This window comes from Nocardiopsis nanhaiensis, from assembly GCF_054778635.1.
In genome coordinates, this window is the sequence record NZ_BAAGZJ010000013.1 from 55,214 (window position 1) to 111,425 (window position 56,212).

Annotated in this window: 55 protein-coding genes, 2 tRNA genes and 1 pseudogene; 29 read left to right on the plus strand and 29 right to left on the minus strand. The window is 68.8% G+C overall.

The window, feature by feature from the left end:
• Nucleotides 1–19: 19 nt before the first annotated feature.
• Nucleotides 20–994, plus strand: a complete 975-nt coding sequence (locus ACYVD1_RS08765; RefSeq protein ID WP_460770089.1) for an NAD(P)H-quinone oxidoreductase — start codon at nucleotides 20–22, stop codon at nucleotides 992–994.
• A 32-nt stretch (nucleotides 995–1,026) separates the two neighbouring features.
• Entirely contained in the window at nucleotides 1,027–1,581 is a 555-nt protein-coding gene (locus ACYVD1_RS08770) for a bacterial proteasome activator family protein (protein ID WP_460770093.1), read from the plus strand.
• A gap of 131 nt (nucleotides 1,582–1,712) precedes the next feature.
• Here the strand turns inward: ACYVD1_RS08770 and serS are convergent, their stop codons facing one another.
• On the minus strand, nucleotides 1,713–3,014 hold the full coding sequence (serS, locus tag ACYVD1_RS08775) for a serine--tRNA ligase (RefSeq protein ID WP_460770096.1): 1,302 nt from the start codon (nucleotides 3,012–3,014) through the stop codon (nucleotides 1,713–1,715).
• Between the two features lie 145 nt (nucleotides 3,015–3,159).
• Between serS and ACYVD1_RS08780 the strand changes: the two genes are divergently transcribed.
• Nucleotides 3,160–3,333, plus strand: coding sequence for a hypothetical protein (locus tag ACYVD1_RS08780; protein ID WP_460770098.1), 174 nt, complete (start codon nucleotides 3,160–3,162; stop codon nucleotides 3,331–3,333).
• 92 nt (nucleotides 3,334–3,425) lie between these two features.
• Here ACYVD1_RS08780 and pheA read toward each other — a convergent pair whose 3' ends face one another.
• From pheA to ACYVD1_RS08815, 7 genes and pseudogenes are all read right to left on the minus strand, one after another.
• Complete coding sequence (gene pheA, locus ACYVD1_RS08785) at nucleotides 3,426–4,373, minus strand: prephenate dehydratase (RefSeq protein WP_460770100.1); 948 nt, start codon at nucleotides 4,371–4,373, stop codon at nucleotides 3,426–3,428.
• Between the two features lie 10 nt (nucleotides 4,374–4,383).
• A complete protein-coding gene (locus ACYVD1_RS08790; RefSeq protein ID WP_460770104.1) occupies nucleotides 4,384–4,989 on the minus strand; it encodes a DUF4446 family protein in 606 nt (201 codons plus the stop codon).
• 42 nt (nucleotides 4,990–5,031) lie between these two features.
• Nucleotides 5,032–5,830 (minus strand): annotated as a pseudogene (locus ACYVD1_RS08795) (glycosyltransferase family 2 protein).
• A gap of 55 nt (nucleotides 5,831–5,885) precedes the next feature.
• Entirely contained in the window at nucleotides 5,886–6,242 is a 357-nt protein-coding gene (locus ACYVD1_RS08800) for an STAS domain-containing protein (RefSeq protein WP_460770107.1), read from the minus strand.
• Nucleotides 6,243–6,425: 183 nt separating this feature from the next.
• The gene (locus tag ACYVD1_RS08805) at nucleotides 6,426–7,022 is read right to left on the minus strand and encodes an ATP-binding protein (protein ID WP_460770110.1); all 597 of its coding nucleotides are present in this window, start codon (nucleotides 7,020–7,022) and stop codon (nucleotides 6,426–6,428) included.
• A gap of 226 nt (nucleotides 7,023–7,248) precedes the next feature.
• On the minus strand, nucleotides 7,249–9,180 hold the full coding sequence (locus ACYVD1_RS08810; protein WP_460770113.1) for a PAS domain S-box protein: 1,932 nt from the start codon (nucleotides 9,178–9,180) through the stop codon (nucleotides 7,249–7,251).
• A 67-nt stretch (nucleotides 9,181–9,247) separates the two neighbouring features.
• Nucleotides 9,248–9,580, minus strand: coding sequence for a rhodanese-like domain-containing protein (locus ACYVD1_RS08815; RefSeq protein ID WP_460747549.1), 333 nt, complete (start codon nucleotides 9,578–9,580; stop codon nucleotides 9,248–9,250).
• Nucleotides 9,581–9,662: 82 nt separating this feature from the next.
• Between ACYVD1_RS08815 and ACYVD1_RS08820 the strand changes: the two genes are divergently transcribed.
• Complete coding sequence (locus tag ACYVD1_RS08820) at nucleotides 9,663–10,181, plus strand: SSI family serine proteinase inhibitor (protein ID WP_460770115.1); 519 nt, start codon at nucleotides 9,663–9,665, stop codon at nucleotides 10,179–10,181.
• An 86-nt stretch (nucleotides 10,182–10,267) separates the two neighbouring features.
• On the opposite strand, the gene ACYVD1_RS08825 is transcribed toward ACYVD1_RS08820, so the two are convergent.
• Nucleotides 10,268–10,879 (minus strand): TenA family protein, encoded by a 612-nt coding sequence (locus ACYVD1_RS08825; RefSeq protein WP_460770119.1) that lies wholly within the window; start codon nucleotides 10,877–10,879, stop codon nucleotides 10,268–10,270.
• A 318-nt stretch (nucleotides 10,880–11,197) separates the two neighbouring features.
• On the opposite strand from ACYVD1_RS08825, the gene ACYVD1_RS08830 reads away from it, so the two are divergent.
• The 9 genes from ACYVD1_RS08830 to ACYVD1_RS08870 all read left to right on the plus strand — a co-directional run bounded on the left by ACYVD1_RS08830 (nucleotide 11,198) and on the right by ACYVD1_RS08870 (nucleotide 22,785).
• Nucleotides 11,198–13,603: a beta-xylosidase/alpha-l-arabinosidase gene (locus tag ACYVD1_RS08830; RefSeq protein WP_460770122.1), complete on the plus strand. Its 2,406-nt coding sequence runs from the start codon at nucleotides 11,198–11,200 to the stop codon at nucleotides 13,601–13,603.
• Between the two features lie 49 nt (nucleotides 13,604–13,652).
• Nucleotides 13,653–14,789, plus strand: a complete 1,137-nt coding sequence (locus tag ACYVD1_RS08835) for a Gfo/Idh/MocA family protein (protein WP_460770126.1) — start codon at nucleotides 13,653–13,655, stop codon at nucleotides 14,787–14,789.
• Nucleotides 14,790–14,826: 37 nt separating this feature from the next.
• Nucleotides 14,827–15,828, plus strand: a complete 1,002-nt coding sequence (locus ACYVD1_RS08840) for an ABC transporter permease (protein WP_460770129.1) — start codon at nucleotides 14,827–14,829, stop codon at nucleotides 15,826–15,828.
• 4 nt (nucleotides 15,829–15,832) lie between these two features.
• Entirely contained in the window at nucleotides 15,833–16,972 is a 1,140-nt protein-coding gene (locus ACYVD1_RS08845; protein ID WP_460770133.1) for an ABC transporter permease, read from the plus strand.
• A 10-nt stretch (nucleotides 16,973–16,982) separates the two neighbouring features.
• Nucleotides 16,983–18,101, plus strand: a complete 1,119-nt coding sequence (locus ACYVD1_RS08850) for an ABC transporter ATP-binding protein (RefSeq protein ID WP_460770136.1) — start codon at nucleotides 16,983–16,985, stop codon at nucleotides 18,099–18,101.
• Nucleotides 18,091–19,173, plus strand: a complete 1,083-nt coding sequence (locus tag ACYVD1_RS08855) for an ABC transporter ATP-binding protein (RefSeq protein ID WP_460770138.1) — start codon at nucleotides 18,091–18,093, stop codon at nucleotides 19,171–19,173. Before ACYVD1_RS08850 ends, ACYVD1_RS08855 begins: the two co-directional genes overlap by 11 nt.
• Nucleotides 19,174–19,246: 73 nt before the next feature.
• Nucleotides 19,247–21,130 carry an ABC transporter substrate-binding protein gene (locus tag ACYVD1_RS08860; RefSeq protein WP_460770235.1) on the plus strand — a complete coding sequence of 628 codons (1,884 nt, stop codon included), beginning with the start codon at nucleotides 19,247–19,249 and terminating at the stop codon, nucleotides 21,128–21,130.
• A gap of 9 nt (nucleotides 21,131–21,139) precedes the next feature.
• Nucleotides 21,140–22,069, plus strand: coding sequence for a DUF6807 domain-containing protein (locus tag ACYVD1_RS08865; protein ID WP_460770141.1), 930 nt, complete (start codon nucleotides 21,140–21,142; stop codon nucleotides 22,067–22,069).
• Complete coding sequence (locus tag ACYVD1_RS08870; protein WP_460770144.1) at nucleotides 22,066–22,785, plus strand: cupin domain-containing protein; 720 nt, start codon at nucleotides 22,066–22,068, stop codon at nucleotides 22,783–22,785. Before ACYVD1_RS08865 ends, ACYVD1_RS08870 begins: the two co-directional genes overlap by 4 nt.
• A 411-nt stretch (nucleotides 22,786–23,196) precedes the next feature.
• Here ACYVD1_RS08870 and ACYVD1_RS08875 read toward each other — a convergent pair.
• Nucleotides 23,197–23,279, minus strand: a tRNA-Leu gene (locus ACYVD1_RS08875).
• Between the two features lie 229 nt (nucleotides 23,280–23,508).
• Here ACYVD1_RS08875 and ACYVD1_RS08880 point away from each other — a divergent pair.
• From ACYVD1_RS08880 to ACYVD1_RS08915, 8 genes are all read left to right on the plus strand, one after another.
• The gene (locus tag ACYVD1_RS08880; protein ID WP_460747575.1) at nucleotides 23,509–24,273 is read left to right on the plus strand and encodes an FhaA domain-containing protein; all 765 of its coding nucleotides are present in this window, start codon (nucleotides 23,509–23,511) and stop codon (nucleotides 24,271–24,273) included.
• 293 nt (nucleotides 24,274–24,566) lie between these two features.
• Nucleotides 24,567–25,064, plus strand: coding sequence for an FHA domain-containing protein FhaB/FipA (locus tag ACYVD1_RS08885; RefSeq protein ID WP_460747617.1), 498 nt, complete (start codon nucleotides 24,567–24,569; stop codon nucleotides 25,062–25,064).
• Nucleotides 25,061–26,452, plus strand: a complete 1,392-nt coding sequence (locus tag ACYVD1_RS08890) for a Stp1/IreP family PP2C-type Ser/Thr phosphatase (RefSeq protein WP_460770148.1) — start codon at nucleotides 25,061–25,063, stop codon at nucleotides 26,450–26,452. The genes ACYVD1_RS08885 and ACYVD1_RS08890 overlap by 4 nt, the downstream gene beginning before the upstream one ends.
• Before the next feature lie 4 nt (nucleotides 26,453–26,456).
• On the plus strand, nucleotides 26,457–27,872 hold the full coding sequence (locus ACYVD1_RS08895) for an FtsW/RodA/SpoVE family cell cycle protein (protein WP_460770152.1): 1,416 nt from the start codon (nucleotides 26,457–26,459) through the stop codon (nucleotides 27,870–27,872).
• Complete coding sequence (locus tag ACYVD1_RS08900) at nucleotides 27,869–29,326, plus strand: peptidoglycan D,D-transpeptidase FtsI family protein (RefSeq protein WP_460770154.1); 1,458 nt, start codon at nucleotides 27,869–27,871, stop codon at nucleotides 29,324–29,326. The genes ACYVD1_RS08895 and ACYVD1_RS08900 overlap by 4 nt, the downstream gene beginning before the upstream one ends.
• Nucleotides 29,326–30,801 (plus strand): serine/threonine-protein kinase, encoded by a 1,476-nt coding sequence (locus tag ACYVD1_RS08905; RefSeq protein WP_460770158.1) that lies wholly within the window; start codon nucleotides 29,326–29,328, stop codon nucleotides 30,799–30,801. The genes ACYVD1_RS08900 and ACYVD1_RS08905 overlap by 1 nt, the downstream gene beginning before the upstream one ends.
• Nucleotides 30,802–30,899: 98 nt before the next feature.
• Nucleotides 30,900–32,708 carry a Stk1 family PASTA domain-containing Ser/Thr kinase gene (gene pknB / locus ACYVD1_RS08910; protein ID WP_460770161.1) on the plus strand — a complete coding sequence of 603 codons (1,809 nt, stop codon included), beginning with the start codon at nucleotides 30,900–30,902 and terminating at the stop codon, nucleotides 32,706–32,708.
• Between the two features lie 215 nt (nucleotides 32,709–32,923).
• On the plus strand, nucleotides 32,924–33,178 hold the full coding sequence (locus tag ACYVD1_RS08915; RefSeq protein ID WP_460770163.1) for a cell division protein CrgA: 255 nt from the start codon (nucleotides 32,924–32,926) through the stop codon (nucleotides 33,176–33,178).
• 318 nt (nucleotides 33,179–33,496) lie between these two features.
• Here ACYVD1_RS08915 and ACYVD1_RS08920 read toward each other — a convergent pair whose 3' ends face one another.
• Nucleotides 33,497–34,420 (minus strand): rhomboid family intramembrane serine protease, encoded by a 924-nt coding sequence (locus ACYVD1_RS08920; RefSeq protein WP_460770165.1) that lies wholly within the window; start codon nucleotides 34,418–34,420, stop codon nucleotides 33,497–33,499.
• Nucleotides 34,421–34,461: 41 nt separating this feature from the next.
• Nucleotides 34,462–34,986 carry a peptidylprolyl isomerase gene (locus ACYVD1_RS08925; RefSeq protein WP_460747587.1) on the minus strand — a complete coding sequence of 175 codons (525 nt, stop codon included), beginning with the start codon at nucleotides 34,984–34,986 and terminating at the stop codon, nucleotides 34,462–34,464.
• 307 nt (nucleotides 34,987–35,293) lie between these two features.
• On the opposite strand from ACYVD1_RS08925, the gene ACYVD1_RS08930 reads away from it, so the two are divergent.
• Complete coding sequence (locus ACYVD1_RS08930; protein WP_460770168.1) at nucleotides 35,294–35,893, plus strand: hypothetical protein; 600 nt, start codon at nucleotides 35,294–35,296, stop codon at nucleotides 35,891–35,893.
• A 481-nt stretch (nucleotides 35,894–36,374) separates the two neighbouring features.
• Here ACYVD1_RS08930 and ACYVD1_RS08935 read toward each other — a convergent pair whose 3' ends face one another.
• The 6 genes from ACYVD1_RS08935 to ACYVD1_RS08960 form a co-directional block, all read right to left on the minus strand.
• The gene (locus ACYVD1_RS08935; protein ID WP_460770170.1) at nucleotides 36,375–37,037 is read right to left on the minus strand and encodes a DUF4870 domain-containing protein; all 663 of its coding nucleotides are present in this window, start codon (nucleotides 37,035–37,037) and stop codon (nucleotides 36,375–36,377) included.
• Nucleotides 37,038–37,292: 255 nt separating this feature from the next.
• Complete coding sequence (locus ACYVD1_RS08940; protein WP_460770173.1) at nucleotides 37,293–37,622, minus strand: WhiB family transcriptional regulator; 330 nt, start codon at nucleotides 37,620–37,622, stop codon at nucleotides 37,293–37,295.
• A gap of 731 nt (nucleotides 37,623–38,353) precedes the next feature.
• A complete protein-coding gene (locus ACYVD1_RS08945) occupies nucleotides 38,354–39,778 on the minus strand; it encodes an NAD(P)(+) transhydrogenase (Re/Si-specific) subunit beta (protein WP_460770176.1) in 1,425 nt (474 codons plus the stop codon).
• Nucleotides 39,775–40,068, minus strand: coding sequence for an NAD(P) transhydrogenase subunit alpha part 2 (locus ACYVD1_RS08950; protein WP_460770179.1), 294 nt, complete (start codon nucleotides 40,066–40,068; stop codon nucleotides 39,775–39,777). The genes ACYVD1_RS08945 and ACYVD1_RS08950 overlap by 4 nt, the downstream gene beginning before the upstream one ends.
• Nucleotides 40,065–41,222 carry a Rossmann-fold NAD(P)-binding domain-containing protein gene (locus ACYVD1_RS08955; RefSeq protein WP_460770181.1) on the minus strand — a complete coding sequence of 386 codons (1,158 nt, stop codon included), beginning with the start codon at nucleotides 41,220–41,222 and terminating at the stop codon, nucleotides 40,065–40,067. Before ACYVD1_RS08955 ends, ACYVD1_RS08950 begins: the two co-directional genes overlap by 4 nt.
• 488 nt (nucleotides 41,223–41,710) lie before the next feature.
• Nucleotides 41,711–43,018, minus strand: coding sequence for a cytochrome P450 (locus ACYVD1_RS08960; protein ID WP_460770183.1), 1,308 nt, complete (start codon nucleotides 43,016–43,018; stop codon nucleotides 41,711–41,713).
• A 49-nt stretch (nucleotides 43,019–43,067) separates the two neighbouring features.
• Between ACYVD1_RS08960 and ACYVD1_RS08965 the strand changes: the two genes are divergently transcribed.
• From ACYVD1_RS08965 to ACYVD1_RS08975, 3 genes are all read left to right on the plus strand, one after another.
• Nucleotides 43,068–43,700 carry a TetR/AcrR family transcriptional regulator gene (locus ACYVD1_RS08965; RefSeq protein ID WP_460770185.1) on the plus strand — a complete coding sequence of 211 codons (633 nt, stop codon included), beginning with the start codon at nucleotides 43,068–43,070 and terminating at the stop codon, nucleotides 43,698–43,700.
• Nucleotides 43,701–44,116: 416 nt separating this feature from the next.
• On the plus strand, nucleotides 44,117–44,632 hold the full coding sequence (locus ACYVD1_RS08970; RefSeq protein ID WP_460770187.1) for a hypothetical protein: 516 nt from the start codon (nucleotides 44,117–44,119) through the stop codon (nucleotides 44,630–44,632).
• Nucleotides 44,629–45,399, plus strand: a complete 771-nt coding sequence (locus ACYVD1_RS08975; protein WP_460770189.1) for a DUF2637 domain-containing protein — start codon at nucleotides 44,629–44,631, stop codon at nucleotides 45,397–45,399. Before ACYVD1_RS08970 ends, ACYVD1_RS08975 begins: the two co-directional genes overlap by 4 nt.
• Before the next feature lie 190 nt (nucleotides 45,400–45,589).
• Here the strand turns inward: ACYVD1_RS08975 and ACYVD1_RS08980 are convergent, their stop codons facing one another.
• Nucleotides 45,590–46,765 carry a helix-turn-helix domain-containing protein gene (locus tag ACYVD1_RS08980; protein ID WP_460770191.1) on the minus strand — a complete coding sequence of 392 codons (1,176 nt, stop codon included), beginning with the start codon at nucleotides 46,763–46,765 and terminating at the stop codon, nucleotides 45,590–45,592.
• A gap of 104 nt (nucleotides 46,766–46,869) precedes the next feature.
• On the opposite strand from ACYVD1_RS08980, the gene ACYVD1_RS08985 reads away from it, so the two are divergent.
• Nucleotides 46,870–47,106: a hypothetical protein gene (locus tag ACYVD1_RS08985; RefSeq protein WP_460770193.1), complete on the plus strand. Its 237-nt coding sequence runs from the start codon at nucleotides 46,870–46,872 to the stop codon at nucleotides 47,104–47,106.
• 168 nt (nucleotides 47,107–47,274) lie between these two features.
• Here ACYVD1_RS08985 and ACYVD1_RS08990 read toward each other — a convergent pair whose 3' ends face one another.
• The 7 genes from ACYVD1_RS08990 to ACYVD1_RS09020 all read right to left on the minus strand — a co-directional run bounded on the left by ACYVD1_RS08990 (nucleotide 47,275) and on the right by ACYVD1_RS09020 (nucleotide 51,894).
• On the minus strand, nucleotides 47,275–47,559 hold the full coding sequence (locus ACYVD1_RS08990) for a hypothetical protein (protein ID WP_460770195.1): 285 nt from the start codon (nucleotides 47,557–47,559) through the stop codon (nucleotides 47,275–47,277).
• On the minus strand, nucleotides 47,556–47,930 hold the full coding sequence (locus ACYVD1_RS08995) for a phage terminase small subunit (RefSeq protein ID WP_460770197.1): 375 nt from the start codon (nucleotides 47,928–47,930) through the stop codon (nucleotides 47,556–47,558). The genes ACYVD1_RS08990 and ACYVD1_RS08995 overlap by 4 nt, the downstream gene beginning before the upstream one ends.
• 127 nt (nucleotides 47,931–48,057) lie before the next feature.
• On the minus strand, nucleotides 48,058–48,834 hold the full coding sequence (locus ACYVD1_RS09000) for a hypothetical protein (RefSeq protein ID WP_460770199.1): 777 nt from the start codon (nucleotides 48,832–48,834) through the stop codon (nucleotides 48,058–48,060).
• Nucleotides 48,815–48,997 carry a hypothetical protein gene (locus ACYVD1_RS09005; protein ID WP_460770201.1) on the minus strand — a complete coding sequence of 61 codons (183 nt, stop codon included), beginning with the start codon at nucleotides 48,995–48,997 and terminating at the stop codon, nucleotides 48,815–48,817. Before ACYVD1_RS09005 ends, ACYVD1_RS09000 begins: the two co-directional genes overlap by 20 nt.
• Before the next feature lie 55 nt (nucleotides 48,998–49,052).
• Nucleotides 49,053–50,801, minus strand: coding sequence for a DNA primase family protein (locus ACYVD1_RS09010; protein WP_460770203.1), 1,749 nt, complete (start codon nucleotides 50,799–50,801; stop codon nucleotides 49,053–49,055).
• The gene (locus tag ACYVD1_RS09015; protein WP_460770205.1) at nucleotides 50,798–51,694 is read right to left on the minus strand and encodes a bifunctional DNA primase/polymerase; all 897 of its coding nucleotides are present in this window, start codon (nucleotides 51,692–51,694) and stop codon (nucleotides 50,798–50,800) included. The genes ACYVD1_RS09010 and ACYVD1_RS09015 overlap by 4 nt, the downstream gene beginning before the upstream one ends.
• Nucleotides 51,691–51,894, minus strand: a complete 204-nt coding sequence (locus tag ACYVD1_RS09020) for a helix-turn-helix transcriptional regulator (protein WP_460770207.1) — start codon at nucleotides 51,892–51,894, stop codon at nucleotides 51,691–51,693. The genes ACYVD1_RS09015 and ACYVD1_RS09020 overlap by 4 nt, the downstream gene beginning before the upstream one ends.
• Nucleotides 51,895–52,024: 130 nt before the next feature.
• Between ACYVD1_RS09020 and ACYVD1_RS09025 the strand changes: the two genes are divergently transcribed.
• Both ACYVD1_RS09025 and ACYVD1_RS09030 read left to right on the plus strand, forming a co-directional pair.
• Nucleotides 52,025–52,552 carry a hypothetical protein gene (locus ACYVD1_RS09025; RefSeq protein WP_460770209.1) on the plus strand — a complete coding sequence of 176 codons (528 nt, stop codon included), beginning with the start codon at nucleotides 52,025–52,027 and terminating at the stop codon, nucleotides 52,550–52,552.
• The gene (locus ACYVD1_RS09030; RefSeq protein ID WP_460770211.1) at nucleotides 52,549–53,712 is read left to right on the plus strand and encodes a tyrosine-type recombinase/integrase; all 1,164 of its coding nucleotides are present in this window, start codon (nucleotides 52,549–52,551) and stop codon (nucleotides 53,710–53,712) included. The genes ACYVD1_RS09025 and ACYVD1_RS09030 overlap by 4 nt, the downstream gene beginning before the upstream one ends.
• A 103-nt stretch (nucleotides 53,713–53,815) precedes the next feature.
• On the opposite strand, the gene ACYVD1_RS09035 is transcribed toward ACYVD1_RS09030, so the two are convergent.
• The 3 genes from ACYVD1_RS09035 to ACYVD1_RS09045 all read right to left on the minus strand — a co-directional run bounded on the left by ACYVD1_RS09035 (nucleotide 53,816) and on the right by ACYVD1_RS09045 (nucleotide 55,297).
• A tRNA-Ala gene (locus tag ACYVD1_RS09035) sits at nucleotides 53,816–53,888 on the minus strand.
• 263 nt (nucleotides 53,889–54,151) lie between these two features.
• Complete coding sequence (locus tag ACYVD1_RS09040) at nucleotides 54,152–54,274, minus strand: DLW-39 family protein (protein WP_014912962.1); 123 nt, start codon at nucleotides 54,272–54,274, stop codon at nucleotides 54,152–54,154.
• A 189-nt stretch (nucleotides 54,275–54,463) separates the two neighbouring features.
• Nucleotides 54,464–55,297 (minus strand): helix-turn-helix domain-containing protein, encoded by an 834-nt coding sequence (locus ACYVD1_RS09045; protein WP_460770213.1) that lies wholly within the window; start codon nucleotides 55,295–55,297, stop codon nucleotides 54,464–54,466.
• Nucleotides 55,298–55,754: 457 nt separating this feature from the next.
• Between ACYVD1_RS09045 and ACYVD1_RS09050 the strand changes: the two genes are divergently transcribed.
• Nucleotides 55,755–56,063 carry a hypothetical protein gene (locus ACYVD1_RS09050; RefSeq protein ID WP_460747605.1) on the plus strand — a complete coding sequence of 103 codons (309 nt, stop codon included), beginning with the start codon at nucleotides 55,755–55,757 and terminating at the stop codon, nucleotides 56,061–56,063.
• The last annotated feature ends 149 nt before the right edge of the window (nucleotides 56,064–56,212 follow it).

Genomic DNA, 56,212 nt, shown 5'->3' on the forward strand with positions numbered 1-56,212 from the left:
CGTGGGTACTGTCAGCCACATGCACGCGATCCGAATCACCGAACCGGGCGGACCCGAGGTCCTCGCCTGGTCCGAGGTCCCCGACCCCGTCCTCCAAGAGGGCGAGGTCCTGGTGGACGTGGCAGCCAGCGCCGTCAACCGGGCCGATGTGGCCCAACGTCAAGGAAACTACCCACCGCCGCCCGGCGCCTCCGAGTACCCGGGCCTGGAGTGCTCGGGAACCGTAGCGGAACTGGGTCCCGGCACCGAAGGCTCGGGATGGTCCGTAGGGGACCGGGTCTGCGCCCTGCTGACCGGCGGGGGTTACGCCGAACGGGTCGCCGTGCCCGTGGGCCAGCTCCTCCCGGTCCCCTCCGGGGTCGGCCTGGAGACGGCCGCCGCCCTACCCGAGGTCGCCTGTACCGTGTGGTCCAACCTGGTCATGGTGGGCGGCCTGCGCGCCGGACAGACCGTCCTGCTGCACGGAGGCGGCAGCGGGATCGGTACGTTCGCCATCCAGTTCGCCCGTGCCCTGGGCGCGCGCGTGGCGGTCACCGCAGGCAGCGAGGAGAAGCTGGAGCGCTGCCGTGAGCTGGGCGCCGCGATCACCGTGAACTACCGGGACGAGGACTTCACCGAACGCGTGCGCGCCGAGGGCGGTGCCGACCTGATCCTGGACATCATGGGCGGCTCCTACCTGGACGCGAACCTGCGTTCGCTGAACACCGACGGCCGGCTCGTGATCATCGGCCTGATGGGCGGACGCCAGTCCGACATCAACCTGGGCCGCATGCTGGTCAAGCGGCTCTCCGTCCAGGCGACCACGCTGCGCTCCCGACCCGCCGCGGAAAAGGCCGCCATCGTCTCGGGAGTACTCGAGCAGGTTTGGCCGTTGGTTGAGGAAGGAACCATCCGCCCCGTCGTGGACCGCACGGTACCCCTGGGGGACGCGGCGGAGGCGCATCGCGTCATGGAGTCGAGCGCGCACACCGGAAAGATCGTTCTCACCCGTTGACAGCGTGCCGAACACAGCCGGATAGGGGATCGATGAGCAACGCAGACAACCAGAAGGAGCAGCCCCAGGTCTTGGTCGTGGGTGCCGACGAGCACGGCGCAGACGGGGCCGAAGAGGGGTCGGGGGAGCCGAGGACGCTCGCCGACATGGTGGAGCAGCCCGCCAAGGTCATGCGGATCGGCAGCATGATCCGGCAGCTGCTGGACGAGGTGAAGGCGGCTCCGCTGGACGAGGCCAGCCGCACCCGGTTGAAGGAGATCCACACCTCCTCGATCAAGGAGCTGGAGGACGGGCTCGCGCCCGAGCTCATCGAGGAACTGGAGCGGCTGACCCTGCCCTTCGCCGACGGTTCGGCGCCCAGCGACGCCGAGCTGCGGATCGCCCAGGCCCAGCTGGTGGGCTGGTTGGAGGGTCTCTTCCACGGCATCCAGACCACGCTGTTCGCGCAGCAGATGGCGGCCCGCGCCCAGCTGGAGAACATGCGCCAGGCGCTCCCGCCGGGGCTCTCCGACCTCCAGGACGGAGGCCAGGGCCAGGGCAAGGGCGCCGAGGGGTCCTCGCCCATGAGTTCGGGCCCCTACCTGTAACTGGTTGGTCCAGCGCACAGGAACGGAGCCCGACCCACGCGCGTGGGTCGGGCTCCGTTTTCGCGTCCGGGCGGGCTGGTCTGCCCCGCCGGCGGTTCTGCCGGCCGAAGGCCCTACTGCTTCCGAGGGCCCTACTGCTTCTGGCCGCTGCCGCCCTTGCCGCCCTTGGGCGCCTGGACCGGCTCGAGGACGTCCTTGCCCAGGTACGGGCGGAGCGCCTCGGGAACGACCACCGAACCGTCCTCCAGCTGGTGGTTCTCCAGGATCGCGACGATCCAGCGGGTGGTGGCGAGGGTGCCGTTCAGGGTGGCGGCGAAGCGCGGCTTGCCCTCGGCGTCCCGGTAGCGCACGTTGAGGCGGCGCGCCTGGAACTCGGTGCAGTTCGACGTCGAGGTGAGCTCACGGTAGGTGTCCTGGGTGGGCACCCAGGCCTCGCAGTCGAACTTGCGGGCCGCGCTGGTACCGAGGTCGCCCCCGGCGATGTCCACCACGCGGTAGGGCAGTTCGAGCTTGTCGAGCATCTCGCGCTCCCAGGCGAGGAGCCGCTGGTGCTCCTCGTGCGCCTGCTCCGGCGTCGAGTAGACGAACATCTCCACCTTGTTGAACTGGTGGACCCGGATGATCCCGCGGGTGTCCTTGCCGTAGGAACCCGCCTCGCGGCGGAAGCAGGAGGACCAGCCCACGTACCGGTTGGGCAGCGCGTCGGCGGGCAGGATCTCCCCGGCGTGGTACCCGGCCAGCGCCACCTCGGAGGTGCCCACCAGGTAGAGGTCGTCGGCGGGGAGGTTGTAGACCTCGTCGGAGTGCTCACCGAGGAACCCGGTGCCCTCCATGGTCTCGGGCTTGACCAGGACCGGCGGGATCATCGGGGTGAACCCGGCCCCGGCGGCCTGGTTCATCGCCATGTTGAGCAGGGCCAGCTCCAGCTGGGCGCCCACGCCCGTGAGGAAGTAGAACCGCGCCCCGGAGACCTTGGCGCCGCGCTCCATGTCGATGGCGCCGAGCATCTCGCCCAGCTCCAGGTGGTCGCGCGGGGTGAAGTCGAAGGTGCGGGGCTCACCGACGGTCTCGAGGACGACGAAGTCGTCGACGCCGCCCTCGGGCGCACCCTCCTCGACGAGGTTGGGCACGCGCGCCAGCGCGGCGTCGAACTCGTCGCCGAGCCGGCCCGCTTCGGCCTCGGCCTCCTTGACCTCGGCGGAGAGCGCCTTGGCCCGGGTGAGGAGCTCCTCGCGCTCCTCCGGGGAGGCCTTGGAGACGGACTTGCCGACGCTCTTCTGCTCGGCGCGCAGGGTCTCGAACCGGGTCAGCGCGGCACGGCGGCCGGCGTCCAGTTCGAGCAGCCGGTCGGCCACGGAGGGGTCCTCACCGCGGGCCCGCTGCGATGCACGGAGTCGGTCGGGGTCTTCTCGAAGAGCGCGAAGGTCGATCACGCTTGCAGGTTACCGTCCGCCCCCGCATGGACCCGCATCTTTTGCGGAGACTCACGTCATGAACGCCCCCCGGCCTCGTCTTCCCACTGACAGGGCCGGTCGGGCGGCGCGCCTCCCGACGCAACGCCGAACGTGGGGAGTAGTCGTGAAACCGCTGGGTGAGATGACCACCGAGGAGCTCACCGAAGCCCTGGAGGCACTCGACGACGCGCGCCCGGAGGACACGGCGCTGCGGCTGGCGCTGTACCTGGAACTGCGCCGGGCCGCGGCGGAGGAGTGGATGTTCGAGGAGGAGGCGGAGCCCTCGGGAGGCGCCTGACCGCGCGGAGCCGGGGCGGACCGCGGGGGACCGAGGGGCGCCCGTCGGGAGTGGGCCGCCGTCGGGGACGGCAAGGACCGCGGCGGGCCGGGTCAGTTGGCCTCGCCGGCGCGGATGCGGGCGAGCCAGAGCTCGGCCTCGGCGAAGTCCGCGTCGGTGGCGGAGCGCGGCCGCAGTGCTGGGTCGATCTCCGTGGGGCGGCCCCGGTGCGGATAGCTGCCGAGGAACCGCACGTCGCGGCAGACCCGGCGGATACCCATCAGCGCCTCGCCCACGCGCGCTTCGGCGACGTGGCCCTCGGCGTCGATGCAGAAGCAGTAGCTCCCGAGTCCGTCGCCGGTGGGGCGCGACTCCAGCCGGGTGAGGTTGACTCCGCGGACCGCGAACTGGTTGAGCACCTCGATGAGCGCACCGGGGTGGTCGTCGGCGATGAAGGCGACCAGGGAGGTCCGGTCGGAGCCGGTGGGCTCGGGGAGGGAGCCGGCCTTCGAGAGGTAGATGAACCGGGTGGCGGCGTCGGAGCGGTCGCCCACCCCGTTGGCCAGGGCGTGCAGCCCGTAGCGCTCCCCCGCGATGACGGCGCAGATGGCGGCGTCGTAGGACGAGCCGGGTTCGGACACGGCGCGCGCGGCGGCGGCCGTGGAGGAGACGGTGTGGGTGTCGGCGTCGGGGAGGTGGGCCGATAGCCAGCCCCGGCACTGCGCGAGGGCGTGGGGGTGGGTGGCCACCCGCTTGACGTCCTCCAGCACGGTGCCGGGCCGCGCGAACAGCGCGAACTCGACCGGGACGGCGGTCTCGCCGGTGATGAGGAGGGGTTCACCGTTGATGAGTTCGGCGATCGTGGTGGTGACGCCGCCCTCCACGGAGTTCTCCAGCGGGACGACCCCGCCGTCGACCGCCCCGGAACGCACGGCGTCGAAGACCGACACCACCCCGTCGCACGGGACGCGGGACTCGTCGTCCGCGCCGGGACGCAGGTCGTGCAGGGCCGCTTCGGTGAAGGTGCCCTCGGGGCCGAGGTAGGCGTAACGGTTGGGCATGCTGTTCAGGCTATACGCCCCCGGCGCGGCGGGCGTGCTGGTCTGCGTGCGCGCTGTCCTGTTCGTCCTGCTTCGGCTCGTCCTGGTCCTGTTCTTGGTCTAGGTTGGGCTCGTTCTGGTCCGGCCCGGCGACCACTGTGACCATCGCCTCGGGCCCCTGGTCCGGGCCGTCGGCCGCCTCGCCGTCCGGTTCGGTGCCGTCGGGTCCGGGCAGCGCGGACCCGATCCCGTCGCCCAGCCGGGCGGAGCGGATCACGCGGTACTCCTCCGGACTGAGCAGACTGTCGGCCTCGCCGCGGACGACGGCCTTGGCGTAGGTGCGCGTCTCGGTCCGCCCGTTGATGGACGTGACGACCACACCGTCTCCACAGCTGTTGAGCATGGCCAAGGAGAAGGAGCGCGCGCCCGACATCTCCTCCAGGGCGTCGTAGTGCAGAACGGAGACGTCGCGGATGGCACGCGGGTCGGAACCGGCGGCGTTGACCGCCAGCGCCCGCTGGGCGAGGACCTGGTAGTCGCCCCGGACCTCCCGGGTCCGAATCAGCGAGTACACACCGAGGGCCAGCCCGCCCAGTGCCGCGAGCAGAGCGATGGAAGCCATGAGTGTAGTGAACACAGCGCGAGCGTATCGCTACAGAACGCACCCATGGGGTCGCTCTTAGCGATTTTTGCGACTAATGTGCCCGATTTTTCGCGAGACATCATGATGGGCGGCGCGGGGACGGTGGACCATGCCCGCTTCAAGCCCGGCGCAGGGTCGGCCTCAGCCGCCGGACGGCGAGGGCCCGCGCCACGTCCACGAACTGGTGGGTCCGGTGCATGTGGGCCCGCATGTCAGTCCCGGTGGCCCGGTGCTCCATCGGCACCTCGACCTCGACCACGCGGAAGCCCTCGCGCAGCACGTCGATGGTCAGCCCGGTCTCCACGCCGAACCCGGAGGCGAGGGGGCCGGCGGCGTCGAAGGCGGCCCTGGTCAGGCACCGCTGGCCGTTGAGCGGCTGCTCGGGTTCCCACCCGGTGGTCCGGCGGACACCGTCGCGGGCGAGGCGGACCACGAAACCGTGCCCGCCCAAGCGCATACGGGTGGCGGGGAACAGGGCGATGGTCATGTCCGCTGAACCCTCGAGAACCGGCTCCACCAGGGGTGCGCCACCCTTGGCCGTGGCGCCCAGGTCGCCGTCGAGGAAGAGGAGGTGGCGCGGGTCGCGCACGAGGCCGTCCCTCGCCTCGTCCTGCTCGATGAGCCGGACCACCTCGGCGCCCGTCTGCATGGCCGCGCCCTTGCCCTTGTTGCGCCGGTGCCGCAGAACCCGGGCCCCAGCGTCCGTGGCGACACCTGCGGTGCGGTCGGTGGACCCGTCGTCGACCACGAAGAGCAGGTCCACCCCGGGAAGTGTGCGCGCGGCGGAGACGGTGGGGCCGATGCGTTCGGCCTCGTTCTTGGCGGGGATCACCACGGCGACCCCCGCGCCCGACGGCCCGTCGGGCCCTCGACTCGCCTCGGCCACTCGGCTACTGGACTTTGCCGGTCCCCGCGGCCACCGGCAACGCGTCGACGTCGGAGTGGATGGTGAAGACCTCGTCCAACCCGGTCACCTGGAGGACCTTCATGATCGCCGGTTTGGGCGCCACAAGCTCCAGATCACCGCCCTTGTCCCGGGAGCGTTTCATCGCGGAGAGCAGGACGCTGATCCCGGTCGAGTCACAGAACTCCGCCCGTGACATGTCGATGACCAGCCGCCGCACCCCTTCCTCAAGGGTTTCGACGAGCTCGTTGCGCAACTGGGGTGCCGTGTACAGGTCGATCTCACCGCCCACGGTTACCACCGCGAGGTCGTCCTGAGATCGGCTTGATATCTTCAACTCCACAGTCGTGACTGTAGCGTCCCGACCAGGGCCAAGCCACCTCGTTGGCGGTGTTTCGCGACATCGGTCACGTTCATCCGTGCCCGCCGCCCGCGACGAGACGGCCCGGGGCTTGGCCGACCGACCCGGGGCACTCTCCGGTTGCCGTAGGGCCTTCGCCGGTTGCCCGGACGCCTTCGCCCGCTGTCAGGCGGGTTCGTTCTCCCGCGACCGGAGGTCGAGTCCGACGGCGTCGGCCGTGCTCCCGAGAGTGCCGCCGGAGTCCGTGAAGGGGACGGGCAGGTCGGTGACGACGCCACCGGGTCCGGGGGATACGTCGCCCTCGGCGAGCTCGAGCACCGCCCAGACCGTGGTCGTGGTCGCGTCCATCTCGGTACCCCAGCGCCCCGCCAGCGTCTGCACGATGCCCAGGCCCCTTCCGCCCAGACCGGACAGGGAGGGCCGGGCCACCCTCGGCATGGTGCTGGCACCTCCGTCCCGCACGGCGATCTCCAACCAGCCTCCAGCAGGAGCGCTCTGGTTCACCTCCACGCGCCAGGACACTCCGACGGTGTGTTCGGGGAGGGGGCTCGCGTGTCTGAGGGCGTTGCTGACCAACTCACTCAGGACGAGGGCCGCGTCATCGACCCGGCCGGGGCAGATCTCCAGGGAGCGCAGGTCCGCGCACAATCCCTGTCTGGCTCCGGTGACGCTCTCGGGGACGTAGGGAAGCACGACGCTCCGCTCGACCTGCAGCGGGTTCCCGGGGGCCCCGTCGTCGTGTGCGTCGTTGTCTCCTGACACGGCTTTCTTCCCTGCGCGTTCGTGCTTCTCGGTCAGCCCGGAACCCGCCCGAAGTGTGCCAGCGAATTCCACCAGGGGTGGAAATGCCCCGATCCCCGGCAGGGGAAACCCACCCCGAGGTGAATCCACAGTGGCGAAACCCGCCGCCGACGCGCGGATCACCGGACTGGTAGGGATTCGGAGGCAGAAGAGTTTTTTGTTGCCACTGTGAAGGACTGTGTCCGTTCTACGACTTGGCCGGCGAAACCTCCGCGTTCGCCGTGCCCGTCGGGGTTTCGGACACGACGGGGCCGAGCTCCGGCTCCTCTCCCCGGTGCCTGGGCAGGGTGACCCGCATCCGGGTACCGTCCGCCAAGCGCTGCGCGGTCACCTCCCCGCCCTGCTCCCGCACCAGCTGGCGGACGATGTAGAGGCCGATCCCGAGGCCGCTGTAACCCCTCCGGTCGCCGCGCTCGCCGCTCTGGAAGAACCGTTCGAAGATCCGCTCCTCATCACCCTCGTCGATCCCGATCCCCTCGTCGTCGACGTGGATCGTGACGGTGTCCTCGCCTTCCTCTTCCTCCACACCGACCCGCACCGTGCCGCCGCTGGGGGAGAACTTCAAGGCGTTCTCCAGCAGCTGGTCCATGACCATCCCGGTGACCAGCGGGTCCCCGACCGTCCACATGGTTCCACCGGAATCGAGTGCCAGTTCCTGACTCTCGGCCAGTGGCCTGAAGGCCGCCACCGACTGCCCGAGCAGTTCCACGAGGTCGAAGGGCACCCTGTCGACGGTCATCTCGCCGCTGGCCACGTCAGAGCCCAACCGGAGGCGTTCCACGAGCTTGGCCAGCGCTCGGGCCCGGTCCAGGATGATCTCGCTCGCCTCCTGGCGGCCGGCCGCCCCCAGGCGCTCGCCCTTGCGGGAGAGCAGGGCCGCGTACCCCTGGATCACGGTGACCGGGGTCCTCAGCTCGTGCCCGGTGCTGGCCAGGAAGAACTCCCGTTCCTCCTCCAAGGCCTTCTGGGCGGTGATGTCACGGAAGTCCACGACCCACTCGTCGGTGCTGGGGATCCGCGCCATGAGGATCTCCAGCCAGCGGCCGCCCCGGTTCCGGTGCTTGACCGGGTCGCCGTGCGCGGCCGGGATCGGGAAGGGCGGATGCTGCCCCACCATCTGCTCGGAGGAGTAGCCGGTCAGCTCCGCGGCGGACCGGTTCCACTTGCGCACCTTGCCGCTGGAGTCCAGTACGGCGATCCCGTCCGCGCTGGAGTCCGAGACCGCCTGTTCCCGGGCCCGCTGGAGTTTGAGCTCCTCGTAGGCCTTGGCGTTGCCGATCGCCACCCCGGCGTGCTCGGCGAGGAGTTCCAGCAGCTCCAGTTCCACGTGCCCGACCTTGCGCTGGCTGTACAGCGCGTACAGGGCACCGTAGGGGCGGCCGTGCACGTTGGACACGCACAGGGCGATGGTGTGCAGGCCGGGCAGGTCGGCCCAGACCAGGTCCTCCAGGCTGCGGGTGTCGCTGTTGGCCAGCAGGACGGATTTGCCGCTGCGCAGGAGCTCACCGAACAGGCTCGTCTCCAGCGGCGCGCTCACCCCGTGCAGCCTCTCCGACAGGTGGGTGAGGCTGACGAGCTCGACACGGTTCTCGTTCAGCAGGACGAACCCGCCCGCGTCAGCCCCGGTGAGTTCGGTCAGGCTGCTGGTGATGCGGTCCAGGACCGATTTGAGGCTGAGGTCGGCGTTGATGTCGGCCACCACGTCGGTGAGCCGCCGTACCAGGCGGGCGCGCTCCATGGCGGAGGCGCGGGCCTGGACCTCCTTGTCACCCGGGTAGAGCACGAGGACCCACCCGGTGTGCCGCCCTTCGTCGTCGTACACACCCCCGGTGCTGAGCCGCACGTCGACGGCGGCGCCGTCCTTGCGGAGCCGGCGGGTGAAGATCGTCAACGGGGTTCCGGCGCGCACCTGTTCGAGCACCGCGCCGTACTCGGGCCGCAGTTCACGGGGGATGATCGGCAGCTCGCCGCCGAGGACCTCGTCCGCGTACCAGCCGAACATGCGCTCGGCCGCCGGGTTCCAGACGGTCACTCGGAGCTCGTCGTCGATACCGATCACCGCGTCCGCTGAAGAGGCCAGCACGGCTTCGGCGCTGAGGGGCGCGCGCTCGGAACTCACGTCGTCATAGTGCCATTGGAAAGCCTCCGAGTGGCGCGGCTTCGCACAATCCGACCGGATTCGGTCCTCAGATGACCCTGGGCTCCCCTTCGTCCTCGGACTTCATGTCGCGCGCCGCGTGCTCCCAGGCCTGCATCCCGCCCGCGACGTTCACCGCGTCCCAACCGGCCTGGTTGAGCGCCATGGTCGCCTGGCCGGAACGCCCGCCCGAGCGGCAGATGACGTACACCTTCTGGTCCTTGGGGACCTCGCCCGCGCGCTCGCCCAGGGTCCCGAGCGGGATGTGTACGGCGTCGGGCGCGTGGCCCGCCCGCCATTCGTCGTCCTCCCGGACGTCGAGCAGGTAGACGCCCTCGGGAACCTCGTTGACGAGAACCTCAGCGACCTGTCCACCGAACATGATGGTGACCCCCTGTGTCAGGTGTATTCGAAAAAAGTGAGAACCGGCGGAACCGCGTGTTCCGGGCCCGCGTCCAAGCAATATGCGTAAGCACACCTTCGCAACGGCCCTGCCGACCCGCCTCGCCGCACTCGCAGCTCTTGGCCTGCTTATCACGGCCTGCGGCAACGAGCCCGACGAGGTGAGCGCGCCGGCACCCGAGAACGAGACCGAAGCCCCCGAGAACGACGCCCCCGAAGAAGAAGCCGACGACGAGAACGGGTCCGCCGAGGTGGACCTCGTGATAGAGCGTTCCCTGTCCGAGGACGACGGCCTGACGGCCGAGGAGGGCTTCGAAGAGGGCGAGCTGACCCTGACCTGCGCCCCCGCCGGCGGCGACCACCCCGATCCCGAGGCCGCCTGCGCCGAGATCGAGGACGTCGGCGTGGAGCCGTTCACCATGGACACCTCAGACGAGATGTGCACGATGCAGATCGGCGGCCCCGAGGTCGTGCACGTGTCCGGCCAGGTGGAGGGCACCGAGGTCGACACCGAGTTCAACAAGCGCAACGGCTGCGAGATCGACCGCTTCGACCAGGTCAACTCCGTCATCAGCCCCTAGCCCCTACTCCCCTTACCCCTAACGTGCGAGGGGCGGACCCGCCGGGTCCGCCCCCTTTTTTTGCCTTTCCCCAGGCGCCCTACACATCAGGTGTACGGGGTGTCCCAGAAGGCGACCTCGTGGAGCATGCCCTCCAGGAAGAAGCGCTCGGCCCGCTCCGGATCGGGTCCGGCCTCCTCCAGCATCCGGCCGTACTTCTCGGTGAGTTCGGTGAACCCGGGGTCGGCGTAGGTGTCGATCCAGCGCCGGTACCGGGGATCCTCCGGCTTGGTCTCGGCCAGTTCGAGCCCCAGTGAGTTGTAGCCCCACATGCACGGGTAGACGGCGGCGAGCCCGTCCCGGTAGTCGGCCGCCGCGTCCAGGAGCCACGAGGTGTAGTTCTCGCAGGCCTGACCCTTGTCCTTTGTGGTCAGGTCGGCGCCGAAGTCCCCGGACAGGGAGCGGTGCAGTTCGAGTTCCTCGGTGAGGGTGCTGTGCGCGATCCCCACCAAGTCCGCCAGGTGCCGGTCCGGCGCCTGCCAGGCCAGCCGGGAGAAGGCCCGAGCGTAGTCGAGCAGGTACAGGTGGTCCTGCTCGAGCCAGTACCGGAAGGCGCGATCGTCGAGGTCGCCCCGGGCGATCCCCGCGACGGTCGGGTGCGCGAGCTGTTCGGCGACCAGGGGCCGCCCGATCTCGTGAAGTCGTTCAGTGATTCCCACGCCCGGAGTGTCCCATCCGGACGGTTTCGGCCCAAGGCCCGGCTGACCACCGACCACCCCACCCTCCGAAACTTCCCGGTGACTTAACAGCTATCTTTCCGAAAATCCAGGGGTGCGATCGGGAAGATTTATACCTCATTTACCAGCACTTTCCCTCATACAGTGTGACTTGCCTCTCCGGCGGGGTTGACCCGGCAGGGCTGTAAACGTACATTCACCGCCAACATGTTTCGCGAAAATTTACGAAACTTTCGGCGAGCGACCCTGCACCGACACACCGCCCCGGACGTCTCCACCCCCATCGCAGGAGGACACTCCTTGACCCGTTCCACCGGCAACCCGGACACAGCGGACCAGGCAGCCACAGACCCCGCCTGGCGGGATCCCTCGGCACCGGACGACAGGCGCGTCGACGCGCTCCTCGCCGAGATGACCCTGGAGGAGAAGGTCGCCCAACTCCACGGACTGTGGGTCAGCGCGGACTCCAACGGCGCACCGGTCGCACCCCACCAGCACGACCTGACCCAGGAACCGCCCGAGTGGGACCAGGCCATCGCCCAGGGCCTAGGGCAACTCACCCGCCCCTTCGGCACTGTCCCCGTCGACCCCGCGGCCGGGCGCGAGTCACTGGCCCGGAGCCAGCGGGAGATCATGGCGGCCAACAGGTTCCGGATCCCCGCCGTCGCCCACGAGGAATGCCTGGCCGGCTTCGCCGCCTGGACCGCGACGATCTACCCCGTGCCCCTCGCCTGGGGCGCGAGTTTCGACCCCGACCTGGTCGAGCGCATGGCCGCCCAGATCGGGGAAAGCATGCGCCGCGTCGGCGTGCACCAAGGGCTCGCCCCCGTACTCGACGTCGCCCGGGACGCCCGGTGGGGCCGCGTCGAGGAGACCATCGGCGAGGACCCCCACTTGGTGGCGACCGTCGGCACCGCCTACGTCCGCGGCCTCCAGTCCTCCGGGATCGTGGCCACCCTCAAGCACTTCGCCGGGTACTCGAGCTCACGGTCCGGACGCAACCTCGCACCGGTCTCCGTCGGCCCCCGCGAGTTCTCCGACGTGCTGCTCCCCCCGTTCGAGATGGCCCTGCGCGAAGGCGGGGCCGGATCGGTCATGCACGCCTACAACGACAACGACGGCCTCCCCGCCGCCGCCGACCCCGGGCTCCTGACCGGCGTACTGCGCGAGACCTGGGGGTTCGAGGGCACCGTCGTCGCCGACTACTTCGGGGTCGCCTTCCTGCACGCCCTCCACGGGGTGGCGGAGTCCCCCGCCCGCGCCGGGGCACTCGCCCTCTCCTCCGGCGTGGACGTCGAACTCCCCACGGTGCACTGCTACGGGGACCGGCTCGTCGAGGAGGTCCGGACAGGCAGACTGCCCGAGGCCACGGTCGACCGCGCCGCACGGCGGGTCCTGCGCCAGAAGTGCGAACTCGGACTGCTCGACCCCGGTTGGTCTCCCGAGGGCTCCACCCCGGACGCGCGGATCGACCTGGACCCGCCCGAGCACCGGGCACTGGCCCGCCGCCTGGCCGAAGAGTCGGTGGTCCTCCTGGAGAACCCGGACGGAATCCTGCCCCTCAGCGACACCAAGAGCGTGGCCGTCGTGGGACCGCTCGCGCACTCCGGTGACGCCATGCTCGGCTGCTACTCGTTCCCCGCGCACGTCGGACGCCGGCACCCGGACACGGACCAAGGGGTCGACATCCCCACCGTCCTGGAGGCGCTGACCGGAGAGCTGCCGCGCACGCGCGTCGAACACGCCGCGGGGTGCTCGGTCGACGGCGCCTCCACCGACGGGTTCGCCGACGCCCTGACGGCCGCCGGATCCGCGTCGGTGTGCGTGGCCGTCCTGGGCGACCGCTCCGACCTCTTCGGCCGCGGCACCTCGGGCGAGGGGTGCGACGCGACCGACCTCTCCCTCCCGGGCGTGCAGCAGCAGTTCCTTGAGGCGCTCGTGGAGACCGGCACCCCCGTCGTCGCCGTACTCCTCACCGGACGCCCCTACGCCCTCGGCGCGGTGGCCGACCGGCTGGCCGCGACGGTCCAGGCCTTCTTCCCCGGCGAGGAGGGCGGGACCGCGGTCGCGGGTGTGCTCTCCGGGCGGGTGAACCCCAGCGGACGCCTTCCCGTGTCGATCCCCCACTCACCCGGCGGCCAGCCGGGCACCTACCTGGGCCCGGCACTCGCCCACCGCAGCCAGGTGAGCTCGGTGGACCCGACCGCGCGCCACCCGTTCGGGCACGGCCTGTCCTACAGCTCATTCTCGTGGGAGGCGCCGCGGGTCGACGGTCGGCTGCTCGTTCCGGACAGCCCGACGGACGCGGGCACCGACGCGGCCGTGACGGTCGGGTGCACCGTCCGCAACAACGGCACGGTGGCCGGCACCGAGGTGGTCCAGCTCTACCTGACCGACCCCGTGGCACGGGTGTCCCAGCCCGTCCGCCGTCTCGTCGGCTACGCCCGGATCGACCTCGGACCGGGAGAGGCGCGCACGGTCGACTTCACCGTCCACGCCGACCTCGCCGCCTACACCGGCCCCGGAGGGCGGCGGATCGTCGAACCGGGCGAGCTCCACCTGGCGCTGGCGGCCTCCAGCCGGGACATCCGGCACACGTTCCCGGTACGGCTCTCCGGACCCGAACGCATCGTCGACCACACCCGCGCGCTCACCTGCGACATCCAGCTCGCCACGGCCGACCGAGCGGCCGTCGCGGCCGACTGACCGCTCCTCCCGAGAGAACCCGTCCCGCGCCCTAAGGAGGACCCCCGTCATGAACCCCCCGTCACCGGAGCCGGCCCCCGGTCCCACCTCTGACAAGTCCCGCGGTCAGGCGCCCGTCCGCGTAGCGATCGTCGGTACCGGCAACATCGCACGGTTCCACGCGGAGGCGCTGCTCGCCGAGCCGGAACGCGCCTCGGTCGTCGCCGCCGTCGACGTCGACCCGGATGCGCTGGAGTCCTTCCGGTCCCGGCACTCGATCCCCCGCGGATACGCATCCCTCGAGTCGATGCTCGTGGCGGAGCGGCCGCAGCTGGTCCACGTGTGCACCCCGCCGGGCGTGCACCGCGACCAGGTCGAGGCCTGCCTCGGCGCCGGAGCTTCGGTGCTGGTGGAGAAGCCGCCGGCGCTGAGCCTGGTCGAGGCGGAGAAGATGGCCGCCGCCGAAGGCGGTGAGCACGGACCGTGGATGGCCACGGTCTTCCAGCACCGCTTCGGTTCGGGCGCGCTCCGGCTGCGGTCGCTCATGGAGGCCGGTGTCCTTGGACGGCCTTTGGTGGCCACCTGCCACACCACGTGGTTCCGCCCGCAGGAGTACTTCGACGTCCCCTGGCGCGGTCGGTGGAAGACCGAGGGCGGCGGACCGGTCCTGGGCCACGGGATCCACCAGACGGACCTGCTGCTCGCCCTGCTGGGGGAGTGGACGGAGGTGTCGGCCGTCGTACGCCGCCAAGCGCGCCGGATCGAGACCGAGGACGTGTCCATCGCCCGGGTGGACTTCGCCAACGGCGCGGTCGCGAGCGTCGTCACCAGCCTGCTGTCCCCACAGGAGGAGAGCCGGATCCGGATCGACTTCGAACACGCGACGGTCGAGCTCACGCACCTCTACGGCTACGGGGACGACGACTGGCGCATCACCCCGGCCCCGGGGTTCGAGGAACAGGTTACGGAGGCCTGGGAGGCGGCCGAACACGGGGTCAACAGCGGCCACCACTCACAGATCGTCCGCGTCCTGGACGCCCTGCGCAACGGTTCCCCGCCGCCGGTGACCTCGAAGGAGTCGCTGAGCACCCTGCGCATGGTCGCGGCCGTCTACGCCTCCTCCTTCAAAGGGCGTCCGGTCACCCCGGCCGATCTGGGACCCGGCTCCCCCTTCCACGAGCGGATGAACGGGGGCCGCTCGCTGTGAGGGCGTGCGAAAGGCCGGACGCGGAAGGGGGCACAGCGTGCGCCGCTACGTGATCCGACGCTGCCTGTACATGATCCCGACCCTGTTCGCCATCTCCGTGGTCGCCTTCCTGGTCATCCAGCTGCCGCCGGGCAACTTCCTCACCGCCTACATCGCGCAGCTGGCCGCCCAAGGCCAGGGTGTGGACGGGGCTCAGATCCGGGCCCTCGAGGAACGCTACGGGCTCAACGACCCGCTGATCGTGCAGTACTGGAAGTGGATCTCCGGCATCCTCACCAGCGGCGACTTCGGACAGTCCTTCCAGTTCAGGCGGGACGTCTCCGAACTGATCTGGGACCGCATCGGCCTCACCCTGATCCTGGCGGTCAGCACCCTCATCCTGAGCTGGCTGATCGCCTTCCCGATCGGCGTCTACTCGGCGGTGCGCCAGTACTCGGTGGGCGACTACGTCGTCACCTTCATCGGCTTCCTCGGCCTGGCCACCCCGAACTTCATGCTGGCGCTCCTGTTCGCCTGGGTGTCGTTCCGCTACTTCGGGCAGAGCGTCGGCGGAGTCTTCTCGCCCGAGTACGCCGATGCCGCGTGGAACCTCGGCAAGGTCCTGGACGCTGTGTCCAACCTGTGGATCCCGGTGGTGATCATCGCCACTGCGGGCACCGCGGCACTCATCCGAGTACTGCGCGCCAACCTGCTGGACGAACTGCGCAAGCCCTACGTGACCACGGCACGGGCCAAAGGGCTGCCCGAGTGGCGGCTCATCTTCAAGTACCCCGTGCGCATGTCCCTGAGCCCGTTCATCAGCACCATCGGCTGGATCCTGCCCACCCTGATCGGCGGCGAGGTCCTGGTCTCCATCGTCCTGAGCCTGGAGACCACCGGCCCGCTGCTGGTGGTGGCGCTGCGCAACCAGGACATGTACCTGGCCGGGAGCTTCATCCTCGTCCTCGGTGTGCTGACGGTGATCGGCACCCTCCTGTCCGACCTGCTCCTGGCCTGGTGGGACCCGCGTATCCGGCACCAACACGTCGAGAGGGTCTAAAACCATGGCACTCCCCAAACCATCGCCCGACTCCCCCGGATCGAGCACCGACACGGGGAGCGCCCCCGGCGACGTTCCCCAGCGCGTCCTCATCTGGCGGCGCTTCCGCCGCAACAAGCTCGCCGTGTTCGGCGCCCTGATGCTGATCGGGCTCATCTTCGTCTCGGTGTTCTCCGAGTTCCTGGCACCGAGCACCCCGCACGCCTACGACGCGACGCGCACCCACGCGCCACCGCAACAGCTGCACTTCGTGGACACCAGCGACGGCTTCGAACCCGGCATGTACGTGCACGACTACGAGGTCGAACGCGATCCGGAGACCTACGCGAACACCTACGCCGTGGACGAGTCCACGAAGATCCCCGTCGGTTTCTTCGTCCAAGGCCAGTCCTACGAGATGTGGGGGCTCATCACCATGGATCGGCACCTGATCGGTGCCAAGGACCCCGACCAGGAGGTGTACTTCCTCGGCGCCGACCGCAACGGGCGCGACATGGCGTCACGCATCATCCACGGGACCCGGGTGTCGATGTCCATCGGCCTGGCCGGGGTGGCGCTGTCGTTCGTCCTAGGCCTGGTCCTCGGAGGGGTCTCCGGCTACTTCGGCGGCCGGATCGACAACCTCATCCAGCGCGTCATCGAATTCCTCATGTCCATCCCCACCATCCCGCTCTGGATGGGCCTGTCCGCCGCGGTACCCCGCGAGTGGGGGGCGATCCAGACCTACCTGGCGATCACGGTGATCCTCTCGCTGATCGGCTGGACAGATCTGGCACGGGTGGTGCGCGGCCGGTTCCTGTCACTGAGACAGGAGGACTTCGTGACCGCCGCCAGGCTGGACGGCTGTCGCAGCGGACGCGTCATCGGCAGACACATGCTGCCGTCCTTCACCAGCCACATCATCGCTTCCCTGACCCTGGCCGTGCCGTTCATGATCCTCGCTGAAACCTCCCTGTCCTTCCTCGGCCTCGGTCTCCAAGCGCCGGTCGTGAGCTGGGGGGTGCTGCTCCAGGAGGCGCAGAACATCCACTCGATCGCCGGCGCCCCCTGGGTCCTGCTACCGGGTGTCGCGGTGACGGTGGCCGTTCTGGCCCTCAACTTCGTCGGTGACGGTGTCCGCGACGCCGCCGACCCGTACAAGTAAGGAGGCCGTGATGACGAGCCGTACGGCCGACGAGACAGCGACCCCCCAACCGTCCAGGGCACCCGAGGGGAACAGCGACGCCGTCCTCGACATCCGAGGCCTGCGCACGCACTTCCTCACGGACGACGCCGTGGTGCGGGCCGTCGACGGGGTCGACCTGCGCGTGCACGGCGGCCGCACGCTGTGTGTGGTCGGGGAGAGCGGATGCGGCAAGAGCGCCATGGCTCGCTCGGTGCTCCAGCTGGTCGACCCGCCCGGAAAGGTGGTGGACGGGCAGGTACTCCTGCGCCCGGAGGGCGGAGGGGACCCGGTGGACCTGGCCTCACTCCGGCCTACGGGGCGGGAGATCCGCTCGGTCCGGGGCCGGGACGTGGCCATGATCTTCCAAGAGCCCATGTCGTCGCTGTCCCTGGTGCACACCGTCGGCAACCAGGTCGGCGAACCCCTCAGGGTGCACAGCGGCATATCCCGCAAGGAGGCGCGCGCCCGATCGGTGGAACTCCTGGAACGGGTACGGGTGCCCGGAGCGGAGCGCATCGTGGACTCCTACCCCTTCCAGCTGTCCGGCGGCATGCGCCAACGGGTCATGATCGCGATGGCGCTCGCCTGCGCGCCGCGCGTGCTCATCGCCGACGAGCCGACCACCGCCCTCGACGTGACCACACAGGCGCAGATCCTCGACCTGCTCGCCGAACTGCGGCGCGACACCGGCATGGGCGTCATGTTCATCACCCACGACATGGGCGTGGTCGCCGAGATCGCCGACGAGGTCGCCGTCATGTACCTCGGCACCGTGGTCGAGCAGGGGCCGGTCGACGAGGTCTTCCACGACCCCCAGCACCCCTATACGCGCGCCCTGCTGGAGGCGGTGCCGCGGCTGGGCTCCGCGCGCAAGGACCGCCTCCCCACCATCCGGGGCACCATCCCCGACCCCGGGTCCCAGCCCTCCGGGTGCGTGTTCCGCACCCGGTGCCCCGAAGCCGTCGAAGGCCTGTGCGACACCACCGTCCCGCCGGTCACGGTCCCCGGACCGGGCCGCCGGGTCCGGTGTCTGCTCCGAGAGGGCCCGCCCGCCTCTCGGGACAGCGCCGCTTCCACCAGCCGTGAGGAGACCGCCGATGCCGAGTGAGACCCCGGAGACCGTCCTGAGCGTGCGCGGACTCGAGGTCGCATACCCGGTCCGCGGCCGCCGCTCGAAGCGCGAAGCGAGCCACGTGCGCGCCGTCGCCGGGGTGGACCTCGACATCCACGCGGGCGAGACCCTCGGCCTGGTCGGGGAATCCGGCTGCGGAAAGACCACCCTCGGTGCGAGCGTGATGAACGCCCGGCCGGAGGCCGCGGGCAGCATCCGGTACCGCGACGGCCAAGGCCGCCTACTCGACGTCCTGGACCTGCCCCGCGGGGACGAGGCCGTCTTCCGGCGGGAGGTGCGCATGGTCTTCCAGGACCCGCACTCCTCCCTGAACCCGCGCATGACGCTGCGCGACATCGTCGGCGAACCCCTGCGCATGCTCACCGACCTGAAGGGCGGGGAGCTGGACGAGCGGGTGCGCGACGTCATGGAGCGCGTCGGACTGCACCCGGACCACCTGCGCCGGTACCCGCACGCGTTCTCCGGCGGGCAGCGCCAGCGCGTGAGCATCGCCCGCGCGCTCGTGCCCGGCCCCCGCCTGGTCGTGGCAGACGAGGCCGTCAGCGCCCTGGACACCTCGGTCCGCTCCCAGATCCTCAACCTGTTGCAGGACCTACAGGACGAGATGGGGCTGACGTACCTGTTCATCTCACACGACCTGTCCGTGGTCGAGCACGTCTGCGACCGGGTCGCGGTGATGTACCTCGGCAGGATCGTGGAGGTGGCGCCGACCCGGGAGCTCTTCCGGAACCCCCAGCACCCGTACACGGAGGCCCTCATCTCGGCCGTGCCGATCCCCGACCCGCGCATGCGCGGAAAACGGGAGCGCATCCGGCTCACGGGTGAGGTCCCCGACCCCTCGCGGCCGCCGTCCGGCTGCCCCTTCCACCCCCGGTGCCGCCACGCCACCGAGCTCTGCGCCACCGAGGTCCCAGTACCGCGCCCCGTCGGCACGGGGCGCCTGGTCGCCTGTCATCACGCCGACGACCTCGAACTGGCCGGGATCACCGGCCCCAGCGATCCCCCGCCCGACACGAGCCGGGCATCCACCGCACAGAGGCAGGAGTAGGCAATTGAGACAACACCGGAGTACGACAGTGAGGCGGTGTCTGGGAGTCACCGCGGGCACGGCGGCGGTCGTGATGGCCACCGGGTGCACCTTCTTCTCCTTCGATCCCGATACCGACAACGGCGAACAGGCTGAGGGGGTCGGCGAGGCGCCCATGCTCGCCTCCCTCGTGGAGGACGACGAGCTCCCGCCGCTGGAGGAGCGGCTTCCGGAGGAGCCCGTGGTGGTGGAGCCGCACGAAGAGGTCGGCCAGTACGGCGGTGAGTGGAACACCGCCACCCTGGGCGTGCACGACTGGCCCTGGCTCGGCCGGACCGTCGGGTACGAGAACTTCACCCGCTGGGACCCAGAGTGGGACGAGGCCGTTCCCAACCTCGCCACCGACTGGGAGTACAACGACGAAGCCACCGAGGTCACCATCACCCTCCGCGAGGGCATCCGCTGGTCCGACGGTGAGCCCTTCACCGCCGACGACGTGCTGTTCGCGCTCAACGACATCTTCAACGACCACGACATCAGCCCCATGGCGGCGTCGAACCCGGGCGACGGCGAGAAGATCGACGACTACACGTTCTCCGTCTCGTGGGACGACCCCAACGCCCTGTGGATCGAGGACGACTTCATCCTCTACCAGCTCGTGGAGAAGCCCAAGCACTACTTGGAGGAGTTCCACCTCGAGTACAACGAGGACGCCGAGGAACTCGCCGAGGAGGAGGGCTACTCCGACTGGATCGAGATGCTCGACGACAAGGCGGGCATCCTCGACTCCGCCCAGTACTGGCAGAACCCGGACATGCCCACCCTGCGCGCGTGGGAGGTCGTGGAGCCGCTGGCCGACTCCGGGCGCATGGTCTTGGAGCGCAACCCCTACTACTGGAAGATCGACACCGAGGGCAACCAGCTGCCATACATCGACCAGGTCAACTTCGACATCCTCCAGGACGAGGAGGTCATGCTGGTCCGCGCCCTCAACGGCGAGATCGACATGCACGCCCGCCACTTCAACACCCTGGGCAACCGCCCCACGCTCGCGGAGAGCAGCGAGGCCGGCGGATACGACTTCTTCGAGCTGGTGCCGGGCGAGATGAACACGGCGATGATCTCGCTCAACCTCACCCACGAGGACGAGGGCCTGCGGGAGATCTTCAACGACCACGACTTCCGGGTGGCGCTCTCGCACGCGATCAACCGGCAGGACATCATCGACGTCGTCTACCAGGAGCAGGGCGAACCCTGGCAGGGCGCACCGCGCGAGGAGAGCCCTTTCTACAACGAGGAGCTGGCCAAGCAGTACACCGAGCACGACACCGACCTGGCCAACGAGATCCTCGACGAGGCCGGGTACGACGAGCGCTCGGGCGGTGTCCGGGTCAGCCCCGACGGGGAACCGGTCCGCTTCACCCTGTCCGTGCCCACCGACTTCCGCCCCGACATCGTCGACTCCATGGAGATGGTCGTCGGCTTCTGGGGCGACCTGGACATCGACGTGGACCTCAACACCGAGGACCGCGCCCTGTGGCAGAACAACCGGGAGAACAACGAGCACGACGCGAACGTGTGGTCCGGTGACGCGGGCCTGATGGACGCCGTCTACGACCCGCGCTGGTACGGCCCGCTGCACAACGGTGAGTCCAACTTCGCCATCCCGTGGGCCCAGTGGTACACCTCCGACGGTGAGGACAGCCGTTCCATCGAGCCTCCCGAGGACGTCCGTGAACACATGGAGATGTACGACGAGGTCCAGGCCGAGCCCGACCCCGACCTGCGGATCGAACTAATGGAGGACTTCCTGGCCGTGTCCCAGGAGCAGTTCTACGCCATGGGCATCAGCCTCACCCCCGACCAGTACGGGATCGTCGCCGACCACTTCCGCAACGTGCCCGACTCGATGCCCACCTCGGCCGTCTACAACGACCCCGGCCCGACCAACCCCGAGCAGTACTTCATCGAGCAGTGAGGGAACCGCGTGAGCCCGAACGAACCCGAAGCGAACGGACTGGCCCTGGTCCACGAACAGGGCCGGTCCCTCCGACTCAGCCACGAAGGCCGTGAACTCCTCCGGTACGTCTACGAGCCCTGGGACGTGCAGCTGGAGTCGCCGAGGCCCTACTTCCACCCCCTCCGCACCCTCGGCGGGGACACGGTGAGCCTCTACCGTCCGCACGACCACGTCTGGCACAAGGGGATCGCCTGGTCCCTGCCGAACGTCGGGTCGGCCAACTTCTGGGGCGGCCCCACCTACCTGCGGGACAAGGGCTACCAGCAGCTCGACAACGACGGGTCCACGGTCCACGCGGAGTTCGACGGCATCGAGGCCTCCCCGGACCGGGTCGCGGTGGACGAGTCCCTGGAGTGGGTCACCCAGCAGGGCGACACCTGGTTCTCCGAGAAGCGCTCGTTCCAGGTCACCGTGGCACCGGAACAGGACGCCTGGACGCTGGTGTTCCGGACGTCCTTCACCAACCTGACCGGCGAGACCGTCCCGATCGGCAGCCCCACCACTGAGGGCAGGCCGAACGCGGGGTACGGCGGCCTCTTCTGGCGCGGGCCGCGCTCCTTCAGCGGGGGGACGGCGCGCACCGAGCACGTCGAGGGCACCGACGAGCTGATGGGGACCCGCTCCCCCTGGCTCGGTTTCACCGGCAGGCACGACGGCACCGACCGGTCCTCGACCCTGGTGTTCGTCGACGCCCCGGAGAACCCGGGACACCCGGTCCGGTGGTTCGTTCGCAGCGGGATCTTCGCGTGTGTCTGTCCGGCACCGTTCTTCGACGAGGAAGTGGCGGTCGCCCCGGAGGAGACCCTCACCTACCGCTACGCGGTGGTGATCGCCGACGGCGACCAAGAGGCGAAGGACCTCGCCGCTCTCGGCACGCGCGAACTGGAGCGGCCATGACCCCACCCCCGTTCCCCGGCGGGACCGCCGTCTCGCACCTGTACGTCTACGACTGGACCGCGGCCGACGGTCTCGCCGGGGGCTCCCCGCACCTGCACACCGCCTCCGCCGAGGGCTACGTGGTCCTCAACGGCGAAGGTGCACTGGAGACACTCAGTTCCCACGGGTACCAGCGCACGCCGCTCCGCCAGGGCAGCCTGCTGTGGTTCACTCCGGGAACCGTGCACCGGCTCGTCAACGACGGCGACCTGGAGCTCCTCGTAGTCATGCAGAACGCCGGCCTCCCCGAGGCGGGCGACGCCGTGCTGACCTATCCGAAGGAGGTGCTGGCCGACCCGGAGGCCTACAAGAGGGCAACCGTGCTCCCACCGGGGCAAGAGGCCGAAGCCGCACGCACCCGCCGCGATCTCGCCGTCCAGGGCTACCTGGAGCTGCGCGAGCGTGTGGAACACGAGGGCCCGTCCGTCCTCAAGGACCTGTACGGGTCCGCGGTGCACCTCGTGCGCGAGAAGGCGGCCGGGTGGCACCACCATGTGCGCCACGGGGTGGTCCAGCAGGCGGAGACCGCTCAGCGGCACCTGGAGGCCCTGGAACGGGGTGACGGAGGCCATCTGTCGGAGTCCGCCGTGTACACCGCCCAAACGGCTTCAGAAGCGCTCAAGAAGGGAATGTGCGGCCACCTCAGGGTCTGGGACCTGGACGGCGCCACGGTCTGACAACCATGGGAGCCGGTCCACCCCGGCTCCCATGGCCGCATCCGGCCCCATAACGCCCATTTCCACCTAACAATCCAAGATCATTAGAGGCAGAGGACGACGGACCAGAAACAAGGCGGAGCCGCGAAGCGGCTGCAAGCCGGGATCAGCCATGGCCCAACAGGAGAGCTCGCGGGTCACCCCGACGGTGGGCGCGATCGCCCAGCTCAGCCACAGTCGCACAGGAGAGCTCGCGGGTCACCCCGACCGTGGGCGCGATCGCCCAGCTCAGCCACAGTCGTGCCGCGAGGCGAGGAGGCCGGAGGCCCCCGCAGCCGATCGGCACACCGGGGGGTCTGGGGGGTCGTCCCCCAAAAGAGAAACGACCCGGTGAGGCGGCCGAAGGCCCCCGAACAGGGTCGTTTCCATGGGTGGGCGAGGAGGGATTTGAACCCTCACGTCCTTTCGGACACACGGACCTGAACCGTGCGCGTCTACCGTTCCGCCACCCGCCCGAGTGACATGTATTAAGTTGTGCTGCTGGGAGTTCCGGGCGTTTTGCCTGTTCCTCCTGGCGACGTGAATAAGGCTAGCACGGGCTGGAGGTGGGTTGCACACGGTTTGCGGCCGGGCCCGGTCCGGCCTCTCGGAGGGCCTTCACGGGGGTGCGCTTGAAACCAGGGGCACCCCGACACGGTTACGATCGTCTACACATACGGAGTGGAGTACAAAGGGAGGTACCTCGTGGGAGTGCTCCAACGCTTCGAGCGCAGGCTCGAGGGCATGATCGAAGGCACCTTCGCGATGGCCTTCAAGTCGGAGCTCCAGCCGGTCGAGGTCGCGAGCGCTGTCCAGCGGGAAATGGACGAGCGCGCTGCGATCGTCGCCCAGGGACGCACCCTGGTCCCGAACGACTTCATCGTCGAGCTGTCGGCCAGTGACAAGGAGCGCTTGGAGGTCTACGCCGACAGCCTCGGTCAGGAACTGTCCAAGCTGGCTCGCGACTACGCGACCGAGCAGGGCTATTCCTTTGTCGGTCCGGTGCGGGTCCAGTTCAGGTCGGACGACGGCTTGAAGACGGGCCGTTTCCGAATCAGGTCCGGGGTTGTCCGCGGGACCATGGTGAAGGACGGTGAGGTCCGCCAGCCGGTCGGTGATCCGGGCCAGGGCGGGGGGCAGCCACAGAACGGCCGCCCGCGTCTGCTGATCTCACCCGGTGGCGCCACCGCTGAGGGCAATATCGCCAGCCAGGGGACGCAGCAGTCCTTCGAGCTGACCACCCCGGTCACCTTGCTGGGGCGCGGCACCGACTGTGACCTTCGTCTGGTCGACAACGGGGTCTCCCGCCACCACGTGGAGATCCGAGTCGACGGCGAGGAAGTCATCCTGGAGGACAAGGGTTCCACGAACGGGACCTTCGTCAACGGACAGCAGGTCAGGCAGGCCAGGCTGGTGGACGGGACCAGGGTCAGCCTGGGTCGTACCACCATGACCTTCCGCCGCGACTGACCCTCGATTCCGAGAAGTCGGGCGATCTGGCCCCAACCGGACCGCAACCAACCGCGCCGATCAGGCGTCTGAAAAGTCGAAGTCCGGGTCAGGCCCGATAAGGACCTGCTGTCGGATATCCGGGCGGGCGGGTAGTCTCCGCGAAGACCTGACCGATCGGACAGAATGGCCGCGGCCGGCTGGGCCGCGGACCAGCGACCTAGACTCACCGACTCGAAGGTGGGGCAGACACGGTGGCGGCGCCGATGACCGCCACCCCGGCCGAAGCACGACAGGGGCTGAAGAGCAGTTCGATGTCCAACTTGACCCTCATATTGATCAAGATCGCGTACCTCGCGGTGCTTTGGCTGTTCGTCCTCATGGCGGTCGGCGTCATCCGCACGGACCTCTTCGGGCAGTCCAAGAAGAAGGCCAAGAAGAAGGCTCGCCCCGCGGCACGCCCTCCCCAGCGCCGGGCGGCGTCGTCTCAGTCGGCGCGGGCGCAGAGGCCGCGCCGCAACGAGCCCTCGATCCTGGCTGTGACCCAGGGCCCGCTCTCGGGAACCACCGTCAATCTGGCCTCGCAACCCATCCTCATCGGACGTGCCCCCGACTCGACGCTGGTCATCACCGATGACTACGCGTCGGGTCGCCACGCGCGTGTCTACACAGACAACGGCCGCTGGTTCGTGGAAGACCTCAATTCGACGAACGGCACCTACCTCGGCCAGCAGAAGCTGAACCGCCCCCAGCCCATCACGGTGGGTCAGCCCATCCGTATCGGCAAAACCGTCCTGGAACTGCGCAAATGACAATCGCTCTCCGATACGCGGCGTACTCCGACGTAGGATGCCTCCGCGAAGGCAACGAAGACTCCGGCTACGCCGGCCAACACCTCCTCGCGGTAGCCGACGGCATGGGCGGTTACGCGGGCGGTGAGGTCGCCAGCTCCATCGCTATCGCCTCCATCCGTCAGCTCGACTCCGATGACGACCCTCGGGGCGAGGAGATGGCGGAGATCCTCCAGCGCGCCGTCGAGCAGGCCAACGAGTCGCTCGCCATCCGCATCCGGCAGGAGCCCCAGCTGGAGAACATGGGCACCACCCTGACCGCGATGCTGTGGTCGGGTTCCCAGGTCGCCCTCATCCACATCGGTGACTCGCGCGCCTACCTGCTGCGCGGCTCGCGCTTCGAGCAGATCACCCACGACCACACCCTGGTACAGACCCTCGTCGACGAGGGCAAGATCACCGAGGAAGAGGTCGCCACCCACCCGCAGCGGTCCCTGATCCTGCGCGCGCTCGACGGCAAGACGCCGGTCGACCCGGACATCTCCATCAACCGGGCCAAGGTCGGCGACCGCTACCTGCTCTGCTCGGACGGCCTGTCCGGTGTGGTCAGCAAGAAGACCATCCACGAGACGCTCGCCAAGGAGACCGACCCGCGCACGGCCGCCAAGAAGCTGATCGAGTTGGCCAACCGCGGCGGCGGGCCGGACAACATCACCGCGGTCGTGGCCGACGTCATCGAGACGGACACCGATCGCGGGGGGCCGACTTTCGGCGCTCAGACGGTCGGCGCGGCGGACCAGCGGGACGAGTCCACGGGGCCGAACGAGAGCAGCCCGGCCAGACGTGCCCAGGAGCTGCGCCGCAACGGCGGCGACACCGCCGAGATGGACCCCGTCCAGGCCGAGTACCCGGATCAGGATCAAGCCGACCCCGCCTACGGAGCCCCTTACGAGGAGCAGCCGTACGGTTCCTACGACGACTACGACGCGCCTCCGTCGCGCGGGGAGCACTCGGAGCCCGAGTACCGCACCCGCAGCTGGTGGCCGATGGTCATCGTCTTCCTGGTCGTGGTCGCCTTGGTCGCGGGCGGTGGCTACTACTTCGGTCGGCAGTACGTCGAGAGCCAGTTCTACGTGGGCGTCTCCTCCGAGGGTGAGACCGTCAGCGTCTACCAGGGCATCGACACCGACATCGCCGGCTTCAGCCTGTCCGACGAGATCGACGTCACCAGCCTCCGTCTCGACGACCTCCAGCAGACCGACCGCGAGGACGTCACGCGCACCATCCCGGTCGACGACCAGGAGGAGGCCGACCGCCTCATCGCGGAGTTCGAGGAGAGCGCGTCCCCGGCCGACGAGACCCAGGACGACGAGGCCGGCCAGGAGACCGAAAACGAGGAATCGGGGTGACCCTGTGAGCACCACGAGCGCCCCCGCCCACGAGGCACCCACGGAGTTGCCTCCGGTTCAGCGGCGCAACGCCGAGCTGGTCCTGATCGGGATCACCATCGTCATCACCATGGGTGCGATGGCGATGTCCGGGCTCAACCTCAACGGTCAGGTCCCTGCCGCGATGTGGGGATACGGACTGATCTTCGGTGCCATGGCTCTGGCCACGCACGTCGCCCTGCGCTTCATCGCTCCCTACGCCGACCCCCTGATCCTTCCCTGCGCGCTGTTCCTCAACGGGATCGGCGTGGCGATGATCTGGCGCCTCGACGCCGCCGACTCAGGCGACATCGAGCACGCCGGTGTCGGTATGCAGCTGATCTGGACCGCGATCGGCATCGCGATGTGCATCGCGCTGCTGTTCTTCCTCAAGGAACCGCGGGTGCTGCAGCGCTACACGTACATCAGCGCCCTGGTCGCGATCATCCTGATCGCGCTGCCGATGGTGCCGGGCCTCGGCATCTCCGAGTTCGGCGCACGCCGATGGATCGGCTTCGGCGGCTTCACGCTGCAGCCCTCCGAGTTCGCGAAGATCGCACTGGTCATCTTCCTGTCGTCCTATCTGGTCACCAAGCGGCAGGTGCTGTCGCTGGCGGCGAAGCAGATCAAGGTCGGCCGGTTCAAGATCATGGATCTGCCGAGGGCCCGCGACTTCATGCCCATGGTCGTGGGCTGGGTCGCCGCGATCGGCCTGCTCGTCATCACCAAGGACCTCGGCACCTCACTGCTGCTCTTCGGTACCTTCCTGGCGATGCTGTACGTGGCCACCCAGCGCTCGTCCTGGGTCATCATCGGCGTCAGCGTGTTCATCGCCGCCGCGGCCCTGGCCATGCAGGTCTTCTGGCACTTCCGCCAGCGCGTCGACATCTGGTTCTATGCCTACGACCCCGAGGTCTACGACCGGCTCGGCGGCAGTGCCCAGCTGGTGCAGGGCCAGATCGGCATGGCATACGGCGGCCTGTTCGGCACCGGCATGGGCGGCGGCCAAGCACACCACATCTTCGCCGCGGACAGCGACTTCATCCTCGCCTCACTGGCCGAGGACCTGGGCCTGACCGGACTCATGACCATCCTGATCGTCATCTTCATCCTGGTGGAGCGGGGCATGCGCATCGCGCTGGCCTCCCGGGAACTGTTCGTGAAGATGCTGGCGAGCGGCCTGGCCTTCGTCGTGTGCTTCCAGGTGTTCGTGGTACTCGGCGGCCTGCTCCGAATCATCCCCCTGACCGGTATGACCACGCCTTTCCTGGCGGCGGGCGGTTCCGCCCTGATGGCCAGCTGGCTGATGATCGGCCTGCTGCTCCGGATGAGTGACAACGCCCGCCGGCCGGCCCCGCAGGCGATCCAGGACGAGGGGGCGACCCAGGTGATCCGGCGATGAACACAACCATCCGACGCCTCAGCGTCTTCTCGATGATCCTGTTCGGAGCGATGATGCTCCAGCTCACCTGGATCCAGGGGTTCCAGGCGGACGCGATCCGCGAGGACCCGCTGAACTCGCGCCAGTACTCCGAGCGCCTCACGGAACCGCGCGGCCCCATCGTCATCGGCGACGAGAACGTTGCCTACTCAGAGGACATCTCCGAAGGCGATGACCCGGCGCGCTTCCAGCGCATGTACACCGACGGCACCATGTACACACCGGTGGTCGGCTCCTTCCGCAGTTACGGGGCCTCGGGGATCGAGAGCACCGAGAACACCCTGTTGGACGGCACCGACGACCGGCTGGCCGTGCGCAACTTCCGCGACGTCATCACCGGCCGCGAGCCCGAGGGGGCACGGGTCGAGCTGACCCTCGACCCCGCCGTGCAGACCGCCGGATTCGAGGGGTTCGAGAGCCTCGGCATGAACGGTTCCGCGGTCGCCATCGAACCGGACAGCGGCGCCATCCTGGGTTCGGTCTCCTACCCGTCCTACGACGCCAACGACGTCTCCAGCATCACCGACGAGGCCGCGGCCATCGAGAACTACGGCGAACTGGAGGCGGACGAGGACCAGCCGCTGCTCAACCGGGCGCTCAACGAGCGGTACCCCCCGGGTTCGACGTTCAAGGTCGTGACCGCCGCGGCGGCCATCGAGCACTTGGACGCGGACCCGGAGAGCACCATGGACGCGCCGGACACCCTGGACCTCATGGGGCACACCCTGCCCAACGCCACCCCGGACGGCACCTGTAACGGCGGGCAACCGGACACGCTGGCGCACTCGATCCAGATCTCCTGCAACACCTCGTTCGCCAACTGGGCGATCGAGATGGGCGGTGACGCCTTGGCCGAGCAGTCCACGGCCTTCGGTTTCAACGAGGATGGCGAGCCGCTCAACGTGCCGATGGGCGTGACCCCGAGCCTGTCCCCGTCCGAGGAGGACCACAACATCCTGGGCCGCGCCGGTATCGGCCAGTCCAACGTCGAAGCAACCCCGTTGCAGATGGCGATGGTCTCGGCGGGTGTGGCCAACTCAGGCGAGGTCATGCACCCCTACCTCGTCGAATCGGTCCGAGACTCGGACCGCTCCGTCGTCACCCAGACCACCCCGGAGGCCTACAGTCAGGCCACAAGTGCCAGCACCGCGTCTATGCTCACGGACATGATGGTTCTGGTCACCGAACCCGACGGGTCCGGCACCAACGCCGCCATCCAGGGCGTGGACGTGGCTGGCAAGACCGGTACCGCAGAGACCGGCGATGACCGCGGAACGCACAACTGGTTCATCGGATTCGCACCCGCCGACGACCCGCAGATCGCGGTCGCGGTGGTCATCGAACACGGTGGTGGCAGCGGCGGCGAGCTCGCCGCGCCGATCGCCCGCGAGATGATGGAGGCAGTGGTTCTGTAGTGAGCGCCTACGAGCCGTCTTCGCAGAACGGTCCCGGTGAACTCATCGGGACCGTTCTCAGTGACCGTTACCGCCTGGAGGAGCAGATCGGCTCCGGGGGGATGGGCACCGTGTGGCGGGCGACCGACACGCTGCTCAACCGCTCGGTCGCCGTGAAACTGCTGCACCCGGCCCAGATGGCCGAGCCGACGGCCAGAGAACGGTTCCGGACGGAGGGGCGGATCACCGCCGGCCTGTCCCACCCGGGTATCGCCCAGGTCTACGACTACGGCGAAGGGGGCGGCCGCGCCTACCTGATCATGGAGCTCGTGGTCAGCGAACCCCTCTCCCAGGTACTGCGGGAGCGGGGGCACCTGAGCGCCGACCAGACGCTCGACTTCGTCTGCCAGGCGGCAAAGGCGCTCGCCGCGGCGCACGCCCGAGGGGTGGTGCACCGCGACATCAAGCCCGGGAACCTGCTGGTGACCGGGGACGGACAGCTCAAACTGACCGACTTCGGCATCGCGCGCGGGGACATGTCGGTCACCCTCACGCAGACCGGAATGGTCATGGGGACCGCCCAGTACATCTCGCCTGAACAGGCGTCGGGACGGCCGGCGAGCGCGGCGTCCGACCTGTACGCGCTCGGGGTGGTGGCCTACGAGTGCCTCGCCGGCCAGCCCCCGTTCACCGGCGACAGCCCAGTGGCCCTCGCCCTCGCGCACACCCGTGACGACCCGCCTGAGCTTCCCGACCACGTACCGGCCGAGATCGACAACCTGGTCACCTCGATGCTGGCGAAGGAGCCGGACGACCGTCCCGCGTCGGCCGGCGAGGTCGCGCACCTGGCCGCGGTGATCCGCTCCAACGCGGGTACCGGGCCGCCCACCCCGTCGACGGGGTTCAACGGCCTGGCCCAGACCATGGTGGTCAGCACTGTTCCCGAACCCGGCTCTCGGACGGGGCCGACACCCTCGGCCCGCCGAACCGCCGGTCAGCCCGCCGTACCCCCTGGTCAGGACGGGGATTCAGCTACGCTGGCCGAGGATTCCGACTCCAAACGCCGGATCAGCACTCCCGTCATCCTGGCGGCGGTGGCCGCGACGATCCTGATCGTGGGGGTGGCTTTCGCCGGGTTCCTGTTCGGCGATGACCCCGCGACACAGAACGTCAACGACACCACGAGGCCCCCGGTCTCGGAGAACTCCCCCACTCCCACGCCCACTCCCACAGAGGAGGAGGCGGAAGAAGAGGAGCCCGAGGTCCCGGTTCCGGTGGAGGAGACCCCCGAGTGGAACACTCAGCCCGACGAGGGGGAGCCGACCCAGGACCCCGTTCCGGGGGAAGGCGATGAGGAACCCACCTCCCCAGAGGAGGACGGCGACGAGGATTCCGAAGACGACGGGGAAGACAATGATCCCGGCGACGAGGATCCCGGCGACGGGGGCCCCGGCGACGGCGATCCCGGCGACGAGGAACCCGAAGAGCCTCAGTAATGAGAGCAGAACCCGTGACCAAGCAATGAGCGGCAGACGCTCAGGGTAGGCGGCGGCCCACGGGCGGCCTCCGGAAGACACGAGGATTAGTGCACGACATGTCCCAGCCCCGGCTCCTCGGTGGACGCTACGAACTCGACTCGGTGGTCGGGCGCGGCGGCATGGCCGAGGTTCACCGCGCACGCGACCTACGGCTCGACCGCCTCGTCGCGATCAAAACGCTCCGACACGACCTGGCCCGCGACCACGTCTTCCAGGCGCGCTTCCGCCGGGAGGCCCAGTCCGCGGCCTCGTTGAACCACCCCGCGATCATCGCGGTGTACGACACCGGCGAGGACATGATCGACGGGGTGTCCATCCCGTACATCGTCATGGAGTACGTGGACGGGCGCACGCTCAAGGAGCTGCTCGACGACGACCGCAAGCTGTTGCCGGAACGCTCGGCGGAGCTGGTGGACGGCATCCTGAAGGCGCTCGAGTACAGCCACGACAACGGCATCGTGCACCGGGACATCAAGCCCGCGAACGTCATGCTCACCCGCAACGCCGACGTCAAGGTGATGGACTTCGGTATCGCGCGGTCGATGAGTGACGACCAGGCGACGATGACGCAGGCCTCGCAGGTCATCGGCACTGCGCAGTACCTCTCCCCGGAGCAGGCACGCGGCGAGCGGGTGGACCCGCGCAGCGACATCTACTCCACCGGCTGCGTGCTCTACGAACTGCTCACCGGGCAGCCGCCGTTCACCGGTGACTCACCGGTCTCCATCGCCTACCAGCACGTCCGTGAGGATCCGGTCCCGCCGTCCGAAGTGGACCCTCAGGTACCGGACTGGCTGGAGGACGTCACCCTCCGCGCGATGGTCAAGGACCGCGAGGACCGCTACCAGAACGCCGCGGAGATGCGCGCCGACATCCAGCGGGGCCTGGCCGGGATGCCGACCCAGGCCGGCACCATGGCGATGGCCGCGGCGGGCGCGACCACGACGCTGCCCCCCGCCGACAACTCGCGGTACGACGATTACGACGATTACGACGACGACTACCGGGACGAGAAGAAGGGCGGCGGTGGAAAGGCCGCCCTGTGGCTGCTCCTGGCGCTCGGCGTGATCGGCTCGCTTGTTCTGGTGTTCTTCCTGTTCAACCAGGGAGACGCCGAGGTCGAGACCATGGCTGTCCCCGATCTCTCGGGGAGCACTCAGGAGCAGGCGGAAGCCCAACTCACCGAGGACGGCTTCGAGAACTTCCGCGCCGAGGAGCAGGCCGACGACGAGGCCGAGGAGGGGACGGTCCTGGAAACCGACCCCGAAGCCGGCGCAGAGATCGAGGCCACCGACTCGATCGTCATCTACGTCTCCTCCGGCCCCGGCGACCTGGAGATCCCGAGCGTCGAGGGCCAGTCCGAGGCCGACGCGATGTCCACGTTGACCGACGCCGGGTTCGAGAACGTCACCACGGACAGCAGGGCCAACGAGACCGTCGCGGAAGGCAACGCCATCGGCACGGAGCCGTCGGCGGGCAACCAGGTCGCTCCCTCCGACGAGGTCACGCTGATCATCTCCTCCGGACCGGACCAGGTACAGGTTCCGGACCTCCAGGGGATGACCCAGGACCAGGCCCAGTCCGCCTTGGACTCAGCGGGTCTGAGTGCCGACTTCCAGGAGCAGGAGGACGAGGCACCCGAGGGAACGGTGATCAACCAGTCCCCCGCGGCCGACCAGAGCGTCAACGCCGACACCACGGTGGTCGTGACACTGGCCGTGGCTCCGGACGAAGATCCGACGGACGAGCCCACCGACCCCGAGGAACCGACGCTTCCGGACCTGCCCACCGACCCGGACGACCCTCCGCCGAATGACGACGACGATGACGATGACGAGCGCGGCTTCCGCCCCGGCCGCGGCTAAGGGCTGAGCCGCCAGGTACAAGGCGGGCCGACCGGGCCGAAGCGGGCCGTGCTCAGGGAGCGCGGCCCGCTTTCGTGTTCCCCGTGCGCCGGTTTGCCGCGCCCTACAAGCCCCATCCGTTCAGGTTTTGGGACCTCCCGACGGTGACGACGGACCGGCGCTGGGCGTAGACTGTGGTTTCATTCCGAACCGCCCCACATACTGGAGCAGCGACCGTGCCCAAGTCCCGCAACGATCGCAAGAAGAAGGCTGTTTACACTCCGCCTCCTTCCAAAGAGAAGCCGAAGGTCAGTCCTCGTTGGCTCGTGCCGACGATGCTTGGCTTCTTCATCTTGGGCATTCTCTGGATCGGGGTCTACTACATCGCGGGTACCCACGTGCCCTACATGCAGGACTGGCAGAACTGGAACCTGCTGATCGGCTTCAGCGGGATCATCGTGGCCGTCATCCTGTCGACGCGCTGGCACTGACCCCCGGCCCCTTTCCCCCGCGGCCGCGACGACCCCAGTCGACGGTCCTAAAACGGCGCCAACGACCCGGAATGGGCGTTCGGCCAGCTATCTGGTTTTCCACAGGGTTATCCACAGGTTGTGGGTAGCTCTGTTCGGCATGCCCGCGTGTACGTGCTCCCTTAGTGGTCCGCGCGTGGATAAGGCCCCCGGAGAGTTCTGTCGGATCTCGAAGTCGTCCATCGCACCCCGTCAAGTGGGGTGTTGCAACGACCACCGGAACTCAAGTCTCGGGGGCCTTATCCACGTTCTGGGGCCGACGTGTTCCGGGGCAGCGGCTCAGGCGGCCGACGACATCACGACGAACCAGATCATCGGCGCGAAGACGACCAAGCCCAACAGCAGCAACCCGAAGAGGGTGACCAGACTGGCGTGCACGAGTGTGCGCGTGGACGCCTTGGTCTTGTTGCCCGAGGGCCGCGGCAGGTAGGCGAACACCGCACCGATGGCCAGTCCCGCCACCAGTCCGCCGATGTGGGCGGTCCAGGAGATGTTGGGGACCAGGAAGGTGATGACAAGGTTGAGCCCCAGCAGGACGACGATCATCCGCATGTCCAGCCGGAGGCGTCTGCCGATCACGAACACCGCACCGAACAGCGCGAAGATCGCACCGGACGCGCCGACCGAGGGCTGTGTCGGTGAGACCAGCAAGCTCAGCACCGAACCGGCCAGTGCTCCCATGGCCCACAAGGCGAGGAACCGACCGTGCCCGAGCCACCGCTCCAGCTGCTGGCCCAGGAGGAACATCGCGTACCCGTTGAACAGCAGGTGCATCACACTGCCGTGCAGGAAGGCCGCGGTGATCAGCCGGTACCACTCACCCTGCAGGACCCCGACGCCCCACATGCTGAACAGTTCGACCAGCGGCGACGGGACGGCCTGAAGGGCCGGTTCCGTGCCCATCTGAACGACGAAGCCCACCGCCATCATGACCAGGATCGTCCAGGTCACGTACGGCTTCTGGACGACCTTGCCCCCGAAGGTGGTCCGCGCGGACCGCACCCTCCGGTTCCCCTCCGCGACGCATTCGGGGCAGTGGAACCCCACCGAGGCCTCGGCCATGCAGTCCGGGCAGATCGGCCGTTCGCACCGGGTGCAGCTGACCCCGGTCTCGCGGTCGCTGTGGCGGTAACACGTGCGCGGCGTTCCCGGTTCGGGGCCGGGGCCGGAAGAGGCCCCGGGCGGAGGGGGAGATGCGGTCATGGGTTGCTCGTCGCTCCTCTGTGTCTCAGCGCGGGGTCGCCCTATCGGGTGATCTCGACGCTGTTGACCACCACGTCTTCGCGCGGACGGTCCTGCGCGTCCGTCGCGACATTGGTGATCTCGGTGACGACGTCACTCCCCTCGACCACCTCGCCGAAGATGGTGTGGCGGCCGTTGAGCCAGTTCGGCTCACCGACGGTGATGAAGAACTGGGAGCCGTTGGTGCCCGGTCCGGCGTTGGCCATGGCCAGCAGGAACGGACGGTCGAAGCGCAGGTCCGGGTGGATCTCGTCGGCGAACGTGTAGCCGGGGCCACCGCGACCGGTGCCCAGCGGGTCCCCGCCCTGGACCATGAAGCCGTCGATGACACGGTGGAAGATCGTGCCCTCGTAGAGGCTGCTGTTGGACGGCTTGCCCGTGGCGGGGTCCATCCACTGCTTCGAACCGTCGGCAAGCCCGATGAAGTTGGCGACCGTCTCCGGTGCCTGCTCCTCGAAGAGCTTGACGACGATGGTTCCCTTGGTGGTGTTCAGCCGCGCGGTGGGCTGACCCGTGGAGTCCGACACCTCAGTGCCTTTCGGTCGAGTGCGATTTACGTGCTCACGTTACCGCTCTGTTCGTCGCGTTCCGCCTGAACCCGCCCGACCGCGGAGGGTTCCGGCCCGGCTCCGGACCGAATCTGGTATCGACTCGCAAGACACTTCGCGACGGCCGGTGTCGAAACGTAGATCACAGACGCAGAGGACGTATGTTGAGATAACACCCGGATAACAGGGAAGGACGACGAGAAGCCGCCCGCAGTGGCCGTGATGCGTCGGCCGCCGCGGGTAGTGGGACCGTACGAACCAGTGAACGATCGAAGGAGCTGACGACGTGCCTATCACTTCCAAGCGTCGCAAGGCCCGCCAGGCCCGCAAGGAGGCGGAAGCGACCCTCGCCCGCCTGCAAGAGCTTGCCCAGGAGCAGGCTGACAGGTTCGGCCCGTACGCCGACCAGGCTCGGGACCAGGCTGCCGTGAAGCTCCTCCAGGCGCGTGGTTGGACCGCTCCCAGGTTGGAGAACGCCGCGCTCCGGGTCGAGGACACGGTGGCACCGCGGGTGGCGGGGCTTCTGACCACGGCCGCGCAGCGAATCGACCCCAACCCGGGTCGGCGGGGACTGCGGCTGTTCCGCAGCGGGAACCGCCGTATCCCCCGCGGGGTCCTGATCGGCGGGGCCGCGGTGGTCGGCGGTGTGGTCGTGTACTCGCTCATCCGGCTGCGGCAGGCTTCCCAGGACGCCGAATGGCATGAGCACCTGGACCAGGCCCGCGAGCAGGTCCGCGAAACCCGCGAGAACCTGGAGGAGAAGGCCTCGGACGCCGCTGACAACGCGGCCGAGACCGCCAAGGCCACCAAGGCCAAGGCGAAGGAGACGGTGCGCGCTGCCAAGGGCGACAGCCGCGCACAGGACAACGGGCGCCCCGAACGCTGACATCCCTCCTGCCGGTTCGGGCGGGGCCCTTCCGCAGTGGCCCCGCCCTAGGGCATGTTCAGCGGACACATACCCTGCTGCGCGTCGCCCCAGCGGCACTGTCACTGCGCATCTCTCAGTCGACAGCCAAACCCGGGCGGGCCCCCGCTGTGCGATGCTGCCGAGCTTGCGAGGCAGCGCACAGCAGGGGAACTCCTTCTTCGGCCTTGTGCCAGCACCACTGGACACGCCCGCCCGTCGCCCGCCACCAACCCTCAACGGACGCCTACGGCGCAGCACCCCCATTCGTCGCCCGCCACCAACCCTCAACGGACGCCTACGGCGCAGCACCTTCGCGACGGGCAGCATCCACCGAACACGCCCTACACCGGAACCGCGCATGGAGGACCGTGCTGGAACCGCATTACGAGGGCCCGCGTCTTGAGGCACGCACTGAGGCGCGCGCTTCGCGGCCCGGGGCCGGACCTCCCGCTCAGCCGTCTCAGTCGTCCTTGATGAGGCGGTAGGTCAGCGGGTACTTCCAGTCCCGGCCCATCGCGCTGGCGGCGGTCGCGAAGATCGGCAGGAGGAAGTAGCCGACGGCGAATCCGAGCAGCGTGAGGATCGGCAGGACCAGCCAGAACAACAGGGCGCTCGCGATCATCCCGATGATGCAGAAGAGCTGGAAGTTCAACGCTTCCAGCGCCTGCCTACGCAGGTAGGGCGAGCTGTTCCCGCTGACGAGCAACAGGACCAGCGGGGTGAGGACGGGGAAGAAGAACGGCGACAGGTGCCCCACCACCGCGCCGACCTTTTCCGCAGGGTTCTCCGTACGCCGGCCCGCGTCCGTGTTCGTTCCCCCCTCGAAGCGGTTCTGCTCCGTGAGGGAGGCTCCGACCGGACGGGCTCCGCCGTCCGCGGAGATCTGGACCCCGAGGTCCGTCGTAAGCGGCGCGAGTTCGGAGCCCACTTTGGCCTTCATGGTCCTGTCGAGCCGCTCGTCGAACTCCTCCTCGTCCAGCTGCCCCTGCGAGTAGGCCTCACGGAGCACCTCCGCGACCGCGTCACGGTCGGCGTGGGTGAGCCTGACTTGGGGTTGCGGCGCCGCGGTGCCCTGATCCCACGGGTACCTCCGCTGCGGATTCTGCGGGTTCTGCACGGCCATCCCCACTCCCAATGCGCTTCGCCGAGCGCGGCCGTTACGAGGATGGCCGCGCCTCCATCCATGATGCGGCATAGCGCCGTGCGCGGCTATGGGGGTCGTCCCTGATCCTCCCCTGAGTCGGCCTCCCCGCTAAGGGTACCGACATCGACTTTGGCCGGGACTCGCCCCACGCCACCACGGTGGCCAGGCCGTACGCGAACATCCTCGTACCGGCGCTCAGATCCGCCCGGGCTCCCCTCCCCGGCGGCGGCTCCGTCAGTGCCGTGCGACGGCGGCCGCGGCGGAACGTACCGGCTCTTGCTGAGCCCGCTCCTCCGTATAGCGGCGCTCCGCGCTGGTGAGCAGGTCGTACCAGCTGCTGACATCCTTGCGCCGGCGCAGCAGGGCCCGGCGCTCGCGTTCGGTCATGCCTCCCCAGACACCGAACTCGATCCGACTGTCCAGCGCCTCGGCGAGGCACTGGGTGCGCACCGGGCATCCCCGGCAGATCAACTTCGCGCGATTCTGTGCGGCGCCCTGTACGAACAAGGCATCGGGGTCGATTTCGCGGCACTTAGCACGCGCCGCCATCTTCTCATTCCACATGTTGCCCCACTCCCAAGATCAGCATGTGTGGTGATCGGAACCCACCGTTCGGCATGGCCTTCGGTGGACGAGGGACAGCTGGCCGATGCGAGGACGGTGCACGATGCCGGGCGGGGGGCCGCACGGCTCGCCTTTGGGGGTCGATCGTTTCGGCGGGCTGTGTTCCTCGTTGTCGTTGGTGTCGAAACTACGGATCGGCCGAGTTCACCAACAGACCCCAAGAGGCCTATTTCTCATATGGCCCACTAGGACCATTGCTTCTTGGGGAAGTGTCATCATACACACACGCAGGGTTACCGCATGTGATACGAGCACCCCCGTGCAACCGTAATGAAAGGTCACTCTCAGACCATTCTCCGGCAAGCCGGGTGACCTGCGACTACGCGTCATCCCATGAGCGACTCACCCGACCGCGACAGGCCTGGTCGAACTGGACACCTGGACACTGAACCCACCCGATCGGGCTATGCGGACCCTAGCGCCGCACACCCTAGGCAACCCCACATGCCACCCAATTCCCACCCGCACAAACGACCCCGGAACTACTGATTAGTAACCATGAGAAACCGACGCAAACCAGGGATAATTGTCCTCTTGAGGGCAGAGACCACCCCCTCAATCGGACCATGGACCCCCATTTGGATTTCCCTTCCCTGTTTCGGGGCCCGCCGTCCGGCCGTTGGAACGACCGGACGGCGGGGTCTAGTGGAAGGGACTAGGCAGGGGTGGGATCAGGCGGGGGCGTTGGCCTTGAGCTCACGCACAAGGTCGTCCAGGACCTGCTTGGCGTCCCCGAAGAGCATCGTGCAGTGGTCCCGCTCGAAGAGCTCGTTCTTGATACCCGCGTATCCGGGGGAGAGGCTTCGCTTCACCACCATCACACGCTGGGCGTTCTCCACGTCGAGGATGGGCATCCCGGCGATCGGAGAACCGGTGGCCGCGTTGGCCACGGGGTTGACCACGTCGTTCGCCCCCACAACGATCACCACGTCGACGCTGGCGAAGTCGTGGTTGATCCGCTCCATCTCCACAAGCCGCTCGTAAGGCACATTCGCCTCGGCCAGGACGACGTTCATGTGGCCCGGCATGCGGCCGGCCACCGGATGGATGGCGAACCGCACCTCCACGCCCTGGTCCGCCAGGACGTCGGCGAGGTCGGCCGCCGCCTGCTGGGCTCTGGCAGCCGCCAACCCGTAGCCCGGAACGATCACCACGCTCCGGGCCACCTCCAAGACCATCGAGGCCTCCTCCGGATCGGAGCCGACCACGTTCTCGTAGGTGTCGCTGCCGCCTTCGAGGGCCGCCCCGTCACCGAGACCTCCCGCGAACACGCTCAGCAGGGTGCGGTTCATGGCCACACACATGATCTGGGTGAGCATGAGACCCGCGGCGCCCACGATGATGCCGCCCATGATGAGCATGGTGTTGCCGATCGCGAAGCCGCTCGCGGCGACCGCGAGACCGGAAACCGAGTTGAGCAGTGAGATCATCACCGGCATGTCCGCGCCGCCGACCGGTGCGACCGCGAGGAAGCCCACCACGAGACTCAGGGCCAGCAGGCCGAGGATGGCCAGGGCCGCGAACCGCACGTCCGTCAGGGCCAGCGCCATGACCGCGGAGACCACACCCAGCACCGACCCCGCGACGAGCAGCGGAGCGCGCCCTGGAACCCTGCTGAGGCGGCTCAGGCGCCCCCACAGCTTGGCCTCGGCGAGAATCGACCCGGAGAAGGTCACGGCTCCGATCACCACAGAGATCAGTAGGGCGATGGACTCCAGCACGCCGAGGGTGCTCAGCGGTGTCCCGCCAGTGTCCGTGGCCACCACCCTGTCCCAGAACAAGGACAGAGCGACAAGGGCCGCGGCGGCACCACTGAAGCCGTTGAAGCGCGCCACGACCTGTGGCATGGAAGTGGCCGAAGCGCGAACCACGATCACCACTCCGGCCGCCGCTCCGACGACCATCCCGGAAATAATCCAGGTGTAGTCGACCAGCCCCATCTCCACCAGGGTGATGACTACGGCCAGAAGCATGCCGGCCGCCAGCATGAAGTTTCCCCGGCGCGCGCTGCGCACCTTGGAGAGGCGCTTGAGCCCGAGGACGAACAGCGCCACCGGTACCAGGTAGGAGAGTTGAACCAGCTCCACCGCGATCATTCCTTGCTCCTTCCAGTGGTGAAGCTGCCCAGCATGCGGTCGGTGACCATGAAGCCGCCGACCACGTTGGCGGTGGCCAGGGCCACGGCGAGCCCAGCGAAGACCGTCGCGGTCGCGCCGGTCGTGGATCCGGCCAGTACCAGAGCACCGATCACCACGACACCGGACATGGCGTTGGCGCCCGACATCAGCGGGGTGTGGAGCATCGGGGGCACCTTGGTGAGCAACTCGTACCCGAGGAAGGCGGCGAGCACGAAGACGTAGACGGCGAGAACGAGTGTGCCGGTCATGAGGCGGCCCCCATCGAGTCGGCCGACCCGGCGGACGCGAGCGCGGCCACGGCCGGTTCATGGCGGATCTCACCGTCTTTGGCAAGAACGAACCCGCTGAGTTCCGGGTCCGCGTCGACGTCCAGCTCTCCCTCGTCAGTGACGATCCTGGAGAGGAGGTTGACGACGTTGCGGGCGTACAGGGCGCTGGCCTCGCTCGGAAGGCTGCGTGCCAACTGCGGGGCCGGGATGACCCGCACCCCGCCGTGATCGACCGGGCCACCGCTGTCGGTGAGGGAACAGTTGCCCCCGTCCTCCGCCGCGAGGTCGACCACCACCGAGCCGGTCGGCATCCGCTCGACCATCTCGGCGGTGAGCAGGGTCGGCGCCCGTCGCCCGGGGATCTGCGCCGTGCAGATGACGGCGTCGGCCTGGGCGACGTGGGGTGCCAGGGCCTCGTGCTGCGCCCGGGTGAGTTCCTCGCCCAGCTTCTTCGCGTAAGCGCCCTCGGCCTGGTCGGTGACCCCGGGGATGTGGACGAAGTCCGCGCCGAGCGAGCTCACCTCGTCCGCGGCGGCGGCCCGGACGTCGTTGGCCTTCACCGTGGCGCCCAAGCGCTTGGCGGTGGCGATCGCCTGAAGGCCCGCCACCCCGACTCCCAGGACGACCACTCTGGCCGGTTTCACCGTTCCGGCCGCGGTCATGGACAGGGGGAAGAGTTTGTCGACCCCGTTGGCCGCGATGAGTACAGCCTTGTACCCGGCGATCCCAGCCTGGGATGAGAGCGCGTCCATGGACTGGGCCTTGCTGATGCGCGGCACCAGCTCCATCGCGATCGCGGTGGCCCGGCGCTCCACCAGTATTCGGGCCACGTCTGTTCCGTGGACCGGGCGCAGGAGCCCGATCAGGGTCGCGCCCTCCGCGATCGTCGCGAGCCGCTCGGCGGACGGCGGAACCACGGTCACGACCGTCTCTGCCCGGGCGAAGAGTGTGTCGCCGTCGACGATGACGGCTCCTGAGTCTCGGTAGTCCTGGTCCGAGTGGCCGGCCCCCTTGCCGGCCCCCGTTTCGACTTCCACCTCCAGACCGCGTCCGGTCAGGGTGGCGACACTCTCCGGTGTCGCTCCCACCCTGCCGTCATCGGGGTCGTCTGATCGTGCGAAAGCCAATCGCATACATCACCTGATTCCTCGGTGAGCCAGCGACAGAGGCCGTGAGGGGTTGGGGGTAGGAGATAGGGGGAGGCCTGGTCCTCGTCACCTGAAACAGACGAGGCTGTCGTTGGCACGGACCAAGGGTTCATACCCACCCAAAGAGAGACCCAGACCACATATTTACCAGGGCACAACAGGAACGGGGACGCCGACAGCGCAAGCCGCGGACAGCAGCCCTGGAATAAGCCGGGGACGCCGTGTCCGCTCGTCGGCGCCGGCTACGGGATCTCCGCGAGCGATCCCGTGGGAGGACCGCAATGACACGCCTGTGCGCGAGCACGCCGATCGTGGCGGGTTCCCCGTCAGTCGGGTGAGCATGGTCCACTCCACCATCGACCCCACCACCGCCACCGCTGGGGGCTGAAGCCTCACCGGCTGGCCCGGGGGTCTGGGGTCACGCGCGAGCAGAGCCGAGATAGTGGAGGATCAATAGCCCTCCGCACCCGCCCTCAGCCGCCGCGGGGCTGGTTCGAGGGATCCTGGAACGTGATCCCCACGCCGGGGTAGGGGCGCATCGCGGCGAATCCTCGAGCGCTGGTCGGCGGCCGGTCGAGCGTGAAGGGCCCGCGGCGCAGGAGGCGTGCCAGCATCACGGTGAGCTCCGCCGTCGCCAGCCCCGATCCAAGGCACCGGTGCTTGCCGCCCCCGAACGGAATGAACTGACTGGAAGTAGGAGCAGGCTTGTCCAGCCACCGGCTCGGGTCGAACCGCAGCGGCTCGCGGTACACATCCGGATCCCGGTGGGTCGCGTATGGGCTGAAGATCACCAAGTCGCCCGGCCGGACCTGTCCCCCGTGATGTTCGAAGCCCTCGACGGCATACCGAACCGAGACCATGGCAGGCGGGTAGAGACGCAGAGCTTCAGAGACGATCGCCCGCACCAGTTGCAGCCGGTCCATATCGTCCGGACCGGGCGCCCGCTCGACGAGTACCGATGCGACCTCATCGCGTGCTTGGGCCTGCCAGGCGGGATGTAGCCCGAGGAGGTGGACGATCCATCCCATCGCCGCGCCGGTGGTCTCGTACCCAGCGGCGATCATCGTGACCACCTGATCACGGATCTCTTGGTCATCCAGCCCCGAGCCCTGTCCGTCTCGGCCGTGGACGAGCAGGGGCAGTACGGCGCCGGTCTGCTGATCGTCGCTCGGGCCGTGCGGTGTGGACTCGGCTCCGTCGCCCTGCCCCGCCGGGGCTGCCACCCGCACTCGTTCGATCTCGCGACCCACGAAGGTGTCGATCGCGGTGCGGGCGATCATCGCGCGTCGCCATGCCGGGGTGCGCAGGCGTCGGTGCCAGTCCAGCACTTGTGGGAGCTTGTCGGTGAGGTCGAGCAGTGGCTGCAGGGTCTCACCCAGTTCGTCGGCGTAGTGAGCCATTCTCCCGGCGAACAGAACGCGCAATGTCGAGCGCCGGATCGCGCTGCGCAGTACCGCGTATGCGTCGAAGGTCTCGCCAGGGCGGATGCGCTCGAGGCTCTCATCGGCCGCGTCGGCCATGGTTTGCAGGTAACCGTCGATACGCCGAGGTGCGACGGCGGGTCGGATCAGCCCACGGCGGCGGGCGTGATCCTCCCCGTCCGACAGCACCACCGACGTGGGCCCGTCCACAATCTCCAGCGGTGCGAACGCCTCGCGGGCACGGAACCACTCGTCATGCCTGAAGATCAGCGCGTTGGCCTCGGGGCCGAGGAGGTAGACGAGTCGCTGCTGACCCAGCCGGCGCCGAACAAAGCGGTCACCTCGGGTGACGCGCCTCACGAGCCGGTCCCCCGCTCTGGACCGACAGGATGCGATATCTTCCATAACTGTGGAAGATACAGCAGATTGGAACGGCGGTCGAGTCCGTCGACCAGAGCAACGCCGCGCTGCCACCAGCGCCCTCATCGAAGCTGCGATCGCGCAGCTTTCCGATGCCGGCATGCGCGGCCTCACACATCGCAAGGTCGAACAGCGTGCCGGCCTGGCGCAGGGTTCGACGAAGTACTACTTCGGCAGTTCCGACGCCCTGGCCGAAGCCGTCTTGGACCACTTGGCGGCCCTGGAGCTCCCGCTCGTGCACGCGATCTCCGAAGCCGAGCGAGAGGCAGCTGCAGGCGGAGATGACGGAGCCTTGCTTCGGCGCGCCCAGACCGTGGCCGAGGCGATGCTGGCGCGGCCCGATCACGTCCGAGCGCGATTCCACCTGTATCTCGACGCCTCGGGGAAGCCGCGCCAGGAGGCGATCGTCACCGCGGCCAGGAATCGATTCGTGGCCAAGGTTGCCCAGTCACTACCCGGGCCCAATTCACTGGCGGCCGCCCGATTCGTCTGTGCAGTCATGGACGGCATCTTGCTCGATCAGGTCTCGGCTCCCGATCCCGTGGTCCGCGAGCACACGGCGACCTACATTCTCGCGGCCGGTGCGGCCGGCATGCATATCGCAGCATCGAAGGTGCCGTAGGCGGGTAGCGCGCTCTCGCGGTCCCGCCAAAGTGCGGTAGGCCGCGCTCCGAGAGGCGGCGTGACCCGTGCCCCTACCCGTCCGGTCCAAATCCGGCGCAGGCCCTGGAAACAGCGAACGGGGACCCCCGTTGGGAGCCCCCGTCACTACGTCTGATCTGCTGTTGTTCGCTGTGGAGCCAAGGGGAGTCGAACCCCTGACCTCCGGTATGCAAATCTCATTCCGGAGGTGCGCCCACCTGCGGGGATGGCAGCGGATCGCTCCTGACCTCGAAAAACAGGTCACTGGAAATCCCGCTACATACCCCGGCCTCCCGTTGCCACCTGTACTAAATATGTACTGCAAAGCGGGGCGCCCGACCAGGTCTGTCCACCTGATCGGGCGCAGCGGCCGGGCCTCTGCAGAAGGCCCGAACCATGAACCAGCTTATCCACCGCACCGTCCCTGACACCGTGATCGAGGCGGTCGGCCACGCTCGCGGCATCCTCGAGGTCGTCCTCGACCACCACCCGCTCACCACCGAGCACCGGCGCACCATCACCTACGTGCACAACGACCTCACCGGCCCCCACCGGTACGAGGAGACCACCCTCGCGGGCGTCGCCCAGGCCCTCGCCGAGGTCGCCGACTCCGCCGAGCTGGGCGACAGCACCCTGGCCGCCCTCGACTCCGCGCGCGGCCGGTTGCCCCTCGCCCCGACCCCCGATACCCGCGTGGCCATGTCGGCCGCGGAGCTTCCCACTCGGCTGCCGCTCCTGTGCCGCCTTGCGGACCACCACGGCGCCCTGGTCGTCATCCTCGTGTTCAACGCCGACCTCACCCCGGCCGAACGGGTCGAGGCGCTCCACCACACCGAGGAGCTGCCCGCGGACCTGGTCGGCCAGATCACCGCCGAGATCACCCGGCGCCCCGCCGAGGCGGTGAACCGGTGAACCGCGGCACCCTTGTGGCCTGGCTGGCCTTCACCACCGGCGCCGTCGTCTCGATCGGCGCGAACGTCCTGCACGCCCTCGACAACGACGGCCCCACCGACCTCGGCCGCCTGATCGCCGCCGGATGGGCGCCCGTCGCCCTCCTGCTGGTCGCCGAACTGGTCACCCGTGCCCGCCAGTCCGGCCCGTGGTGGATCATCACGCTCCGCTGGCTGGGCACAGCCGTGGTCGCCGGGGTCGCCGCCATCGTGTCCTACGGGCACATGCGAGACCTCCTGCTGTCCTACGGCGAAACCGCGCTGGTGGCGCACCTGCTCCCGCTGTCGGTGGACGGGCTGCTGTTGGTGTCCTCGTTGGCGCTGGCCTCCCCCGCCGAGAAGGGTCCCCACAATCTGGGTACCCCTGCCGCCCCCGCCGAGAAGGGTGGGCACGTTGTGCCGCCCCCTGCCGCCCCGGCCGAAGGGGGTGAACGAATCGGACCCCCTGCCGATCCCGTGGAAGGGGAACGATTCGTTACCCATGCCGCCCCGGTGCCGGTGCCTGCCGCCAGCGGCACGAACGACACGGTGACCGTGCCGCTCAACGACGCCCAGGCCCTCGACGTCGACACCGCCGAGGAGCCTGGAGACGAACGGGAGCAGGCGCGGCAGGCCTACCGTGCCGCCCTCGCCCAGGGCGTGCCGCTCACCGGCAGGCAGCTCGCCGAACGGTTCGGGCGCTCCGCATCGTGGGGGCGGACCCGCATCCGAGAGTGCCAGAGCGGGTGAGGTGTCCGGGGCCGACTCGGAGGGTTCGCGAGTCCCTGGAAGGGACCCGCGAACCTGCGTCACGATGAACGTGACGCACGAACTCTGGGTTTGCAGCTCCCTTCGAGGGGGCCGCAAACCTGGGCCAGGGGTCCACGCTGTCGTGGACCCCTCCGAGGGGGTCGCGAAACGCGCCACCCAGCGTGGGATGTCAGCGCAGCGCCTCGGCGAGCTGGCGCCCAACCCGCGGCGCGCGCCGGGCCACGGTCTCGGCGACCTCCCGCAGCTGATCGACCGCGTAGGCGTTGACCGCCAGCGCGTCACCGGCAGCGGCACGGGCCGCCTCGGCCGCGGCATCCAGGTCACCGGCCAGCGTGTACCCCTTGGCCAGACACGACCCGAACCACGCCCGGTCGCGCCGGTAGTGGCCCGACAACCCATCCAGTGCACCCCGCAGCAGGGGCACGGCAGCGGACCCGTCGCCGAGGTCGAGCTCGACCATCCCCCGCTGGCCCAGGAACCACGTGTCTCCGTAGAAGTACATCCAGTCCGGTTCATCCTCCGGGCGCTCCGAGGCGCCCCGGATGAGGTCCTCGGCGCGGTCGAGGCGGCGCCGGGCGGCATCGGTCTCACCGAGGAGAGCGTGGCCGCGGGCCTGCATCTGAGAGGCCATCCCAGCGATACCGGGGGAGACGTGCCCCTCGTGCCACTGGGCCGCCTGGGCCAGCCGGACACACCGCTCCCCGTCGCCGACACTCCAGGCGATGTGCGCCTTCATCGACAACGTGGTCGCCGCCATGCTCGCGTCTGCGGCCTCCAACGCCCAGCCGTGGGAGCGGTCGAACCAGGCCAGCGCTGCCGCCTTATCGCCCTGGTCGTTGCACATCCACGCCATGAACTGGGCGTACTGCGACGTCAGCGCCACCAGATCATCACGCACCCCGGCGCGGGCATGGCGGCCCAGGTCCTCGACGGTGTCCAGCTGGGAGCGCACCACCCCGATCACGGGGCCGCTGCCGAGGGTGTCCTCGACGCGCCGGTGCTCGGCCAAGCACCGGTCGAGCCACTCCACCGCCGGAGCATCGACCCGGCGCGGGTTGGCCACCACCTTCACCATGCGCTCATACAGGTCATGATCCGGAGCCAGGGACGGCAGCGGCAGCGCCGGAACCGGCAGCCGCGGCACGGGAGCGGCAGCCGCGGCAAGCTCGCCCTGGGCGTCCACCAGATCATCGAGGGCCTGGGCGAGCTCGGTCGAAGGGCGTTGCTTCCCGCCGAGCACCCGCACGAGATAGGCGTGATCGTAGTTGGTGGCCCGTGCCGCTGCCCGAACGGACATGCTGCGGTCCTGGAGGGCCTGCCGCGCTTGTTGTGCGAAGTCGTTCATCGGGGGGCGCTCCCTGCCACTGGGGGGCGGTGACTGGTGACAGCCAGAGTAGTCACCACTGGTCATCTCCCAAGGGGGAACCGGCGAACCCAACGATGGGAGGCATGGATTCCTCCGAACGCGACGCCGCCCGTAAAGCCCTCGACGCGCTTCGCCGCTACTACGGCGACACCTACACCATCCACCGCAACGGAATCCTGTGGGTGGCCACTCACAGGGACCCGAACCCGGACACCGCGCCGACCGTGATCGAGGAGAGCCTCGAACGGTTCATCGCCTCGCTGGAGTTCCCCACCCAGCGGTTCGCGCGCCCGACGGACAAGAGCGCCGCGCACCCATAGACGCCCGCACGTCCGCCACCTATCCCATGTGCGGGGTTGTCTCCCCGGCGGGCGTGCGGGTCCAATCGGCCGCGCCCCGAACCGGGGGGACGGGGCGCGGCTGCCTCGCCCGGTGCACGCGCCAGCCGGGCCTACGGGGCCACCGGACAGGGACCGGTGGCCCCGTTGTCAGAACCGGCCCCACACCACCACCAGGCTCCAATCCAGCGGCCACCCCTGCTCCCGCACCCACCCCGCCCAGGCCGCCCGGCGCCGGTTCTCCGCCTCGGTGGCCACTCCGAGCCGTTCCGCGGCAGGCATCGACCACCCCCGGCCAGACATCCACGCCCGGTACCGGCCCTGGTGGTGCCACACCGTGTGGAAGGGGTCGAGGAGCTCGGCAGGCGCCGGGACCCCCTCCACCAACGGCACCGACGACACCGCGGCCGCACGCGCCCGGCGACGGGCGCTCACTCGACGGCCTCGACGATCCGCCACCCCAACGCCGCCATGGCCTTGGGGGTCAACCCCAGAGCCTCCCCGGCATGCCGGGCCTCCTGGGCCATCCACGCCGAGGCTTCCCCGGCCAGGATCGCCGACTCATAGACGATCAGCACCGCCACTGTCCCCCGCACGGTGTCATCCCACTGGGTGGCCTGCGGCGACTGCCAGAGTTCTTCCCACCGCCCCGCCTCGGCCACGCTCCACTCGCGCCCCGGCGGCAGCGGGGGCACCGGCAGCTCGCACCCGGCCGCGGGCAGGTCCACCAGGGCCGCCCGCGCTCCTGCGGAGACCGGGCGCCGGTGCGCCCGGCTGTGCGGCTTGGCCGCGTTCCTCGCTGGCATCGGTCACCTTCCTTGATCAAAACCGCTAGCTCGTTGAGGTCGGCTGGTACAGGCAGGCCGGGGCGACCTCCCCGGCGACCCGGCGGCTCCGGAGGGCAGTGGGTCACCCCCCGGGTGCCGCGGCGAGTCACGGACGCGACGTGAACTTGTTGCCGAAGTCGTTGATCACCTTTCCGTTTGCGTTGATCTCTCGGATCTTCTTGGTGCGCGCGTGCTGGCGGATGAGCTCGGCAGTGTCGGCGTCGAGGGCGTCGTAGCGGCCATCACGGAAGTACACCTCGCGCCCGTCGCCCGGGTTGCGCAGCACCACCGGGTAGGTGCCGAGGTCGCGTGTGACTCCGGTCGGTCCGAGCTTGAAGCGCGCGACGATCTTCTGAGCGTCGGGCACCTTGCCCTGGGTGCGGGCCTGGTCCTCGGCGGCCTCGCCCGCCTGCTTTGCGGTGGTGGCCAGCTGGTCGGCGTAGGCGGGGTGGTGGGCTTCTTCCCACTCGTTGAGGACCAGGGTGATGCACTCGGTGTATCCCCCGTTGGGCAGGGCCAGCATGGGGCGCACACCTCCCAGGCTGCGGCGGGTGGCCTCCCGCTTGATCAGTTTGTGTTCGGCGCGGGCGCGGGCGCGGGCCTTGGCGTAGGTGCGCCATGCGGTGAGGGTGTCGTCCTCGGTGGCTCCGGTGACGGCGCGGGTGAACTCGTGCCATGCCTGGGCGACCTGGGGTCGGACCTGGTCGTAGAAGGCGGTGATGCGGTTCTGCCAGAAGTCGGTGAGTGCCCTCTCTCGTGCGGTGTCGAGGTTGGCGCGGGCCTTCTCGGCGCGGGCGCGGGCGTCGGCGAGCTGGCGGGCGAGTGTGGCGGCCTGGTCTTCGAGGTGTTCGGGGTTGTGCTGGTTAGCGGTCTTCGTGGTCATCGTTGGTCTCCTTCATGGGGATGGTGTTGTCGGTGATGGTCATGCCGAACGTGGTGATGGTCTTGGTGCGCGAGTAGGCGGCGGGTTCGGCGGGTTCGGTCTCTCCGGCGGGTCCGCGGGGTCGGTGTTCACCGCGCGGGTACCAGTGGCGGTTGTTGATCATGAGGTCCTCCTCGGTGGGTTGGTGGGGCGCCCGGCCGGGCGCCCCCGGGGGCGGGTCAGGCCGCGTCGGTCTGTTCGGCGTCCTGGTGGTCGAAGCACCATCCGTTGGGCCAGTCGGCGAGGGATACGCGGATGGGGCAGCCGGGAGTCCTGCACTCCGCGATTTGGCCGGAGACGCGGCCGCCTGGTCCGCCTGGTGACGGGTCCTGCCCTCCGCTGTGCTGTTGGTGGCCCCACAATGGGGATTCAGGCGGACCAGGCGGTCCATGCAGGTCAAAGGCTTGTCCAGGTGGACCGTCAGGCGGTCCAGGCCGGGGCGGGGCGCTGCTCCGGTCCGCCTGGTCCGCCTGGACCGCCTGATCGTCTTTTGTAGGGCCAACTAGAGCGATGCCTTGGTAGTGGCGCGGCAGGCGGCTGCCGTCTGCTCCGCGCGGCCGGTACACCCGCACCTGGGGGGCCACCGAAGACAGATTGCTGCTGAGAGCGGACTTGTTCCCGCGCCCCACTCCGCTGTCCTCGGCCCACGCCTTCCAGGCCTTCCACATGTCATCGACGAGCACCTCGTGATCGGGACCTTTGACGCAGCACTCGCGCACGAACGCCGACACCGGCGATGCCATGTCCTGCATGGAGACCACGGCGTCGGTGGAGGAGTCCGGGACACGGATATTGCCCCGCTCGATCAGCCGCGCCAGGCCATCCAGGGCCCAGTTCAAGATCCCGGGGAGCTCGGCCATCAGCTCATCGGTCAGACTCGTGTTCTCGTTGCCGAGAAAGCTGTTGTTCATGGTCAGCACGAGGAACCGGGTAGCGATCGCCCCGGAGGCGTCGCCGAACTTGGGCAGCTCGTTGGACAGGATCAGGAACCGGGTGGGCAACCGGCCGGTCCACGGGTCGCGGTACTTGCGGTCCACGTCGATGGTGTCCTCACCCGAGATCGTCAGGAGCCGCTCGACGACCTGGTGACCGTCGGTCTTGGACAGCCGGGCGTCGGAGACCACGGCCAGCGGTTTGCCCAGCAGGGGCGACAGGCCGAAGTTCGTGGCCATGCTCGCCAGGGTGGGGCCAGCCATGTTGCCCTTGCCCACCAGCGCGGCCAGGATGCGCCCGATCGTGCCCTTCCCGGACCGGGCCGGTCCGACGATGAGCATGATCTTGTGCAGGTCCGTGCGGCCCGAGAGCACGTAGCCGAACCACTCCTGGAGGGCCTCGATCGACGTCGGGTCGTCGGGCCAGAGCTGGGCGAGGAACTCCAGCCACTTCTTGGGCTCGGCCGCCTCGGCTTCGAAGGCGAAGGGCACCGACACCAGATTGAAGAACCGCGGATCATGGGCGGCCATCGTGCGGTCATCCAGGCGCAGCAGCCCGTTAGTGCACGCCACGATCGGCCTTGGTGTGCCGGAGGCGCGCCTGCGGGTGCTGGTGATCCGTGCCGGGGCGTCGATGCCTGCGGACAGGTGCGTGATCGCGGCCAAGGCCTCGGTGAGGTTGGCGATCTTGCCGCGGTTGGGTGCCCACTTGCGTTCCTCGGTGACCTCCTCGCCGTCCTTCTTCCCGACGTGGGTATAGGTGGCGTGCTGCAACCGGCGGTACAGGTCCGAACGGATCTCCCGGTCTTCCACCTCGGCCCAGTGGGGGCCCTCCCAGCGCATCCAGGTGCCGCGCCAGTGCAGCAGCGTGGGGGCGGTGCCGTTGTACCGCCAGGCCTGCATAAGGTCGTCGGCGACCTCCATGGGCACGCCGGGCGAACTGGTCTCGGCCAGCGGCGGTGCTTCTCCGGTCTGGTCGAAGTCTTCCAGGTTCACGCCGCGCCTCCTTCGATCTTGGCCCAGGAGCGGGTCACCTCGGTGGCCACCCGGCCCTCGTACTTGTTCACGGCTTCGCACCAGGGCGCCACCAGGTCCACCGCCTGGTCCTGGGAGAGTCCGGCCCGGTGGCAGGCACCGATGATGCTGTGGAAGTGCGCGGACCGGTCGGGCACGTTGATCTCGGCCAGCCGATCGGTGACCCACAGGGGAAGCTCTCCGGTGTGTGCGGTTGGCCGGCGGGGCGCGCGCGGCCGCGCCGGCGGGGACAGCAGACGCTTGATGGCCTCCCAGTCCAATTCGGCCGGCGGGATCTTGCGCTCCTGGAGCAGGGTGTACGGGCCTCGGCGCCCGGGGTCGGTGCTGGCCTTGCGGTCCCGTTCATCGACCACCGACGGGGGAGCCAGCACGTATCCTCCGGTGGCCTTGAAGTCCAGGAAGTGCTTGGGCAGCGCCCCACACCCTCGGCCGGTGCCCGCGTAGTAGAGGTGGAGTCCCCCGCTGGGGGTGCGCACGAGGGCGCAGGCTCCGGCGAGGAGTCCGGCGATCTTGGCCCGCTCCATGGCGTCGAATCCGTCGCCGTCGGGCTTGTTGTCGACGTCGAATACGTCGACCGCGGGGGCGCCGGTGGCGATGGCTACGTTCGCGTCGGGGCAGCGGGTCCACCAGTCGGTGATCCGTGCCGGGTCGGTGGTGGCGTCCTTGACCCCGTGCGGCACGAGGGCGCCGAGGGGCTCCTTGGCGCCCGGGGCGCAGGGGAAGACCGGCCAGGAGCGGGCGGCGAGGTCGAGGGCGGCCTGTAGGGTGTAAGCAGTCGTTTGGGCTTGCTGGCCGCTCGACTCCTCGCCCGCCCCGATCGCACCGGGGCGGGCTTTCTTGTGCGCGATCCTCATGCGGCGGCACCGCCCTGGGCGTTGTCGTCGAGCCACTTCTCCACTTCGGCGATCCGATAACGCACATGGCGCCCGAGCTTGAACCAGGGCGGCCCTTCACCTCGCCATCGCCAGTTCGCCAGAGTCTGCACCGGGATTCCGGTGTACTCGGAAAGCTGACTTGCACCCAACAGGCGGACCTGTCCTGAGTCCATGGCCATGACCATCCTTTCGTTGACCTGTCTTGACGGGACAGTATCACCGACAATGGTAATCCACCACTCTTGACGGAACTGACTCATATGTGAGTAAGCTTTGACCTCAACTTCTCATCACGTCACGATGGGTCCCATGAAGATTCAAGGCAAGCCGCCACTGACAAGTGAGAACCCGATCATCGACCTCGGCAACAACCTGCGGGTGCCGACGTCCGTGAACATCCAGGGCAGCGAAGTGAACGGCTACGACGTCACGATGCGGGCTGACTACAGCTCGAGCAGCGGTCGATATGAGTGTCGAGCTCTAACCGTCACCGCACCCCAAGGTGTCGAGATCACCGGCGAGGCGCTGCGATCGGTTCCCGTACAGGCCGTACTCAACATGGGGGTGGCTTCTGCTCTCCAGGGCTTCACCACGCTCAACATGGGTGCGATCCCCGGCGACATCACCGAGGGCGGCCCCACCACACGCGCGTTGGAGTGGGTGGCCTACCTGTACAAAGTGGCCCTCATCTTCGGGGAATCACCGGTCCAGGCGGTCGCTCATTCTCTGGAGCTACCGAAGTCGACGGCGAACCGATGGATCACCCGCGCCCGGGACCGGGGGATTCTCAACGTGCAGGACAAGCGAGGACGTCGCGATCAGGAGGACGACACGTGAAGCGTGTATGGATCGAGGACCGCGCCGACCACGCGGACTACCGCGCCCGGGCAGCCGCAGCCAGGAAAGCGAAGCGCCGACCGCCCGGCCGGTGGCGGGTCCGTTACTACGACACCCAAGGCAGGATGCGCGCGGAGACGTTCCAGAAGGAGCCCCAAGCACAGGGCCGCCGCAGCGACCTAGAGTCCCAGCTCGCCGCGGGCACCTACCGTGACCCCAAGGAGGGGCGCAGGAAACTCGCCGAGGTCGCCGAGGCCTGGTACTCGGCCCAGCACGACCTAAAGCGCTCCACCAGGCGGGGCTACCGGGATCACCTCGACCTGTACGTACTCCCCCGGTGGGGCGGTGTCTCCGTGGCCGATATCCAGCGCGACGACGTCGTGACATGGGTGGGCGACCTGGTCAACTCCCCCGGTGTACAGGGCGCCGAGCTCAGCGCGTCGCAGGTGCGCAAGATCTACGGGGTGCTGTCGATGGTGCTCGACTCGGCGGTGGCCTCCAACAAGGTCGCCGTGAACGTGGCCACCGGGGTCAAGCTCCCCCGGATCCCGGCGAGCGATCACGTCTACCTCGACCACCGGCAAGTCGAGGCGCTCGCCGAGGCGGCAGGGGAGTACCGGCCGTTCCTACTCGTGCTCGCCTACACGGGCCTGCGGTACGGCGAGGCTGCCGCTATCCGTGTGCGTAGCATCGACCTCGATCGGCGCCGCATCCGGGTCGTCGAGGCGTTTGGGCGGGACGGCGGCGAGGTGTACCTCGACACCCCCAAGACACACGAACAGCGGTCGGTGCCCGTGCCGCCCTTCCTCGTGCCGGAGCTGCGCGCGGTGGTCGACGGCAAGCTGGGGGACGGTTGGGTGTTCACCTCGCCCAAGGGCGGTCCGCTCCGGTACGACAACTTCCGGCGCCGGGTGTTCAACCCTGCCGTGACTGCCGCTGGCCTTGCCGAGCTCGGTGTCACGGCACACCGGTTGCGGCACACGGCTGCGTCGCTCGCTATCGCTGCCGAGGCCGACGTGAAGGTCGTTCAGACGATGCTCGGCCACAAGACGGCGACGATGACCCTCGACCACTACGGGCACCTGTTCCCCGACCGGCTCGACGAGGTCGCCGACCGGATGGCGGCGAAGCGGTCGGCAGCGCTCCGAGAGGCGGCCTGACCATGCGCCCCTGTACTAAATGTGTACCGGACCCCGGAAACAGCGAACGGGGACCCCCGTTGGGAGCCCCCGTCTACTACGCCTGATCTGCTGTTTTCCGCTGTGGAGCCAAGGGGAGTCGAACCCCTGACCTCCGGTATGCAAAACCGGCGCTCTGCCAGCTGAGCTATGGCCCCGTGGACCGGGTCTGGGACCTGGTCACCTAGGAGAGCATACCCGCTTCGGGAAGCGGCCCCGGTCACGGCGCCGGAGCTTCGGCGCCCGTGGGCCGACCAGGGACCGGACACAGCACAAAGCCGTGGGTCGCACCACGGGATTGTCGGCCCACCCACGTCTTCGTGTCACTCTGATACGGACGCTCGGTGACACTCGTGGGTGTTCACCGACGACCCGTTGGTAACCTCCCGGCCCCCGATCGGTGGCCAGATGGATCCGCTGATCAGCTCTCGCTGGCCGCGGTGGCTTCCGTCCACAGGTCGAGCTCTGCGCGGTCCGCCTGGATCTTGCGGTAGACGGCGAAAGCCCCGAGGGCCACCAGTGCCAGAACGATGATCTTCTTCACTGTCCGGACCTTTCTCTCTTGGAAAACCGGTCGTACGCACGGGCTCCCGCCTAGAGGCGAGGGCTCCATGGCCAACTTTATGAGGTTGTCACCTAGCAGACTAGCAAGCCACGGCGGGCGGTCCCTGCCACGGTGGACGGATTCACACCGGCTTCTTCCCCGGATCGCCCCCGCGGCGGGTCCGTCCGACTAGGTCAAGAGCGCCATCCGGCGCAGAATCCCCACACTGGCCTGTGGTGATGCCGCTATCCGGGTGAGGTGCTCCCAAACCCTCCGGCAGGAGCGGACCGATTCTTCGGCTTCGACAATCCCTCCGCCCTGGGTGGCGTCGACGTAGGCCAGGTCCGCCTCGTCCTCTTCGAACTCCAGGATCGAGAAGGGCCCGGCGAGGCCTGGGTGCGGGCCGGCGGAGGTCGGCAGGAGCTGGATGGTCACCCGTTCGGACTCGGTCGCCAGTTCGACGATCCGGCGGGTCTGGGCGCGCAACAGCCCGAGATCGCCGGAGACGCGTTGGAGGGCGTCCTCCTCGATGACCGCGTGGTAGCGGCTCAGGGAGCCGGAGTCGAGGATCTCCTGGCGTTTGAGGTAGGCGGCGACCATGCGTTCGGCTCCGTGCTCTCCATGACCGAGGGAGCGCGCGAGCGTCGCGGTGTAGTCGGGGACCTGGAGGAGATCCGGGACGAGAATGCCCGCGTAGGACTGCACGGAGACCGCGCCGGCCTCGTTTCCCACGTACGCGGAGGAGAGGACGTCTTCGTACTCGGTCCACCAGGGGCGCAGCCGCGACTCGCGGACCAGGGTCAGGATCGCCTCGCGCTGCCCTCCGGTAACCCCGTACAGCCGCAGCAGGGCGGAGATCTCCATGACCGAGGGCCACTTCCGGATACCGGTCTCGATGTGGCCGAGTTTGGCCGGTGACCACTCCAGCTCCTCCGCCACGTCGTTGAGGGTCATGCCGGCCTGCACACGGCGGCGGCGGAGTTCGGCGGAGAGTCGCCGCCGGCGGACCGTGGGGCTGGTCATAACACTGATCCAATGACGCAGAGTGTTGAGGGTATGCCACCAGCGAAACACGAGGCCTAGCATCTAGCAATGAGTTTCTAGAAAAGTGCGGCCGTTTCGATGCATTAGCGGCGGGATAGGGCGCACTGGACATCAAGAAAACTCGCGCTTTGTTACGATTAGTAACTGGAGTTGCGTACAGTGGAGTCACATGACTCGTGAGCGCCCAACACCCTTTTCTCGGCCCCCAGGGGCCCCGTCCGGCCCTTCCGGAGAACCCCGGGCCGACGTCTCGGAGGGCGTCCCGCGGGGTGTACGGCACGTGCGACGGGCGGGATGTGCGAGCAGCAAGGCCCGCACTGCGGGGATTGTAGCTTCATGTCACGTATGTCTCAGCCCGATACTTGCGGGGCCAAAGCGCGTACGATGCTTGAGGTGCCCGCCCCGGTGGGCGTACCCGTACATGTAGAGGAAACCCATGAGCTATCCGATTGACGACGCCGAGCAGCTGATCGCGAACGCGGAGGCCCAGATGCCCCCTAGCACCCGGTCACGCCTCATCGCGAAACTCCGCATGGGTAAGCACATCGACGACGCCGCCGGAGAGCTGGGCATCAACCCCAAGCAGGTCTTCTCCACCGCCCGGGTCCTCAAGCCCTTCGGCGAACAGCTCGACGCGACCCTCACCGAACAGCGCGACCCCTCCCTGCCCCACGGCAGCGTCACCGGGTACAACAAGCGCTGCCGCTGCCCCGAGTGCCGGAGCGCCCTCCAACAGCGCGTCTGACGGACCGAGAACACCGGGGCCTATTCCGGCCAGCTCCCCCACCTGCGCCAACACGTTGTTAACCCAGACTTCTCGAACCAATGCCGCCCTCAGAGGCTTATCGGTGCGGAGTTTGGGGAGACCGCTGAACATGAACGAGCACGTGGACT

Coding starts and splice junctions, on each gene's coding strand:
- ACYVD1_RS08765 (WP_460770089.1), top strand. CDS start 20: ATGCACGCGATCCGAATCACCGAACCGGGCGGACCCGAGGTCCTCGCC.
- ACYVD1_RS08770 (WP_460770093.1), top strand. CDS start 1,027: ATGAGCAACGCAGACAACCAGAAGGAGCAGCCCCAGGTCTTGGTCGTG.
- pheA (WP_460770100.1), bottom strand. CDS start 4,373: ATGCCCAACCGTTACGCCTACCTCGGCCCCGAGGGCACCTTCACCGAA.
- ACYVD1_RS08815 (WP_460747549.1), bottom strand. CDS start 9,580: ATGTTCGGTGGACAGGTCGCTGAGGTTCTCGTCAACGAGGTTCCCGAG.
- ACYVD1_RS08820 (WP_460770115.1), top strand. CDS start 9,663: ATGCGTAAGCACACCTTCGCAACGGCCCTGCCGACCCGCCTCGCCGCA.
- ACYVD1_RS08835 (WP_460770126.1), top strand. CDS start 13,653: ATGAACCCCCCGTCACCGGAGCCGGCCCCCGGTCCCACCTCTGACAAG.
- ACYVD1_RS08845 (WP_460770133.1), top strand. CDS start 15,833: ATGGCACTCCCCAAACCATCGCCCGACTCCCCCGGATCGAGCACCGAC.
- ACYVD1_RS08850 (WP_460770136.1), top strand. CDS start 16,983: ATGACGAGCCGTACGGCCGACGAGACAGCGACCCCCCAACCGTCCAGG.
- ACYVD1_RS08855 (WP_460770138.1), top strand. CDS start 18,091: ATGCCGAGTGAGACCCCGGAGACCGTCCTGAGCGTGCGCGGACTCGAG.
- ACYVD1_RS08860 (WP_460770235.1), top strand. CDS start 19,247: ATGGCCACCGGGTGCACCTTCTTCTCCTTCGATCCCGATACCGACAAC.
- ACYVD1_RS08870 (WP_460770144.1), top strand. CDS start 22,066: ATGACCCCACCCCCGTTCCCCGGCGGGACCGCCGTCTCGCACCTGTAC.
- ACYVD1_RS08885 (WP_460747617.1), top strand. CDS start 24,567: ATGTCCAACTTGACCCTCATATTGATCAAGATCGCGTACCTCGCGGTG.
- ACYVD1_RS08890 (WP_460770148.1), top strand. CDS start 25,061: ATGACAATCGCTCTCCGATACGCGGCGTACTCCGACGTAGGATGCCTC.
- ACYVD1_RS08900 (WP_460770154.1), top strand. CDS start 27,869: ATGAACACAACCATCCGACGCCTCAGCGTCTTCTCGATGATCCTGTTC.
- pknB (WP_460770161.1), top strand. CDS start 30,900: ATGTCCCAGCCCCGGCTCCTCGGTGGACGCTACGAACTCGACTCGGTG.
- ACYVD1_RS08920 (WP_460770165.1), bottom strand. CDS start 34,420: ATGACCGCATCTCCCCCTCCGCCCGGGGCCTCTTCCGGCCCCGGCCCC.
- ACYVD1_RS08935 (WP_460770170.1), bottom strand. CDS start 37,037: ATGGCCGTGCAGAACCCGCAGAATCCGCAGCGGAGGTACCCGTGGGAT.
- ACYVD1_RS08940 (WP_460770173.1), bottom strand. CDS start 37,622: ATGTGGAATGAGAAGATGGCGGCGCGTGCTAAGTGCCGCGAAATCGAC.
- ACYVD1_RS08945 (WP_460770176.1), bottom strand. CDS start 39,778: ATGATCGCGGTGGAGCTGGTTCAACTCTCCTACCTGGTACCGGTGGCG.
- ACYVD1_RS08950 (WP_460770179.1), bottom strand. CDS start 40,068: ATGACCGGCACACTCGTTCTCGCCGTCTACGTCTTCGTGCTCGCCGCC.
- ACYVD1_RS08955 (WP_460770181.1), bottom strand. CDS start 41,222: ATGCGATTGGCTTTCGCACGATCAGACGACCCCGATGACGGCAGGGTG.
- ACYVD1_RS08970 (WP_460770187.1), top strand. CDS start 44,117: ATGAACCAGCTTATCCACCGCACCGTCCCTGACACCGTGATCGAGGCG.
- ACYVD1_RS08980 (WP_460770191.1), bottom strand. CDS start 46,765: ATGAACGACTTCGCACAACAAGCGCGGCAGGCCCTCCAGGACCGCAGC.
- ACYVD1_RS08985 (WP_460770193.1), top strand. CDS start 46,870: ATGGATTCCTCCGAACGCGACGCCGCCCGTAAAGCCCTCGACGCGCTT.
- ACYVD1_RS08995 (WP_460770197.1), bottom strand. CDS start 47,930: ATGCCAGCGAGGAACGCGGCCAAGCCGCACAGCCGGGCGCACCGGCGC.
- ACYVD1_RS09000 (WP_460770199.1), bottom strand. CDS start 48,834: ATGACCACGAAGACCGCTAACCAGCACAACCCCGAACACCTCGAAGAC.
- ACYVD1_RS09005 (WP_460770201.1), bottom strand. CDS start 48,997: ATGATCAACAACCGCCACTGGTACCCGCGCGGTGAACACCGACCCCGC.
- ACYVD1_RS09015 (WP_460770205.1), bottom strand. CDS start 51,694: ATGAGGATCGCGCACAAGAAAGCCCGCCCCGGTGCGATCGGGGCGGGC.
- ACYVD1_RS09020 (WP_460770207.1), bottom strand. CDS start 51,894: ATGGCCATGGACTCAGGACAGGTCCGCCTGTTGGGTGCAAGTCAGCTT.
- ACYVD1_RS09025 (WP_460770209.1), top strand. CDS start 52,025: ATGAAGATTCAAGGCAAGCCGCCACTGACAAGTGAGAACCCGATCATC.
- ACYVD1_RS09045 (WP_460770213.1), bottom strand. CDS start 55,297: ATGACCAGCCCCACGGTCCGCCGGCGGCGACTCTCCGCCGAACTCCGC.
- ACYVD1_RS09050 (WP_460747605.1), top strand. CDS start 55,755: ATGAGCTATCCGATTGACGACGCCGAGCAGCTGATCGCGAACGCGGAG.